The organism is Faecalimonas canis (assembly GCF_054601575.1).
In genome coordinates, this window is sequence record NZ_BAAHSI010000008.1 from 57,672 (window position 1) to 115,342 (window position 57,671).

The 57,671-nt window shown below is 35.8% G+C and carries 65 protein-coding genes, 2 tRNA genes and 1 pseudogene (2 of these 68 cut by a window edge); 7 read left to right on the plus strand and 61 right to left on the minus strand.

From position 1 onward, the window contains the following. On the minus strand, window positions 1-530 hold the 5' portion of the coding sequence (gene pth / locus ACYPXO_RS02535) for an aminoacyl-tRNA hydrolase (RefSeq protein ID WP_459639120.1). It extends 43 nt beyond the left edge of the window; only the first 530 of its 573 coding nucleotides appear in the window; its start codon is at window positions 528-530; its stop codon lies off the left edge, out of view. Window positions 531-680: 150 nt separating this feature from the next. Between pth and ACYPXO_RS02540 the strand changes: the two genes are divergently transcribed. Next, the gene (locus tag ACYPXO_RS02540; protein WP_459639121.1) at window positions 681-1,112 is read left to right on the plus strand and encodes an FMN-binding protein; all 432 of its coding nucleotides are present in this window, start codon (window positions 681-683) and stop codon (window positions 1,110-1,112) included. Here the strand turns inward: ACYPXO_RS02540 and ACYPXO_RS02545 are convergent. Next, window positions 1,105-1,251: a hypothetical protein gene (locus tag ACYPXO_RS02545; RefSeq protein ID WP_459639122.1), complete on the minus strand. Its 147-nt coding sequence runs from the start codon at window positions 1,249-1,251 to the stop codon at window positions 1,105-1,107. The genes ACYPXO_RS02540 and ACYPXO_RS02545 overlap by 8 nt on opposite strands. Further along, window positions 1,248-1,433 (minus strand): annotated as a pseudogene (locus ACYPXO_RS02550) (nuclear transport factor 2 family protein); the annotation flags it as partial. The gene ACYPXO_RS02545 and the pseudogene ACYPXO_RS02550, both read right to left, overlap by 4 nt. A 118-nt stretch (window positions 1,434-1,551) precedes the next feature. On the opposite strand from ACYPXO_RS02550, the gene ACYPXO_RS02555 reads away from it, so the two are divergent. Continuing rightward, complete coding sequence (locus tag ACYPXO_RS02555) at window positions 1,552-2,070, plus strand: ClbS/DfsB family four-helix bundle protein (RefSeq protein WP_459639123.1); 519 nt, start codon at window positions 1,552-1,554, stop codon at window positions 2,068-2,070. A gap of 156 nt (window positions 2,071-2,226) precedes the next feature. On the opposite strand, the gene ACYPXO_RS02560 is transcribed toward ACYPXO_RS02555, so the two are convergent. The 29 genes from ACYPXO_RS02560 to ACYPXO_RS02700 all read right to left on the minus strand — a co-directional run bounded on the left by ACYPXO_RS02560 (window position 2,227) and on the right by ACYPXO_RS02700 (window position 24,745). After that, window positions 2,227-2,490 carry a glyoxalase gene (locus ACYPXO_RS02560; protein WP_009460507.1) on the minus strand — a complete coding sequence of 88 codons (264 nt, stop codon included), beginning with the start codon at window positions 2,488-2,490 and terminating at the stop codon, window positions 2,227-2,229. 28 nt (window positions 2,491-2,518) lie between these two features. Continuing rightward, window positions 2,519-3,169: an HAD family hydrolase gene (locus ACYPXO_RS02565; protein ID WP_459639124.1), complete on the minus strand. Its 651-nt coding sequence runs from the start codon at window positions 3,167-3,169 to the stop codon at window positions 2,519-2,521. Between the two features lie 107 nt (window positions 3,170-3,276). Further along, window positions 3,277-4,056: an RNA polymerase sporulation sigma factor SigG gene (sigG, locus tag ACYPXO_RS02570; protein ID WP_459639125.1), complete on the minus strand. Its 780-nt coding sequence runs from the start codon at window positions 4,054-4,056 to the stop codon at window positions 3,277-3,279. 100 nt (window positions 4,057-4,156) lie between these two features. Next, window positions 4,157-5,764, minus strand: a complete 1,608-nt coding sequence (locus ACYPXO_RS02575; RefSeq protein ID WP_459639126.1) for an MBL fold metallo-hydrolase RNA specificity domain-containing protein — start codon at window positions 5,762-5,764, stop codon at window positions 4,157-4,159. A 79-nt stretch (window positions 5,765-5,843) separates the two neighbouring features. Further along, window positions 5,844-6,584, minus strand: coding sequence for an RNA polymerase sporulation sigma factor SigE (sigE, locus tag ACYPXO_RS02580; RefSeq protein ID WP_459639127.1), 741 nt, complete (start codon window positions 6,582-6,584; stop codon window positions 5,844-5,846). Window positions 6,585-6,596: 12 nt separating this feature from the next. Continuing rightward, window positions 6,597-7,379, minus strand: coding sequence for a sigma-E processing peptidase SpoIIGA (locus ACYPXO_RS02585; protein WP_459639128.1), 783 nt, complete (start codon window positions 7,377-7,379; stop codon window positions 6,597-6,599). Between the two features lie 171 nt (window positions 7,380-7,550). Then, window positions 7,551-8,780: a cell division protein FtsZ gene (ftsZ, locus tag ACYPXO_RS02590; protein WP_459639129.1), complete on the minus strand. Its 1,230-nt coding sequence runs from the start codon at window positions 8,778-8,780 to the stop codon at window positions 7,551-7,553. Window positions 8,781-8,918: 138 nt separating this feature from the next. Next, the gene (locus ACYPXO_RS02595; protein ID WP_459639130.1) at window positions 8,919-9,674 is read right to left on the minus strand and encodes a cell division protein FtsQ/DivIB; all 756 of its coding nucleotides are present in this window, start codon (window positions 9,672-9,674) and stop codon (window positions 8,919-8,921) included. Between the two features lie 21 nt (window positions 9,675-9,695). Further along, window positions 9,696-10,781, minus strand: coding sequence for an FtsW/RodA/SpoVE family cell cycle protein (locus tag ACYPXO_RS02600; protein ID WP_459639131.1), 1,086 nt, complete (start codon window positions 10,779-10,781; stop codon window positions 9,696-9,698). 15 nt (window positions 10,782-10,796) lie between these two features. Next, window positions 10,797-12,152, minus strand: a complete 1,356-nt coding sequence (gene murD, locus ACYPXO_RS02605; protein WP_459639132.1) for a UDP-N-acetylmuramoyl-L-alanine--D-glutamate ligase — start codon at window positions 12,150-12,152, stop codon at window positions 10,797-10,799. 12 nt (window positions 12,153-12,164) lie between these two features. Further along, window positions 12,165-13,121 (minus strand): phospho-N-acetylmuramoyl-pentapeptide-transferase, encoded by a 957-nt coding sequence (mraY, locus tag ACYPXO_RS02610; protein ID WP_459639133.1) that lies wholly within the window; start codon window positions 13,119-13,121, stop codon window positions 12,165-12,167. 11 nt (window positions 13,122-13,132) lie between these two features. Then, entirely contained in the window at window positions 13,133-14,896 is a 1,764-nt protein-coding gene (locus ACYPXO_RS02615; RefSeq protein ID WP_459639134.1) for a peptidoglycan D,D-transpeptidase FtsI family protein, read from the minus strand. A 58-nt stretch (window positions 14,897-14,954) separates the two neighbouring features. Next, a complete protein-coding gene (locus ACYPXO_RS02620; RefSeq protein ID WP_459639135.1) occupies window positions 14,955-16,826 on the minus strand; it encodes a peptidoglycan D,D-transpeptidase FtsI family protein in 1,872 nt (623 codons plus the stop codon). 38 nt (window positions 16,827-16,864) lie between these two features. Continuing rightward, window positions 16,865-17,353: a hypothetical protein gene (locus ACYPXO_RS02625; protein ID WP_459639136.1), complete on the minus strand. Its 489-nt coding sequence runs from the start codon at window positions 17,351-17,353 to the stop codon at window positions 16,865-16,867. Window positions 17,354-17,400: 47 nt separating this feature from the next. After that, on the minus strand, window positions 17,401-18,336 hold the full coding sequence (gene rsmH / locus ACYPXO_RS02630; protein ID WP_459639137.1) for a 16S rRNA (cytosine(1402)-N(4))-methyltransferase RsmH: 936 nt from the start codon (window positions 18,334-18,336) through the stop codon (window positions 17,401-17,403). Between the two features lie 18 nt (window positions 18,337-18,354). Next, a complete protein-coding gene (gene mraZ / locus ACYPXO_RS02635) occupies window positions 18,355-18,792 on the minus strand; it encodes a division/cell wall cluster transcriptional repressor MraZ (protein WP_459639138.1) in 438 nt (145 codons plus the stop codon). 182 nt (window positions 18,793-18,974) lie between these two features. After that, complete coding sequence (locus tag ACYPXO_RS02640) at window positions 18,975-19,211, minus strand: hypothetical protein (protein ID WP_459639139.1); 237 nt, start codon at window positions 19,209-19,211, stop codon at window positions 18,975-18,977. Window positions 19,212-19,392: 181 nt separating this feature from the next. Then, complete coding sequence (locus tag ACYPXO_RS02645; protein WP_459639140.1) at window positions 19,393-19,551, minus strand: hypothetical protein; 159 nt, start codon at window positions 19,549-19,551, stop codon at window positions 19,393-19,395. Window positions 19,552-19,649: 98 nt separating this feature from the next. Then, entirely contained in the window at window positions 19,650-20,498 is an 849-nt protein-coding gene (locus ACYPXO_RS02650) for a hypothetical protein (protein WP_459639141.1), read from the minus strand. Window positions 20,499-20,508: 10 nt separating this feature from the next. Further along, window positions 20,509-21,018 (minus strand): capsid assembly scaffolding protein Gp46 family protein, encoded by a 510-nt coding sequence (locus ACYPXO_RS02655; RefSeq protein WP_459639142.1) that lies wholly within the window; start codon window positions 21,016-21,018, stop codon window positions 20,509-20,511. Window positions 21,019-21,242: 224 nt separating this feature from the next. After that, complete coding sequence (locus ACYPXO_RS02660) at window positions 21,243-21,410, minus strand: PH domain-containing protein (RefSeq protein ID WP_459639143.1); 168 nt, start codon at window positions 21,408-21,410, stop codon at window positions 21,243-21,245. Further along, a complete protein-coding gene (locus tag ACYPXO_RS02665) occupies window positions 21,394-21,540 on the minus strand; it encodes a hypothetical protein (protein WP_459639144.1) in 147 nt (48 codons plus the stop codon). Before ACYPXO_RS02665 ends, ACYPXO_RS02660 begins: the two co-directional genes overlap by 17 nt. A 169-nt stretch (window positions 21,541-21,709) precedes the next feature. Continuing rightward, the gene (locus ACYPXO_RS02670; protein WP_459639145.1) at window positions 21,710-21,847 is read right to left on the minus strand and encodes a hypothetical protein; all 138 of its coding nucleotides are present in this window, start codon (window positions 21,845-21,847) and stop codon (window positions 21,710-21,712) included. A 9-nt stretch (window positions 21,848-21,856) separates the two neighbouring features. Continuing rightward, window positions 21,857-22,138: a hypothetical protein gene (locus ACYPXO_RS02675; RefSeq protein ID WP_459639146.1), complete on the minus strand. Its 282-nt coding sequence runs from the start codon at window positions 22,136-22,138 to the stop codon at window positions 21,857-21,859. A gap of 118 nt (window positions 22,139-22,256) precedes the next feature. Further along, a complete protein-coding gene (locus ACYPXO_RS02680; RefSeq protein ID WP_459639147.1) occupies window positions 22,257-22,592 on the minus strand; it encodes a hypothetical protein in 336 nt (111 codons plus the stop codon). A 157-nt stretch (window positions 22,593-22,749) separates the two neighbouring features. After that, a complete protein-coding gene (locus ACYPXO_RS02685; protein WP_459639191.1) occupies window positions 22,750-23,949 on the minus strand; it encodes an AAA family ATPase in 1,200 nt (399 codons plus the stop codon). After that, entirely contained in the window at window positions 23,862-24,233 is a 372-nt protein-coding gene (locus tag ACYPXO_RS02690) for a hypothetical protein (protein ID WP_459639148.1), read from the minus strand. Before ACYPXO_RS02690 ends, ACYPXO_RS02685 begins: the two co-directional genes overlap by 88 nt. Continuing rightward, window positions 24,234-24,422, minus strand: a complete 189-nt coding sequence (locus tag ACYPXO_RS02695) for a hypothetical protein (RefSeq protein WP_459639149.1) — start codon at window positions 24,420-24,422, stop codon at window positions 24,234-24,236. Window positions 24,423-24,547: 125 nt separating this feature from the next. Then, on the minus strand, window positions 24,548-24,745 hold the full coding sequence (locus ACYPXO_RS02700; RefSeq protein ID WP_459639150.1) for a helix-turn-helix domain-containing protein: 198 nt from the start codon (window positions 24,743-24,745) through the stop codon (window positions 24,548-24,550). A gap of 154 nt (window positions 24,746-24,899) precedes the next feature. Here ACYPXO_RS02700 and ACYPXO_RS02705 point away from each other — a divergent pair, with 154 nt between their 5' ends. Together ACYPXO_RS02705 and ACYPXO_RS02710 are read left to right on the plus strand one after the other, a co-directional pair. Further along, window positions 24,900-25,277: a helix-turn-helix domain-containing protein gene (locus ACYPXO_RS02705; protein ID WP_459639151.1), complete on the plus strand. Its 378-nt coding sequence runs from the start codon at window positions 24,900-24,902 to the stop codon at window positions 25,275-25,277. 193 nt (window positions 25,278-25,470) lie between these two features. Further along, window positions 25,471-26,514: a site-specific integrase gene (locus tag ACYPXO_RS02710; protein ID WP_459639152.1), complete on the plus strand. Its 1,044-nt coding sequence runs from the start codon at window positions 25,471-25,473 to the stop codon at window positions 26,512-26,514. Window positions 26,515-26,596: 82 nt separating this feature from the next. Here the strand turns inward: ACYPXO_RS02710 and ACYPXO_RS02715 are convergent, their stop codons facing one another. Both ACYPXO_RS02715 and ACYPXO_RS02720 read right to left on the minus strand, forming a co-directional pair. Beyond that, window positions 26,597-27,436, minus strand: coding sequence for a DegV family protein (locus ACYPXO_RS02715; RefSeq protein ID WP_459639153.1), 840 nt, complete (start codon window positions 27,434-27,436; stop codon window positions 26,597-26,599). A gap of 154 nt (window positions 27,437-27,590) precedes the next feature. Continuing rightward, window positions 27,591-28,751, minus strand: a complete 1,161-nt coding sequence (locus ACYPXO_RS02720; RefSeq protein ID WP_459639154.1) for an FtsW/RodA/SpoVE family cell cycle protein — start codon at window positions 28,749-28,751, stop codon at window positions 27,591-27,593. Between the two features lie 116 nt (window positions 28,752-28,867). On the opposite strand from ACYPXO_RS02720, the gene ACYPXO_RS02725 reads away from it, so the two are divergent. The 3 genes from ACYPXO_RS02725 to ACYPXO_RS02735 are packed head-to-tail and all read left to right on the plus strand — an operon-like array spanning window position 28,868 to window position 29,970. After that, window positions 28,868-29,080, plus strand: a complete 213-nt coding sequence (locus tag ACYPXO_RS02725) for a spore coat associated protein CotJA (RefSeq protein ID WP_459639155.1) — start codon at window positions 28,868-28,870, stop codon at window positions 29,078-29,080. Beyond that, the gene (locus ACYPXO_RS02730; RefSeq protein WP_459639156.1) at window positions 29,077-29,346 is read left to right on the plus strand and encodes a spore coat protein CotJB; all 270 of its coding nucleotides are present in this window, start codon (window positions 29,077-29,079) and stop codon (window positions 29,344-29,346) included. Before ACYPXO_RS02725 ends, ACYPXO_RS02730 begins: the two co-directional genes overlap by 4 nt. A gap of 3 nt (window positions 29,347-29,349) precedes the next feature. Beyond that, complete coding sequence (locus ACYPXO_RS02735; RefSeq protein WP_459639157.1) at window positions 29,350-29,970, plus strand: manganese catalase family protein; 621 nt, start codon at window positions 29,350-29,352, stop codon at window positions 29,968-29,970. A gap of 55 nt (window positions 29,971-30,025) precedes the next feature. Here ACYPXO_RS02735 and ACYPXO_RS02740 read toward each other — a convergent pair. From ACYPXO_RS02740 to ACYPXO_RS02870, 27 genes are all read right to left on the minus strand, one after another. Further along, window positions 30,026-30,096, minus strand: a tRNA-Gly gene (locus ACYPXO_RS02740). Window positions 30,097-30,100: 4 nt separating this feature from the next. Beyond that, window positions 30,101-30,175 (minus strand) — tRNA-Pro (locus ACYPXO_RS02745). Window positions 30,176-30,252: 77 nt separating this feature from the next. Further along, on the minus strand, window positions 30,253-30,924 hold the full coding sequence (locus ACYPXO_RS02750) for a hypothetical protein (RefSeq protein WP_459639158.1): 672 nt from the start codon (window positions 30,922-30,924) through the stop codon (window positions 30,253-30,255). Between the two features lie 10 nt (window positions 30,925-30,934). Continuing rightward, a complete protein-coding gene (locus ACYPXO_RS02755) occupies window positions 30,935-32,671 on the minus strand; it encodes a DUF3114 domain-containing protein (RefSeq protein WP_459639159.1) in 1,737 nt (578 codons plus the stop codon). 4 nt (window positions 32,672-32,675) lie between these two features. Then, on the minus strand, window positions 32,676-32,873 hold the full coding sequence (locus tag ACYPXO_RS02760) for a heavy-metal-associated domain-containing protein (RefSeq protein ID WP_459639160.1): 198 nt from the start codon (window positions 32,871-32,873) through the stop codon (window positions 32,676-32,678). A gap of 15 nt (window positions 32,874-32,888) precedes the next feature. Next, complete coding sequence (locus tag ACYPXO_RS02765) at window positions 32,889-33,185, minus strand: metal-sensing transcriptional repressor (RefSeq protein WP_459639161.1); 297 nt, start codon at window positions 33,183-33,185, stop codon at window positions 32,889-32,891. Window positions 33,186-33,209: 24 nt separating this feature from the next. Next, window positions 33,210-35,447 carry a heavy metal translocating P-type ATPase gene (locus tag ACYPXO_RS02770; protein ID WP_459639162.1) on the minus strand — a complete coding sequence of 746 codons (2,238 nt, stop codon included), beginning with the start codon at window positions 35,445-35,447 and terminating at the stop codon, window positions 33,210-33,212. Window positions 35,448-35,571: 124 nt separating this feature from the next. Further along, window positions 35,572-37,038, minus strand: a complete 1,467-nt coding sequence (locus ACYPXO_RS02775) for a S1C family serine protease (RefSeq protein ID WP_459639163.1) — start codon at window positions 37,036-37,038, stop codon at window positions 35,572-35,574. Window positions 37,039-37,187: 149 nt separating this feature from the next. Further along, window positions 37,188-38,612, minus strand: a complete 1,425-nt coding sequence (locus ACYPXO_RS02780; protein ID WP_459639164.1) for a cohesin domain-containing protein — start codon at window positions 38,610-38,612, stop codon at window positions 37,188-37,190. Between the two features lie 109 nt (window positions 38,613-38,721). After that, window positions 38,722-39,861, minus strand: a complete 1,140-nt coding sequence (locus tag ACYPXO_RS02785; RefSeq protein ID WP_459639165.1) for an LCP family protein — start codon at window positions 39,859-39,861, stop codon at window positions 38,722-38,724. A 93-nt stretch (window positions 39,862-39,954) separates the two neighbouring features. Next, window positions 39,955-41,163 carry an LCP family protein gene (locus ACYPXO_RS02790; RefSeq protein ID WP_459639166.1) on the minus strand — a complete coding sequence of 403 codons (1,209 nt, stop codon included), beginning with the start codon at window positions 41,161-41,163 and terminating at the stop codon, window positions 39,955-39,957. 119 nt (window positions 41,164-41,282) lie between these two features. Then, window positions 41,283-41,690: a GtrA family protein gene (locus ACYPXO_RS02795; protein ID WP_459639167.1), complete on the minus strand. Its 408-nt coding sequence runs from the start codon at window positions 41,688-41,690 to the stop codon at window positions 41,283-41,285. A 3-nt stretch (window positions 41,691-41,693) separates the two neighbouring features. After that, the gene (locus tag ACYPXO_RS02800; RefSeq protein WP_459639168.1) at window positions 41,694-42,692 is read right to left on the minus strand and encodes a glycosyltransferase family 2 protein; all 999 of its coding nucleotides are present in this window, start codon (window positions 42,690-42,692) and stop codon (window positions 41,694-41,696) included. 141 nt (window positions 42,693-42,833) lie between these two features. Continuing rightward, window positions 42,834-43,778, minus strand: a complete 945-nt coding sequence (locus ACYPXO_RS02805) for an ornithine cyclodeaminase (protein WP_459639169.1) — start codon at window positions 43,776-43,778, stop codon at window positions 42,834-42,836. Window positions 43,779-43,793: 15 nt separating this feature from the next. After that, complete coding sequence (locus ACYPXO_RS02810; RefSeq protein ID WP_459639170.1) at window positions 43,794-45,608, minus strand: aminotransferase class I/II-fold pyridoxal phosphate-dependent enzyme; 1,815 nt, start codon at window positions 45,606-45,608, stop codon at window positions 43,794-43,796. A 30-nt stretch (window positions 45,609-45,638) separates the two neighbouring features. Continuing rightward, window positions 45,639-46,865 carry a DUF1015 domain-containing protein gene (locus ACYPXO_RS02815; protein WP_459639171.1) on the minus strand — a complete coding sequence of 409 codons (1,227 nt, stop codon included), beginning with the start codon at window positions 46,863-46,865 and terminating at the stop codon, window positions 45,639-45,641. A gap of 49 nt (window positions 46,866-46,914) precedes the next feature. Next, complete coding sequence (locus ACYPXO_RS02820; RefSeq protein ID WP_459639172.1) at window positions 46,915-48,258, minus strand: CDP-glycerol glycerophosphotransferase family protein; 1,344 nt, start codon at window positions 48,256-48,258, stop codon at window positions 46,915-46,917. Window positions 48,259-48,276: 18 nt separating this feature from the next. Then, complete coding sequence (locus ACYPXO_RS02825; RefSeq protein WP_459639173.1) at window positions 48,277-49,722, minus strand: lipopolysaccharide biosynthesis protein; 1,446 nt, start codon at window positions 49,720-49,722, stop codon at window positions 48,277-48,279. Then, entirely contained in the window at window positions 49,719-50,498 is a 780-nt protein-coding gene (locus ACYPXO_RS02830; RefSeq protein ID WP_459639174.1) for a DapH/DapD/GlmU-related protein, read from the minus strand. Before ACYPXO_RS02830 ends, ACYPXO_RS02825 begins: the two co-directional genes overlap by 4 nt. Before the next feature lie 14 nt (window positions 50,499-50,512). Beyond that, window positions 50,513-51,607, minus strand: coding sequence for a DegT/DnrJ/EryC1/StrS family aminotransferase (locus tag ACYPXO_RS02835; protein WP_459639175.1), 1,095 nt, complete (start codon window positions 51,605-51,607; stop codon window positions 50,513-50,515). Next, on the minus strand, window positions 51,594-52,049 hold the full coding sequence (locus tag ACYPXO_RS02840) for a sugar 3,4-ketoisomerase (RefSeq protein WP_459639176.1): 456 nt from the start codon (window positions 52,047-52,049) through the stop codon (window positions 51,594-51,596). Before ACYPXO_RS02840 ends, ACYPXO_RS02835 begins: the two co-directional genes overlap by 14 nt. Further along, a complete protein-coding gene (locus tag ACYPXO_RS02845; protein WP_459639177.1) occupies window positions 52,049-52,963 on the minus strand; it encodes a glycosyltransferase in 915 nt (304 codons plus the stop codon). The genes ACYPXO_RS02840 and ACYPXO_RS02845 overlap by 1 nt, the downstream gene beginning before the upstream one ends. A 20-nt stretch (window positions 52,964-52,983) precedes the next feature. Continuing rightward, window positions 52,984-53,862: a glucose-1-phosphate thymidylyltransferase RfbA gene (gene rfbA / locus ACYPXO_RS02850; RefSeq protein WP_459639178.1), complete on the minus strand. Its 879-nt coding sequence runs from the start codon at window positions 53,860-53,862 to the stop codon at window positions 52,984-52,986. Between the two features lie 296 nt (window positions 53,863-54,158). Next, complete coding sequence (locus tag ACYPXO_RS02855; protein ID WP_459639179.1) at window positions 54,159-55,427, minus strand: glucosyltransferase domain-containing protein; 1,269 nt, start codon at window positions 55,425-55,427, stop codon at window positions 54,159-54,161. Window positions 55,428-55,481: 54 nt separating this feature from the next. Further along, on the minus strand, window positions 55,482-56,564 hold the full coding sequence (gene rfbB / locus ACYPXO_RS02860) for a dTDP-glucose 4,6-dehydratase (RefSeq protein WP_459639180.1): 1,083 nt from the start codon (window positions 56,562-56,564) through the stop codon (window positions 55,482-55,484). Between the two features lie 11 nt (window positions 56,565-56,575). Then, complete coding sequence (locus ACYPXO_RS02865; RefSeq protein ID WP_459639181.1) at window positions 56,576-57,133, minus strand: P-loop NTPase family protein; 558 nt, start codon at window positions 57,131-57,133, stop codon at window positions 56,576-56,578. Between the two features lie 2 nt (window positions 57,134-57,135). After that, a protein-coding gene (locus tag ACYPXO_RS02870) for a YveK family protein (RefSeq protein ID WP_459639182.1) crosses the window boundary here: on the minus strand, window positions 57,136-57,671 show its 3' portion. Its footprint extends 100 nt past the window's final position; only the last 536 of its 636 coding nucleotides appear in the window; the start codon falls outside the window, past its right edge; the stop codon is at window positions 57,136-57,138.

Here is a 57,671-nt window from a genome sequence, read left to right on the forward strand (position 1 = left end):
TCATCATTAACCATTAATTCCACTGCCTTAACCGCATTCTGATAACCTTCCTCCATAACTTCTCTTTCCGATTTTGAAAAGTGTCCTAAAACATAGTCCGCCAAATCATAGTGTTTCGGTTTCTCACCTACTCCGACTTTAATTCTCGGAAATGCAGAATGTCCCAAATGAGCGATAATATTCTTAATGCCATTATGTCCGCCTGCACTTCCTTTCTTGCGAATACGAAGTTGTCCTACATCAAGACTTATATCATCATAAATCACTATTAATTCCTGTTCTTCATCAATCTTAAAATAATCTACAAGACTTCTCACACTCTCGCCGCTTAAATTCATATATGTCTGCGGTTTTGCCAAAATAACTTTCTGTCCTGCAACAATACCTTTCCCACAAAAAGCTCTGTGTTTTCTTATATCCATTGTTATATTATATTTATCTGCAATTGCATCTATGACATCAAATCCCACGTTATGACGTGTTCCCTCATACTGTGGAGTTGGATTTCCAAGCCCTACGATAATATACATTTTGCCACCTCATTTTCTTTTTATCTTGTTCTATTCTACAAGAACATTTTCTATTTGTCACGCAATGACATGAATATTTTTTTCTTCCGCTCATATATTATACAAAGTAAATGATATATTTTCCAATATATATAGATGAGGAGGGACTTCATGAGTTCAAAAACAAAGATTGTTGTTCTGCATATGAAAGAAATCATTTACACTGCCATTTTTGTCATTTTGGGAGTTCTTTTTATTTTACTTTTAGTATTTATGTTCTTCCCAAAAAATAAAAAAGCACTGGACACTACAAAAGAATACACACCGGGAATTTACACATCCACGGTAAACTTAAACAGCACGGATTTGGAAATAGAGGTTACAGTTGACCAATCAAAAATCACATCTATCCGCTGTGTCAATCTAAGTGAATCCGTTACTACAATGTATCCTTTATTACAACCTGCAATCGAAAACATCGCCGAACAGGTATGCGAAACCCAGTCAACTAAAAATCTTACTTATCCCGAAGACAATCCTTACACATCTCAAATGATTGTTTCTGCCATTGAAAAAGCGTTGAAAAAAGCCGTAGTCAAATAAACTGCGGCTTTTGGTTTTTATCAGAAACCCATTCAGATAAATTAGTACATAGAATCTCCAAATCCGTATCTATTGCCTGTACAGTATCTTTCCAGTCATCTGCTGTTTGCCCTAAACCATGAAGTAATATATATTTCATTTCTTTTCTCCTTTTTCATAAGGATTGTAACAATTTATATCACAACCAAATTCCTTTAAAAAACAAATTTTATTTTCTTCTGTCCACTCAACAAGCGACACACCATCAAATTCTTCCACCTCTCCATTACTCATTCTATTTCTAAATCACCATTCCACAAACGTTTGATTGCCCTTATGAAAAACATCATAAATAATAATGCAAACCTTTATAACCTTCTTTTATTGTAATGTACATATAGAATTAGTATAATATCAGGTATAAAAAACGAATAAAATTTGAAGTTATAGAGGTGATTTTTTGCGAGCATACGAAAATAAAGAAGAACTCAAAACAGAGATAAATAAAACATTCGAGAAATATATTGCAGAATTTGATAATATTCCAGAAACTTTAAAAAATAAGAGGGTTGATAAAGTTGATAGAACACCAGCAGAAAATCTTGCTTATCAAGTTGGATGGACAACATTAGTTTTGAAATGGGAAGATGATGAGAAACATGGAATCGAAGTGAAAACACCGTCAAATATGTTTAAATGGAACCAGTTAGGAGATTTATACCAATGGTTTACGGATACTTACTCACATTTGTCATTAGCAGAATTGAAAGATATGTTAAAAGAAAATATTACATCTATACATACAATGATTGACGCAATGAGTGAGGAAGAACTATTTCAACCACATATGAGAAAATGGGCTGATGATGCTACAAAAACAGCGATATGGGAAGTTTACAAGTTCATTCACATTAATACTGTTGCTCCTTTCGGAACTTTTAGAACTAAGATTAGAAAATGGAAAAAGATAGCACTGTAAATTACAGTTTATAAGATAACTAAAAAGCAAGAATACGAGGCAACAAACAATACGGCATCAGGAAAAGCATATTTACAATTCATTTCAGAATAATTATCCGACTTAAAAGAAATAATAATCTCCCATCAAAAAAGGCAGTCTTTCGACCGCCCCCCATTACGCTTCCACTACTAAATATCTGCCGTCCGGCAATGCAAATACTTCTGACGCATCTTCCAATTCTTCTTCCGACATTCCGTCTACATCTGCACCGCTTTCGTCAAAATACTCTCTTACTTCCTCAATAGAATCTACAACTGCCGCCATACAATCTTCAAGAAATGCTTCTGCCTCTTCCAATGTTTCAGCAACCGGCTCATCAAATAACTGCCCCTGTTTCTTTAAAAATACCTGTAAACATTCTTCATCATATTCATACATTTTTCTTATCCTCCTAATTCATCTCTCATTATACAAGTTTCAACAGTTCACATGGTTTGTCAATAATATAATCTGCTCCTGCATTCTGCAAAACTTCTCTGCTACGGAACCCCCAAGACACTCCTACGGACGTAAGACCTGCTCGCCTTGCAGTTTCCACATCAACCTCTGAATCCCCTATGTAAAGGCATTCTTCTTTCGTTACACTTAAAACATTCATCGTTTCAAAGACTCCTGCCGGATCAGGCTTCTTCTCTATGCCTTCTCTCTGGCCGTTTACACAGGAAAATCTGTCTTCTCCCAGTATTTTCGTCACCACATCAATACTCTGCTGATGTGGTTTATTAGAAAGAACCGCTGTCTTTATTCCACATTCTTCCAATCTGTCCAGCATATCCACAATACCTTCATATGCAGTAACATGATATGTACAATTCTCTCCAAATATGCGTCCATATACCTTCATTGCACATTCAATTTTCTCCAGTTTAATATCTCCGACTGCCCGAAGGGTGCGCTCCATAAGCACTCTAGCCCCGTCACCTACAAACTGTCTGCATTGCTCCATTGTAATATTGGCAAATCCCAGTTCATCTAACGTCTTATTCACTGAATATGTAATGGATTCCAATGTATCTGTCAGTGTCCCGTCTAAATCAAATATACATACTTTATACATTGTGTCACTCCTTTATATCCTTTATAATATTATGGTTTCCATTAAAATTCAACCATAAAAACTGCACAAAAAAGATGAAAATTTACTTTTCATCTTTTTCATTTCTTCTAATTGACCAGATATTGCTTCATTGATTGAAGTGCGTTTTTTTCAAGTCTGCTTACCTGTGCCTGAGAAATATGAATTTCTCCTGCTATCTCCATTTGTGTTTTCCCCTCAAAAAAACGCATTTGAATAATTTTTCTCTCACGTTCTCCCAAACGCCCCATCGCTTCAGCCAACGATAACTCCTCTATCCAATTTTCTTCCTTATTCTTTTTATCACTGATCTGATCCATTACATACAACGTATCTCCGCCATCATTATAAATCGGTTCATGGAGGCTCATCGGCATTTGTATGGCGTCCAACGCCTGTACAATCTCCTCTTTTGAAATACCTATCTCACTTGCAATCTCTTGTATGGTCGGCTCTTTCAAATGAGTTTTCATATATCCCTCTTTCGCATATATCGCTTTATACGCCGTATCCCTGAGCGAACGGCTAACACGAATAGAATTATTATCACGCATATATCTTCGGATTTCCCCGATAATCATCGGTACTGCATAAGTAGAAAATTTCACATTTAATTCCGTGTTAAAATTATTAATTGCTTTAATCAAACCGATACACCCTATTTGAAATAAATCATCAGGATTTTCATTACTGTTAGAAAATCTCTTAATCACACTCAAAACAAGTCTTAAATTTCCTTTTATATATTCCTCTTTTGCCTCTTCATCTCCTGCCTTTATCCGAACAAACAACGCCTCTTTCTCTTCTTCTTTCAGAAGCGGAAGTTTTGCCGTATTTACACCGCATATTTCCACTTTATTAAGAGCCATTTTGTTACCTCCTCATTTTTCTTTATAAGAAAAGGATTTACAAAATGGCTCCTTATATTCATTCTTTATTAAATTATAGTAAACTTTTAGCCCTTGACAATTATCTGTCCCATTTATCTGCAAGATTTTGAATTTGTGTTTCAAATTTTGCCAAATCTTTATTTGCCAGACCTTCGTTTTTCATAATAACGCTCATCAGACGTTTACCTGCCATAACAACTCTGTTAAATACTGTCATTGCACGGATGGCAGCAGGTTTTTCTTCTGCTTTCTTGCGTACTTTAACGCCTTCACTTAAAATGACATTTTCTGCCAAATCCACGCATCCTCCTGAATACGGAGCAAATGCAGAATAACCGAATTTCTCTGTAATCGTATTTGCAAATTCATCTGTTACCGTATCTTCACCGTGTACAACAAATACATGCTGAATATCCGTTTCAAATCCCGAAAGCCAGTCTAAAAGCCCTTTCATGTCTGCATGACCACTTATTCCTTTTAATGTTTCAATGTGAGCGCTCACTTCTATTTCCTCACCAAAAAGTTTTACAAGAGGTGCTCCCTCAATCAATTTCCTTCCAAGTGTTCCTACAGCCTGATAGCCTACAAATAAAATTGTACATTCCGCTCTCCAAAGATTATGTTTTAAATGATGTCGAATACGCCCTGCCTCACACATACCCGATGCAGAAATAATTACTTTCGGACGCTCGTCAAAGTTGATTGCTCTGGAATCATCACTTGTTGTAGAAAGTTTCAATCCCGGAAAAACAAGCGGATTAATTCCTTCCTCCACAAGTTTCATTGCATCTTCGTCAAAACATCCCTTTGTGTTTTTCGTAAATACATTTGTTGCCTCTATGGCAAGAGGACTATCCACATACACTTCAAAATTTGGATATGCCGTCACCAAATTTTTCTCTTTTATTTCTCTGATAAAATATAGAAGTTCCTGCGTACGTCCAACTGCAAAAGACGGAATAACAACATTTCCTCCTCTGGCAAATGTTTCATTTAATATACGGGTAAATTCTCCGACATAGTCCGGTGTTTCCTCGCCATGAAGCCTGTTTCCATATGTTGATTCAATCACAACATAATCCGCTTCTTTTACCTGTGTAGGATCTTTAATAATCGGTTGATTTATGTTGCCTACATCTCCCGAAAATACGATTTTCTTCTCCACTCCATCTTCTTTAATCCAGATTTCCACGCAAGCTGATCCTAACAAATGACCTATATCCGTAAACCGAACTGATATACCATCATAAAGTTCTATCTTTTGGTTATAGTCACACGGCGCTAAAAGTTCAATTGCGTCCAAAGCATCCTGCATTTCATAAAGCGGTTCATACAAAGCCGCACCGGAACGTCTTGCTTTACGATTTCGCCATTCTGCTTCAAATTCCTGAATATGCGCACTATCACGAAGCATAATGTTACACAAATCTGATGTAGCAAAAGTGGTAACTATCTGACCTCTAAATCCCTGTTTACATAACATTGGGATAAGACCTGAATGGTCGATATGCGCATGCGTCAGAAGTACACAGTCTATATTGCTCGGAACAATAGGTAATTCCTGATTTTCATATAAATCCGGTCCCTGTTCCATACCGCAATCGATTAAGATTGTCTTATTACAAGCCTCTAACAGATGGCAACTTCCCGTCACTTCATGTGCTGCACCGATAAATGTCAGTTTCATAATCTCAACCCCTTTTTTCTTTTTATTGTAACACTTTTTGTTGGAAATTGATATTAATTTCTAATATTTAATATTTTATTTATTCATATCTCACAATTTCTCTTTTTAGACGCTGCATAATTTTTTTCTCCAATCTGGAAATATAAGACTGTGAAATCCCTAGTATATCCGCAACCTCTTTCTGTGTTTTTTCCTCTCCATCCTTTGTACCGATGCCAAAACGCATCTGCACAATTGTTTTCTCTCGGTTAGATAAACGATTTATGGCTTTCATCAATAATTTTCTTTCCACTTCCGTTTCTAAATCTCTATAAATTGTATCTTCCTCAGTTCCTAAAATATCCGACAACAGCAACTCATTTCCATCCCAATCCACATTCAATGGTTCATCAATGGACACTTCCAGTTTCGTTTTATTATTTCTTCGCAAATACATTAAAATCTCATTCTCAATACATCTTGACGCATAAGTCGCCAATTTAATATTTTTCATCGGATTAAATGTATTGATTGCTTTAATTAACCCTATCGTTCCTATGGAAATTAAATCTTCCACTCCCACTCCTGTATTATCAAATTTCTTTGCTATGTAAACAACTAAACGAAGATTATGCTCTATCAATGTTTTTTTCGCCACATCGTCCGTTTCCGTACCAAGTTTTTCGATGACCGCCGTTTCCTCCTCCGTTTCCAAAGGTGCAGGAAGTACGTCTGAACCTCCTATATAATGAATATCCTTTTTTTCCGGAAATAAAAATGTCCGAAAATTTGATATAACTTTTAATTTAAACTGATTTGGTACCGCTACTTTTATGACCATTCTTTTTTCCTCCTAAAATATATCGGGATTTAAAATCATTCCGTACTCGCCATCCGCTGAAATTCTATCTTCACACAGTGCGATAATCGGTTTCATTACCCAACATTCTTTTTCATTATGTATACACATTTTTTCCAACTCTAACACCGGAAGAGTTCCGCAATCCTTCCCTATCGAATGGAAAAATATACGTCTTAACTTCTTTATTTCTTCCTCGTGCAGCCATCTTTCAACCACTCTTTCCTCTACAATGCATACGGGTTGTTTTGTCAAAGGGTCTGAAAGACTGTTTCCTGTATCAATGAGGGCATGGATAGTACATTTTTGTCCGTTCCGATACAAAGTCACATCGCATTCCTTTTGATTGACCCTCTGCATACATATAACAAAAGACCATATCCCCTGTACAACCCAATAACTGAGTACCGCAACAGCAAAAAAAAGACTTCCTATTTTCAAATATTGTTGAAAATAAGTAAATACACCACCCAGTAAAAACCCTCCGATATACAGAGCTATCCACGCCCGAGCAATGTCCCGAAGAGTATGTACGTGCAAACCTATGTAAATCATGGCTATATTTATAACCATATGAAATAAAATCAATTTTAATACTGCACTTTTTGCAGGAAGTATAATACCCAAACAGGTTAGCAGACTTCCGACTAAACTTCCCAAACAAATATTTCCATGTGTGGCAGAACATTTTAATATCTTTTTTGCAAGAAGAAGAAGCAAAAAATCCATCATAAAATTCATTAAAAAAAACACATCTACATATAACTCATAGTACATCGCCCACCTTCTTTCTCTCCGGCAACATATTTATTATAAATTGTCGTTATTAAAAAAAATGTCGTATAATGAAAATGGAACTTGATTTTTTTTCGACAAAACAAGTCAAAAAAAGATATAAAAAAACGGATTGCATAATCACGCAATCCGTTTTTTCTATACCTTTATATCCTATCTTTTAAAAAAATCAGGAATTTTTATTGTCTGTTCTTTCACGGAACTTGTTGGCACTTTTGGTGTCTGAAGAGTCGGTGTTGCTCCACCGTATGTTTTTTGTTCATTATTCACACTGCTTGTATGATTTGCTGTCTGACTCTGGAACTGTGTATGTGCAACATTTTTTGTTAAGTCGATTTTTGGTGTCTGCACTTCTTCTTTTTGTTGAATTGTCTGATGAAATGCTGTTTTCTGTCCTTCTAATCTCTGTTTCAATTTAGAAGTAGCACCCCCAACATTGTGAAGCCCTGTTGCGATAACAGTAATTGTTGCCTCATCCTGTTTTGTATCATCATACATTGCACCAAAGATAATGTTCGCTTCTTCTCCTGCTAATTCCTGAACATATTCTGCCGCATCACTTGCATCCATGAGAGAAATATCTCCTGACACGTTAATAATAACGTGTGAAGCACCTGCGATTGTTGTTTCAAGAAGAGGGCTGGCAACTGCTTCCTTGACAGCGTCAAGTGCTTTGTCTTCACCTTTTCCTTTACCGATACCGATATGTGCAATACCTTTATCAACCATAACTGTCTGTACATCTGCAAAGTCAAGGTTAATTAATGATGGTACATTAATTAAGTCTGTAATACCCTGAATACCTTGCTGTAATACTTCATCTGCTTTCTTTAACGCTTCCGGCATAGTTGTTCTTCTGTCAACAATTTCTAATAATTTATCATTTGGAATAACGATAAGTGTGTCAACATTTTCTTTTAATTTTTCAATTCCTGCAAGAGCGTTGTTCATACGTGCTTTTGACTCAAAACGGAAAGGTTTTGTCACAACACCTACTGTCAATGCTCCCTGTTCTTTTGCGATACGTGCCACAACCGGTGTCGCACCTGTACCTGTACCGCCTCCCATACCGCAAGTAACAAACACCATGTCTGCTCCTTTAAGTGCTGAAGCGATTTCTTCTGCGCTTTCTTCTGCTGCTTTTTCTCCTACTTCAGGTTTTGCTCCCGCACCAAGACCTTTAGTAAGTTTATCTCCTATCTGCATAAGTGTTGGTGCTTTACATAATTGCAATGCCTGTTTATCTGTATTGATTGCAATAAATTCTACTCCAGCGATTTGTTCATCTATCATTCGGTTTACAGCATTGTTACCGCCACCGCCTACACCAACTACAATTATTTTTGCTGCTGCATCTGATTCATTTGTTTTAATTTCTAACAAGAGTTTCTCCTCCTTCGTGTTCCTTATTCGCCTTATACTTCCCTGCAAAGTGGCAGTTTCAGCCATATAGGTATATAATATCTACTTTTTGTCAAATAATCAATAGCATTTTTCCTATTTTCTTATTTTTTGTACATTTTATTTTTTATCAGGCGTTTCTTCTTCCTTTTTTGGTAATTCTCCCTCTTTAAAAGTAATTGTTTCCGTTGCTTCGCCATAATGTCTTAAATCAAGCGTTCCGGTTTTTCCTTCCAACTTTTTTAAAACAGGAGATAACTGACTCACTTTTTCTTCCATTCTTCCGCTTCCCAATGTGATGCAGACTTCTCCTATATAAATAGTTAAATCCGCTCCTTCACTGACAATTCGCTCCGGTTTTATTTTCCATTTATCCAATGCCGTCAACATGGCATCAATATTACTAAAAAGACGTTTTTCTTCTACCGGAAGTTTTTTGTAAAGTTCAGCATTTGCAGAAATTCCTTCTACACATGGTATTCCTTCCATAAGTATTGCAGATTTACAAAGTACCATTCCCTTTTCGTCAAAGTACACGTACTCATCATCAATAACTGCATACGCTGTAATCTTTTTCTCCTTTACTTGAACCTTAATACTCCACGGAGTTTTCAGTCGTATTTTTGCCGAAACAACTGCTTTCGGATATTCTATTTTTCCCAACAGGTTTTTACCTAAAAGATATAGCGAGTTCTTTGTTCTGCTATTCTTTTGTATACTGTCGCCAATTTCACTGCTATTTACATATTTATTTCCAGACACTTCTATCGTCTGCACATGAAAAAGAAGTAAAACCGACATAACAATAATTAAAATCCCCAATATTAATACGGTAAGCGCATATATGGTACGCCCCATTTTCTTTTGCTTTTTCATTACACTCCTCCTGTATCTCTTCTATTTTATCAGATTAGATACACTTAGTACAAGCCCCATTTCCAGTAAAAGAAACATAACCGAAGTTCCTCCATAACTGATAAACGGCAACGTAATCCCCGTATTCGGTATGGAGTTGGTTACAACAGCAATATTTAGAATAACCTGAATCATTATATGCCCCATTGCCCCCGTTGCAATTAACGCTCCGAACAAATCTTTTGCATGAACTGCGATAACAAAAAACCTCCAGATCAGTATAACAAACAGAATAATGATAAAAATTGCACCAAAAAGTCCAAGTTCCTCGCAGATAATAGAAAAAATCATATCGTTTTGTGCTTCCGGAACAAATCCCAGTTTCTGAATGCTGGAACCAAGCCCTCTTCCAAATAATCCGCCTGAACCAATTGCATATAATCCCTGCAGCGTCTGATAACCTTTCTCATATTTTTCCGGATTTCTCCAAATGGCAAGTCTTTCTAAACGATAACTCTCTAATGCCAAAAAAATTCCAAGAAATCCCACTGCCAAAATTCCCATGGTAATAAACTGTGTATATTTCGGACTGGAAACAAAAATCAAAATAATGGCAATACCAAGTATAATTACCGCCGTACTTAAATTGTTAGAACCTACCAATGCCACTATCGGAAGAGTACTAGCAATAATTTTAATCAGAGTACGTACTTTGTCAATTTCTTTCACATTTTTCATTACAATATAAGATAAAAACAAAATCAACGCTACCTTGGCATATTCTGACGGCTGAAAAGAAAACGGTCCCAAAGATAACCATCTTTTAGAACCGTTATATTCATCACCGATAAACAGTACTGCTGTCGATAAAATCAACGCAATTATATATGCAAACACCGCAAAATACTGCCATATGTGATAATCAATATTTGCCATTACAAACATCAGTATAATTCCCAATATCGTTGCAAAGGCCTGCTTCTTTAAGTAATAAAATGAATCGTGGAATTTTACTTCTCCATTATAGGCACTTGTACTGTATAAAATAACCAGTCCAATTCCAACAAGGAGAAATACCGCTGTGAGAAGACTATAATCATATCTTCTCTTTTTACCTTTCTGGGACACCTGTGAACCAACTCCTTATAAAGCATTTACAAGTTCTTTAAATTTATCTCCACGTTCTTCATAATTTTTAAACATTCCCCAACTTGCACACGCCGGAGAAAGTAATACTGCCTCTCCGTCTTTTGCCTGTTTTGAACAGATTGAAACTGCCTCATCCAAACTGTCCGCAAGTATTGTATCGTTAAAACCACACAGTTTTGCGGTTTCCGCTATCTTTTCTTTCGTCTGACCGATAAGGACGAGTTTTCGTACTTTTCCTCCAAAACTTTGTATCCATTCTTCATAAGAGGCATCTTTATCATAACCTCCTCCAATCAGATAGGTCGGTCTGTTCATTGCAGAAATCGCCTTAATTGCAGCATCTGGATTTGTTCCCTTTGAATCGTTATAGTAAACGACGCCGTTTTTCTCACAAACGTATTCTATACGATGTTCAACACCGCCAAAACGCTTTACACTCTGTCGGATAATCTCTACCGGAACATGATAAGCGATTGCCATTCCAACTGCTGCCATAACATTTTCATAGTTATGTACTCCAAGTAATTTCAACTCATCTACATGGCAAATTTCCACACGTTTTCCCTCTTCTGCATAAGTGATAACATCATTTTCCAAATAAACGCCCCTATCCAGTTTACGTTGACTGCTGAAAAATAGAACAACTGCCTTTGTCTTTTCACTAAAACTTCTCGTTTCTGCATCTTCATAGTTCAATACACAAACATCTTTACCATTTTGATTTTTTGCAATTGTTTCTTTCGCCTCTATGTATGCCTGCATAGTATGGTGTCTGTCTAAATGATCTGGTGTTATATTTAAAATCGCACTCACTTTTGGGCAAAATTCTTCAATGGTTTCTAACTGAAAACTACTGATTTCCGCTACGATAATCGTGTTGTCCGTTGTCTTGTCTGCTATGGAAGTGTACGCTGTTCCGATATTCCCCACAACATATACACTATCTTTCCACACCTTCATTATCTCTCCGAGAAGAGCGGTTGTTGTTGTCTTTCCATTTGTACCTGTAATGGCAAGAACATCTCCCTTGCCAACACGATAAGCAAGTTCAATCTCACCCCAAATACACACACCCTTCTCTCGAATTTTATTGACAATCGGTAAATCCGTAGGAACTCCCGGACTCATTACCACAATATCAAGAGAATTAATAACTTCATCTTTCAATTCTCCTAAAATAATCTGTGCCTTACTGCCCTCTCCGATTTTTTTAAGCAGATCTTCCTTATCAAGCGTTTCTTTTCCATCATATAAGATAACGTCTGCTCCCTGCTTCTCCAACAGTCTTGTTGCTCCGATACCGCTTATTCCCGAACCGAAAACAAGTACTTTTTTCTTCTTCAAATTCATATTTCCGGCCTCCTACATTGCAAGAAGTGCAATTAAACAGAGAATTGCTGTGATAATAGAAAATACTGCAACAACTCTTGTTTCGGACCATCCGCACAACTCAAAATGATGATGAATCGGCGCCATTTTGAAAATACGTTTTCCACCTGTTTTCTTAAAATACGTTACCTGTATCATAACCGAAAGAACTTCTACTAAATAAATCAATCCTACAATCACAATAAAAATAGGCATTTGCAACATATACGCCGTAGAGGCAACAAAGCCACCTAAAGCGAGAGAACCTGTATCTCCCATAAATACGCTTGCCGGATACACATTAAATAATAAAAATCCAAGCAACGCTCCCACTACCGCACAGGTAATCGGTTCAACTCCGCTCTTCGTTCCTATAGCAACCACTGTAAAAAATGTTGCAACAAGCACCGTTACGCTCGATGCCAATCCATCCAAACCATCCGTAAAGTTTACTCCGTTTACCGTCCCAATCACAACGATAAACAAAAGGGGTATCGCAAGCCAGCCAATATCCCAAGTTTTACCGTTTGTAAATGGGATAACCATATCTAATGATACATCTGTAAAGTTCACCATATAGTAAGCAAATACAGCAGTTACTAAAATCTGTAATGCCATTTTCTGCTTCGGAAACAATCCGTCCGAGCGTTTCATAACTACTTTCAAATAGTCATCAAGAAATCCAATCAAACCAAATCCGAGAGTTACAAACAAAATCGGAATAATCTTTGGATAATCTTTAATATAAAAAACAGATGTAACTGCCACGCTGACAAGAATAATCACGCCACCCATTGTAGGTGTACCTGCCTTTTTCAAGTGTGACTGTACCCCGTCCACTCGTTCCGTCTGTCCCATTTTCAGTTTTCTCAAAAATGGTATAACAACCGGTCCTAACAACACGCTTAATCCGAATGCTACAAGCACCGGTATTACAATATTATACTCCATATCGCACCTCTTTATCTCTTTTGTTTTTTTATTTCATTAGTATACTCTAGTTTATCGTTTTTTTCAATTCCCAGATAGGATAGAATATTTGAAAATATATCCTGCACAACCGGCGCAGCGATAGTTCCCCCATAATAAACACCTTTTGGATTATGGATAACTACCAAAGCAACCACTTTAGGATTATCCGCCGGCGCAAAACCGATAAAAGAAGAAATATATTTATTTGCACTTCTTGGAAGTGTTTGTGACGTGGCTGTTTTCCCACCTATTTTATATCCGGGTATATAGGCATTTTTTCCTGAACCTTTCGACACCACACTCTCCAATATTGTACGCATTTTCCCTGAAGTTTCCTCAGATATACCGTTTTGCTTTGTTTCATATTGAAACCTTTCCACCTCTTTTCCCTTTTTATCTGTTACGCATACTGCAAAATGTGGGGTAACTCTTTTTCCTCCATTGATAATAGAACTGACCGTTGCCGCCAATTGAACTGGGGTAATCTGAAAAGACTGTCCAAAAGACATTGTGGCAAGTTCCACCGGTCCGATATTAGTTTTTTTATGCATAATTGTTCCTGCCTCACCGGGAAGATCAATCCCCGTCTTATCCATAAGGCCTATTTTATAAAACCCGTCATAAAATCTGTCTACACCAAGTCGTAATCCTATATCGATGAATACCGGATTGCAGGAGTTCTGTACGCCCTGCACAAATGTTTCTCCCCCATGTCCTCCCGCCTTATGACAACGTATTCTTCTGTTTTCTACCACTCTGTATCCCGGACAACTGAATCTGTCCGATTCCCTGACAACTCCTTCTTCCAAACAAAGTGCAGATGTAACAATCTTAAATGTAGACCCCGGCTCATAAGTATCGTTTATACAACCGTTTCTCCACATTTGATTTAACAATTCCTGTTTCTTTTCATCCGAAATTTCCGTGTTCTCACTCTCAGGTAAAGAGAATGGCTCATTTAAGTTAAATTCCGGAACATTTACCATAGACAGTATTTCCCCATTTTGTACATTCATAACTAAAACAGATACTTTATCTGCCTGTTTTTCTTTCATCACTTTTTCTGCTGCCTGCTGGGCATACTTCTGTATATTATAATCCATGCTTATATGAAGTGTATTTCCCGGAATTGCCTCTATTCTATCCTCCGCAATCCCCTCCAATTCCACTCCGCGTGCATCCGTAGTTGTCAAAATTCTTCCGTTTTTCCCTTTTAAATACTCTTCATATTTTACTTCCAAACCGATAATCCCCTGATTATCTCCACCTGTAAATCCAAGAACTTTTGATGCCACATTTCCAAAAGGATAGTATCGTTTAAAATCTTCATCTACTTTTACCCCTGAAAGTTCATATTCTCTAATTTTATCCCCCGTTTTTTTATCTACATTTGTTTGTATTCTCTCCATGGAAGAAACTTTTTCCACCTTTTTCCTAATAAAACTCTCTTCAAGTCCAAGTTCATCACTTAAAATACGAATAACCTTTTCTTTATCTTTTATTTGGCTGTGAATAACAGAAATAGTACATACTGTTTTATTAGTCGCAAGCACCTTTCCTTTCGCATCTATGATTTCTCCTCTTGCCGCCTTTATTTCCCTCTCTCTTTCGTGAAGTGCCTCCGCCCTTTTCTGATAATACGGTGCATCTGCTATCATTAAATAAGCAAGCCTGCCAATCAGCAATGCTATTACGGAAATGGCACACAAAAACACAACAAAAATTTTCTTTTTATTATATGTCTTATTTCGCACAAAAACCTCACAAAGATTTATTACTATAGGGTATTAAATCTCTTGTGAGGTTATTCTTCTAATTTGTTTCTGTTTTTGTAATATTCATATATGGAAACGCCTCTGCCATTATTTTCTGTGCCAGTTTTATAGCGTAACTGCTGTTTGCCTGATTTTCTACATTCGGCTCATCAATAACAACATACAACATTATTTCCGGATTCTCCTGAGGCGCATACCCGATAAAAGAAATCAAATTTTTACCATGGTTACGAGGATATTTTTCTGCTGTTCCTGTTTTACCTCCAATCGCATAGCCTGCTACCTGAGCTGACTTTGCCGTTCCTTCTTTAACTGTTGATTCCATGTATGTACGAATTAATTTACTCGTTTCTTCTGAAACAGTTTTTTTGGTCAAAACAGGACTTTTATTCTCTATAACATTTCCATCTGCATCACGAATCTGTTTTACTACATGAGGTTCATAATAATTTCCACCGTTAATCAAAGAATTAAAACCTGCAGCCAATTGAAGCATCGTCACATTAAAGTTCTGTCCAAACGCATTTGTTGCCAAATCCGCATCACCCATCTTCTTTGGATCAAAGAGAAGTTTTTCCGTAGATGCCTCCCCCGGCAAATCTATTCCTGTATATTCTCCAAAACCGAAAATATGCTGATATTTTGAAAATTCGTCCGGACCGATTGCATCTCCCATATGCATCAACGCCACATTACAAGAATTCGCAATGGACTGCTTTAAGTTTTGTGTTCCATGTCCATCTTTTTTATTACATTTAATCCTCCATACTCCCACATCCAAATATCCCGGACATACATATGTTTCATTCCCTTTTAGAGTACCGTTTTCCAAACCTGCTGCCACCGTAAAAGGTTTTATGGTAGACCCCGGTTCATATGTATCACTGACACAAAAATTTCTCCATAATTTATTTAACTCTTTGATTTTATCCTCTTCACTCATTTTTTTTAACTGTTCTTCCGAAAACAGACCACTTAAATCTCTCGGATTATTCAAATCAAAGTTAGGATAAGATGCCATCGCCAAAATTTCTCCCGTTCCGGGACGCATTGCAATAACTGCCGTATTTTTACTTCCAAGTCCTGTTTTATTCGGACCATTCTTATGTTCCTCATTAAACTCTCGAATATGTTTTTCAATTATGCTCTGCAAATTCAAATCTATAGATGTGACAAGACTCTTTCCGTCCGTCGCCTCTTTTACAATTTTTTCTACGGAAGAAGTTTCTCCAACATACCCATATTCTCTTCCATCCATTCCATTTAATATATCATTATACGAGGCCTCAAGTCCGCCATTCCCCACATTACCCGATGCGGTAAATCCGAGTAAATCGCTTGCAAGAGTATTATACGGATATGTTCTCACATAATCTTCCTCCAGCCAAACCCCTTTCAGACTTCCATAATTTTCCTTATCTTCTTTTAGTTTCTCAAAAGCCTGATATTGTTTGTAAGGCACTCCCTTTTTCAACACATTATAACGACTTTCCGGTTTTTCTTCTAAAATCGTATAAACCGTTTCTTTGTCAATCTCAAAGCAGTTTTCCAGTACCTGCAGAGTCTGTTTCTTTGCTTCTGTTACCGCTTTTTCTTTTCCCGAAAGCAAAACCTTCGCATCCAAAATCACATTATAAACACGTTCGCTTGTCACCAGTTTCGTTCCGTTTGCATCTAATATATCGCCTCTTTTAAAAGGAATAATTCTACTGTTATTCTGCTGTTGGTCTAACACCGCTTTTTCGTATCTTTCTCCATCCAGTGCAACAATTCTAACCGCTTTTCCAACAAGTATAACAAAAGCCAGTATCGTTAATCCAAATACCAATACCAGCTTTCTTTGCATTCTCTTAGGAAATTTTTTACGGATAAACTTTGGACCAATCCTTTTTTTCCTATTTTCTGCCATTTATTCACCTTCCATTTGTCTTGTGCCTGTTCTACACACTATCTCTTAGGAATATCTTTATACTGCTTCACATCGCTGTCTGTAGGATTATCATATGTGATAATCTGACCTTCCTCTGCGTGAACCATTCCCAGTTCTTCCGTTGCCTTCTTGCGAACTTCCTCCAAATTCACAGAATCTACTGCATTATTAAAACGCGTTGTATTCACTTCTCTCTTCTCTGCAAGTTCTCTTTGTAAAGAAGTAATGTTTCGTGAACGGTTCGTCAATTCCGAACGCAACTGTAAATACTGCAAACATACTACAAATGCAATCACAACTGCAATAGACAAAAACACCACATATCCCTTATTCATATGCAGTGCATTTTTTCTATTCTGTCTAATCTGTCTGCTCACCTTTTTCGGCTCTGCACGATGTGTTTCATCCTGCCTTTGTGGAGCATTATTTGGTTTGCGAACAGTATTCCCATAATCATAATAATTGTAAATTTGTCTGCGATAAGCAGGTCTTCTGTTTGTTTCCATCTGCTTATGCTCCCTTCTGTCTTAACTATTTATCTCCCGTCATCTGCCTAACACCGTTCAAAAATACGCAATTTTGCACTTTTTGAACGACTGTTGTATTCTAATTCTTCCGCACTTGGAAGAATCGGTTTTCTTGTAATCACTTTCCCCTTTGACTCATTTCCGCAAACACATACCGGAAAATGACTCGGACAGGTGCATGGATTTTCGTTTCTTCTGAAAATACTCTTTACAATTCTGTCCTCTAATGAATGAAATGTAATAATACATATTCTCCCATTTTCATTCAACATATCAATCATTTCATCTAAACTATCTCTAAGTACGTCTAATTCCCTGTTCAATTCAATACGAATTGCCTGAAATGTTCTCTTTGCCGGGTGTCCCCCGTTCTTCTGAAATTTCATCGGAATGGCACGTTTAATAATCTCTATTAACTGTCCGGTAGTTTCAATGGAACCTTTCTCGCGTTCCAAAACAATATGCTTTGCAATATTTTTTGCAAATTTGTCTTCCCCATAATCTCTAATAATGCGATAAAGTTCCATCTCACTATACGTATTGACGATGTCCTTTGCCGTCATCTCCTGACGTCTGTCCATTCTCATATCTAAAGGTACATCTACACGATAGGAAAATCCTCTCTCTGCTGTATCTAACTGATAAGATGATACACCCAAATCAAGTACGATCCCATCTACTTTGTCAATGCCAAGTTTCTGAAGCTGCGACTTCATATCACAATAGTTGCTTCTGACTATTGTAACTTTCTCCCCGAAGTCACGTAAGCGGATTCCCGCAGCCTCAATCGCTGCTTCATCCTGGTCTATTCCTATAAAACTCCCCTTGTCACTTAACTGCTTACACACTCCAAAAGCGTGTCCGCCTCCACCAAGCGTTCCATCTACGTAAATGCCGTCTGGCTTGATGTTCAGACCATTTACCGTCTCTTCTAATAATACGGATTTGTGTTCAAATGTCATGTCTACCTCCATATCAGATTAAATGCTAAGTCCCAATTCTTCCATACGACCTGCAATATCATCCATGTTGTCTTCTATTGCTGTATTATTTTCCTCCCATTTTGCCTTGTCCCAAATTTCTACACGGTCCAGCACTCCCACAAGAACCACTTCTTTTTCCAAATCAGCAAAATTACGGAGTGCAGAAGAGATTAATACTCTGCCTTGTTTATCAAGGCCGCCATCTACCGCACTTCCCAAAAAGAAACGGGTAAATATTCTGGCGTCTTTATTTGTCAGCGGTAAGGTTCTTAGTTTCTCCTCAAAAATCTTCCATTCACTGTCAGGATACAGAAATAAGCAGCCATCTAATCCCTTTGTTATCACAAAGTTTTCTCCAAGATCCTCTCGAAATTTGGAGGGAATAATCAACCTGCCTTTTGCGTCTATACTATGATTAAATTCTCCTGTCAGCATATGGAACACCTTCTTTCAAATGGGTCTGCCACTTATGTCCCATTTAGTACCACTATTCACCACTTTCTACCACTTGGATTTATTGTAAACCACTTTTCCCCTCATTTCAAGAGTTTTTTAGGATTTTAAGGCAAAAAAATATCTCCACTTTCGTGGAGATACATCTTTTTTCTCATATTTTATTATTCTGCCAAACCTGTAAGATATTCAGCAATAGAAGTATAGTCAACTTCTGCCTTCTCTACCGGCTGACTATCTACATATGCAGTATATCCTGAATATCCGATCCATGATAAAACACCTACAACAACTACCGCAGTCAATGTATTTCTGAGTATTCTCATTCTCTTCTGCTTTTTCATTATTGCTTTACGGTTTGCTTTTTCCTCTTTATAACGATTTACTTTTTCTTGACTCATTTTCAAAACTCCTTTGCAATTCAACTATAAATAGTTTATCACAAAATGTAAAATTATACAACTACTATGCAAGGTGACTTTTTGCTTGTTTTTATAGCCTTTTTCCCATGTATTTAAGCCATTTACTTCCTTATTTTATATCACTTTTACAGATTACATTTATTTTAGTATCATTCTAGTATCATTTTACGCCTCTGCACACTCCGAAAACTCCCGCATAGTTGGAATACTTCACAGCCATTTGATGAATAAAGCCTTTGTTCTGCCGCCATAATGCAAGCATATTCTCAGCGGTATCTATGCCGGATTTAATGCGGGCAACAAGTTGTTCGTTTTCCATGTTTACCACCTCATCACTTTAGAAACCTTAACATTTCTTAACATTCTTAACGTATATAAAAGCCCCAAGTGCAATATTCGCACCTGAGGCACTTCCCTTTATTGTGATGTTTTGTTTTCCTGATAGTAGATTGCTTTTTTCTTGTTATCTAAAATAAAAGCATCATATACGATACGTCCCTCTACAAGAGAACCGCTAATTCCCGGCGGGTCCTGATGCACCTTGTACTCTTCCAGTTTTGTCGGTGCGACTGTAGCACACGGATGCGCAACCATAAAACCGAAATTCTTCGGTAATCTCACCGCTGGCACTTTAATAACCGTTAAACCGTCAAGGTTTGAAATCACACCCTTCAACCGCATTTCATTGCTGATGTCCGTATTCATCACAATATCAGGGCTTTTCTTCATTAATGTGTAAATATCCGGTGTTACTACCAAAACGCGTCTAGTTTCTTCTACTTCTGCATTATCAAGGGTATTTGTTGCCTTAATAATCTCATCATAGATATTTTCAGGCGTCAAGGTAACAGCTGCGGGTTTTGTTCCTGCCCCTGTTGCCATGACATTATACACATAGGTATCTACTTCCGGAATAATAACTTCTCTTTGCTGTCTGGCCAAAGCCGACGCACCCGCAAGTTGTTGTTCTGTTTCGTCTGTGTCCATTTTATCAATCGCAAACGTGAAAGAACGGTCTTTCCTCAAAGTAAATTCTTCAGTAGTCGCATCCAATGATGCTACAGCCCCATAACGCGAACCGGTTGCCCCTGTACCTGTTCCGGCACGGTCATAGTTTGTCATCTGTACCGTGTTAACTTTGTATACCTTTACGGTATGTGCTCCCGTCCAATTAAAATCTTGATTAGTAAGGAGCGTTTTTTTGCTCTCCGTTGTAAACATTTCGTCTACATAGGGGAGAAACTTTGTTACTAAATCTATAGCCATTTTTACACCCTTAACGTACATTAGGCGCAAAAGCATCAGCAAAGGCTTTTTCTCTCGTCAGTTCTTTATTCCCTGATGTCATTCCCCTTATTGGTGTATGTCCTCGTAATCTATCCTTTAACGCTGTCTGAACGGCATCATTAAATATTCCCGTCATCTCCTTGTAACTTTCTCCGAAACTCTCTTCGCTGTCATAATTTAGAAGTTTCGCAAGAGAAGACGGGAACCCGTCATTTATTAACAAGTCCTTTGCGTCTGCCATTAATTCACGCCTTAAGACGTTCCTTTCTCTAACTTCTAACTCGTTTTCCTGTTGCTCTTCATTAAAAATTTTTGACATTCTTTTGCGCTCTGCCGCAATCTTACGGGCAACTATTTTGTCAACGTCAGCGTCAGTATATTTCTTTTCCTGTTCCGCCTCCTGCCCTTTATTGTCTTGCGTTCCTGCCTGATTTTCTACACTGGCAGCCTGTGCCTCTTCCGTGTTCTCCACGCCCTGCTCTAACATATTTTCGTCCATGTTATAACTCCTTTCCGTTTTACGTCCGCAGACGATACTGTCACAGTTTTAAGTGATGCCGCACTCTATACGAAGGTAATCAATCCCAAAACACAAAAAAAGACGCAGAAACAACTTGCAATCAAGTCATTCCCACGCCTTTAGGCTTGCACTACGAGGTAATATAGTGCGGTATTCAGAATTGATATAATCATTATATATCAAATACATCAGCATTTCAATACTTATTTATTCTCAGACGTTGTAACCGCTCTTAAATCCACATAAGCCCTCTTATATTTCCCCGTTTGTTTCTTGGCTATCTTGCAGGCTCTCACGTCCGGCGAAAGCCTTTTCAATACGTCACATAGTTCCTCATCTGTGGTATATGATACTTTAATTCTCACACTCATGCTCTTCCTCCTCTTTTTCTTCGATTAGCCCAGCACCTATGCAATAATAATAAATGTTTCTCACAGCACTATAAGACGCATCCTCTAAAGCCCCTTTTATCTCTTTCAACATATCACTTCTGCAAAGCATTCCCTTTTCTCCTTTCTTCCTGCCGTTCCGCTCTGATATTGGCGTATCATCACGGAAAGGGCAGTCATTCAATCGTTCAAAATATGCATATCTAACGTATATGTAAACCGTTCTTTCCTATCGCTGAGGGTTGGGTTGGTAGTACCAGCCCTCAGAGGACAGAAAGCCTTTATTTCTTCACTTTCGGCTGATACACTGCACCAACAAGATACAAATACCCACCGCACAAGCATTTTTCTCTTTGTGCTGTTGCTTGGTACTTTCTACCACAACACAAGCACTTTTTATAAGCGTTAATCATTGCCATATGTAACACCTACCTTTCTTTTGTTGCGTTCTGCTCTTCTTTTTCTAACTCTTCACATATTTTTTTTATTGCATCATTAAACATAAGCATCGCTTTCATAAAACCAAACATATACATTTTATGAGATATAAACAAGATTTTTCCCATGTTACTAGTATTTGCTACATCTTCCGGCTTTTCGTTTTCCATTATATCGGTAACGGCATCAAGCACCTCATCTGGTGTCATTCTCTCCGCCTCTTCATCACATAATACTGCCAGTTCTTCATTTGTTAATGCTAAATTTATCATAATTTCCCTATTCCTTTCCCTAAATATATGTTATAATACTTGTATATCATTTCTTAAACGCTGGCGGGCGCTAAGATAGATATACTGCCCTTGTCTAATTCGATGAGGGCGTTTTTATTTAGTAGTTCTTTGTTGTAACGTGTCCAGTCACACACAGGAAACTTCCTGCCCTCGTTTTGCTAATACATTCATCAAGCGGGTGGTCTTTATCACATAAATACTCTAAATGTCCCGCTATGCAACTCAATTCTTGATTGATGCCGTCTAATGTATCAGCAATACGCCCCAGTTTATCCCTCTGTGCAATGTTAACCGAACTATTTTCTTCCAGTGCGTCAGCAATGCGGTCTAATATTTCAGATTTTCCCGAAATATTTTCGGCTATAACTTCTAAACATCTAAATAGTCTTATACCGCCCTCGTTAATAAAATTCCCAATTCTTTCATCTGTCATTTCATTTCTCCTTTCTCTATACATACATATCATATGGAGTAATACGGTACAAACGCCCATTTTTCAAGGCCTCTACGTATTCCGCACTTGGGGTAATACGGTACTATGTTCTATCGTACTCCTCCACTTTGGGGCAATACGAATAAAGCCTATAAAATCAATGTTTTTTACCGTTCTCCCCCACATCTTCACATTGTATAAGAGATATATACCATATTTTCGGCTTAAATCCCCTAGACCATGTCTTTATTTTCCCTTCTTGTCTAAGTTCAGTCTTGGCTCTCCCTAAAGTATTCTTACTAATTCCAGAAACACTCGCCATCTCGTCAAGGTCTGCAACCTCCTTTTCACCATCTTTCAAAAAATCAAGTATAAATTCTTTTGCATCTTCTCTTGCTGGTGCCTGTTTTACTGTCTGAGCATTTGCAAGAACAAAATCCTTGTCTTTTTTGTCTGACATCCCCTTATACTCTATTACTTCATCTTTAATAGAAAATAAAACGGTTGACTTCAGAGGCCCGTTATTAGATTTTTCATGTGATATATATCTAATCCCATGCTCTGCTGTTTCACCAACCATAAGCACACTTCTTGATATATCCCATAAGTCTGCACTGTCAGCCATTCTCTTTCTCCCCCATGTATTAGACTGCTTATTTGTATGTACTACAATTAAAAACGTACACCCGTATTTTTCACCGTATCCGATAAGTGGCTCCATGCATGACCTCATAGCATTTCTTTCACCCATTTTAATATTTTCCGGAATAAATGCTTGAATTGGGTCAAATACCACTAACGCTGGCTTATGAGTGACTATCATCTGCTCAAGAAAAGGGTTGTCAAACTTAATTTCTTTGAATCGTTCATCAGAAATATCCATTGACAGAACATTGCTGAGGTTTGCCCCACTTAACCGTAAACGCCTTTTAAGTACATATTTGTGTGAATCCTCAGCGGAAAAAAACAATACCTTCTGAGGTTCGTATTCTCTTAAATCTATTCCGCTCGGCTGCCCTAATAAAAACGGACGTTTCCCGCTACTTATTTCAGCCACAATTGAACACCACGCTGTTGTTTTCCCTGAACCGCCATCACCCACCATAGAGGTAATTTGATATTTCGGTATATATCCACGAATTAGCCACTCTGGCTCTTCCTCATTAACTGCACTCATATCTACTAGAGCCGTGCTAAGTTTTTTTATTGGACGTGTTTTTCCCTTATCAAATGCAGTAGGTACTTTTTCAAGTTCTTCAATTTGTCTGTCTATTTCTGCAATTTCTTCATCAATAATTGCCTTTTCTTCAGAAGTAACTCCTTCTTCCGTTGTCCCACTTCTTGTTGTTTCCGTGATTCATTCACCGCCTTTCTTTTCTTCTCTTCAAATTCTTCCCTACACTTCTTCAAGTGCCATTCTGCAACGTTTTTCATCTGTCTGTCATGCTCCTTTTCGTATTCGCCAACAAAATGGTTATAGTATTCCCTCGCCCTGCTACATCCTAGAAATTCAAGCCGAACAAGAACATCTTCGGCAAATCCCGGATAGGTCAACTCATATCCGTAAACTTTCATAAAGAAAGCCTTATTCAACTTCATATCAAGGGATATACTATCCAGCAGTTCTCTTTTGCTTGCCATTTAATCACCTGCCGACTTCATGCCATACATTCGCTCATTGAAATATGCAGCACTCACTTTACCCGCAAATGTAAGGAAACCTTTTTCTTTTAATTCTTCGTTCAGTTGTCTAATCACTTGATAACTTTTACTTTCTGATATTCCACAGATTTCGGAAATATCTTTCGCAGTATACACATATTTACTCATTAAATTTTCCTCCTTTCGCTCATTTTTGAGCAAAACTAAATTATCTGCTACGAACTAAATACCAAAAATACCAATAATACCAAAATATCACTTTCAATCACTTCACACGCTGGCGGGCGTCTTTTTTATTCTGTTTCAATGATTTCAGTTACATCAACACCGAGAGCCTTTGCAATCCTACCTAGTGTTTCAGGTCTTGCCTCTACTCTCCCGCTGATTATCCCGCACAATGTACCTTTGGGTATTCCTGCGGCAATTAATTCTTTTTGCCCCATGCAAGCCCTTGCTCTTGCAAGTTCATACTTTTGTCTGTCAAGTTTCATGTTTTGTCACCTCCAACCTTTCATACAGAACTTTTTTGTTCTGGCCATTATAATATCAGAACTTTTTTGTTCTGTCAATAGGTATTTTAGAACATTTTTGTTCTTTTATTTTTCTTTTTGATATGATATACTTTTTATATTCGGAGGTATACACATGACTATAGGAGAAAAAATAAAGACTTTACGCCAAAAAAAAAGACTAACTCAAAAACAATTAGGTGACTTGTGCGGTATGGCCGATTCTGCTATTCGCAGATATGAAAATGGACGAGCAAAACCCAAAATAGAAACATTACAAAAAATAGCAGATGCTTTAGATATAAAAATAAGCGAACTCATTTCTTTAAATGACGCTATCGGCTCAGTTTTAGAAACAACGGAAGAAAATAGAATTATCCACACATATAGCGCTATTGAAGTGGCTATTAAAGATAATCTTAATAAAATGAATAACCTTGCGAAGAAGAAAGTATATGATTACACAGAAGATTTGATTCAGAATCCACAAAACTGGAAAAACACCAAAGAATAAGGTTGTAGAATTGATTTCAGATGTGACTAATAGCAACATCTGAAATTGAATAGGGTATTATCGTCAAAGGGTCTGCCCAAAATGGTGGACACCCCAATAATAAGGACGTCACAATTTATGACGTCGAAATAGCGGCACCTATCTTCAACCATTTCACACGCTGGCGGGCGAGAAATGAAAGGAGATAAAAACAATGCCTACATACAAAGACGATAAAACAGGTACATGGTACTGCAAATTCTACTATGTAAACTGGCAGGGGGAAAAGAAACAGAAATTGAAAAGAGGGTTCAAACTTCAACGGGAGGCGAAAGACTGGGAACGGAAGTTTCTTGAGCAGTTCGCCCAAAATCCTGATATAACCTTTGAATCGCTCTATGAGAAGTATAAGGCGTACATCACGCCAAGAATAAGGGAAAGTTCAGCGGCTATCCGTTTCAATATAATTGATAGCCATGTACTGCCCTATTTCAAAGTCAGGATTGTGTCAGATATTTCTCCGGCTGATATTTCAGCATGGCAGACCGAGATATTAAAAAAGGGGCTAAGCGAAACTTATACCCATTCAATCAACGTATATTTAAAGGCTATCTTTGCCTATGCTGTGGAATATGTGGGACTTCAAAAGAATCCCTGTACAAAGTCCATAGGCTCGCTTAAAAGCCGAAAGATAGACTTTTGGACGCCTGAGGAGTATAAGCAGTTCTCAGAGGCGTGTAAGGACAATATAGAGGCTTTCACAATCTTTGAGGTACTCTATTATACAGGTATGAGGGTCGGTGAGGCTCTAGCCCTTACGTTGAATGATATTGATTTTATGGGCTGTACTATATCCGTTACAAAAACCTACTACCGCATTACCGGAAAAGACCTGATAAACCCGCCAAAGACTGCCGGAAGTGAAAGAACGATAGCAATACCTGAATTTCTAGCAGAAGAATTGAAAGAATACATTTCACACCTGTATGAACCGGATCCGAACGAGCGTATATTCAACAGACGCCCACAGTATGTCCGTAGCATATTACAAGAGTGTGCAGATAAAGCCGGAGTGAAACAGATAAGAATACATGACTTGAGGCACTCCCACGCCTCTATGCTTATCAATCTTGGGGCAAATCCGCTCTTAGTAGCGGAAAGGCTGGGGCATGAATCGCCAACAATCACCCTCAAGACGTACTCGCATCTGTTCCCGTCCACTCAAACCGAGATAGTAAACAAAATCAAAAAGGTATAAATAATAGTATCATTCTAGTATCAAAAAGCATAAGAAAAGAGCCAAAACCCTTGATTTATAAGGGCTAAGGCTCTTTTTATTACTATACAACTACGATAATTCCTCCGTCACTTGCATACATTGTACTTATTCCTCTTGTATCTAATATAATGACCTCTTTAAATTTTCCTCTATCTTCCAGCATTTTCTTAACAGATACTGCTCTCTCATAACAGTTACAGTGAGAAATCGCCAAAGTCTTCTCTTCTGCATTTCCGACCTGTTCCATGACAAAATCAACCATTTTAGCCAACGCTTTATTTATTCCTCTTGATTTTCCCAACTGACAAATCGTTCCCTGAGGAGTAGCTGCCATAACCGGCTTAATATTTAATGCTGATGCCACTAGCGCTTTTACTCCTGTTAATCTTCCGTTTTTTTTCAATGTTTCTAATGTTTCCAGCACAAAATATGTGTTTTGCTCCTCAATATAAGAGTCAACTGTTTCAATTACTTCCTCAAAACTAAGCCCTTTTTCTTCACATTCCATAATCTTCTGTGCAATAAGCGTTTCACCTACAGAAGCCGAACGTGAATTGAAAATATGAATTTTCTTCTCTCCATATTCTTCCTCATAAATACTCTTTCCAAGCACAGCGCTATTATAAGAACCGCTAAGTTCTGCCGACAAAGTTACAACATAAATTCTGTCTGCATGACACTTATAACTTTCCATATAACGTTCCGGTGACGGACAGGACGATTTAGGACATTCCTGACTTTCTGCAACTTTATCCAAAAATTCTTTCTGATTAAATGTATCGTCATCTATAATATTTTCATTTTCAATCTGAATACTGAGCGGAATACTCTCCACTTTTCCTGATTGTTTCATCCCCTCTGTCAATTCACCACAACTGTCTACTACAACTTTATAACTCATATCTGGAACCTTCCTCTATCTTTATACTTATCACATTCATTTCTATTATATGTAGTTTTGAATACCACTTGTTTAGTTTACCACATTTTCCCTGATAAGAAAAGACTTTTTATATTTTTCCTTTTATTATTATAACTATTCAACCTTATACTGACTAGACTTCTACTTTTATCTGACTTGATACGTTTAAAACAAGTCCTATTTCTATCATAAGAAATAATGTTGCCGTACCTCCATAACTGATAAACGGCAATGTGACTCCTGTTGTTGGTAAAAGATTTGTTACTACACCGATATTAAGGATAACCTGAATTGCAATCTGTGCAAACACCCCTGTTGCTATCAGTGATCCATATAAATCCGGTGCATTCTGCGCAATAAATGCAATACGATATAATAAAATTGCAAACAGTGTCAAAATAATCAATAAACCGAATACCCCTAATTCTTCACATATAATCGCCAAAATCATATCATTCTGTGCTTCCGGTATAATTAATTTCTGTGTACTATTACCCAAACCTTTTCCAAAAATCCCCCCTGAACCAATGGCATACAACGCCTGCATACTCTGATAACTTCCTTCACTCATATACATTTCAGGATTGACCCATGCTAAAATTCTTCTTATTCGGAAGTTTTGACTTCCTTCCATAATTTTCCCTAAAAATTCCGAACCGATAAAAAACACTGCCATTAATCCCCCGCCAATAGCAAGAAACCATTTCGTGTTACGATGCGCCACAAAAAGCATGACACAAACCATTCCCATTACAATAACGGCAGTACTTAGGTTATCCGTCAAAAACAATACACCTGCAGTTCCAATTCCTCCCCAAATTAAAACGCAGAGAACCCCTTCCTTCTTTCTGAGTTTTTCTCCAAGTTTACATATCAATGCTGGAATAAAAACAACAGTTGCAATTTTCATAAACTCTGATGGCTGCATTTGTCCAAAAATCGGAATTTTAATCCAACGCCTTGCCCCATACGCTTCTATGCCGATTCCGGGTACAAAAACAAGTGCCATACTTAACATAGCCACCCAAAATGCCATTTTCGACAATTTTGCATATATGTGATAATCCATTTTATAAGCACACCACATTATAATAAAACTTACCGCATATGCCTTTAATTGATTTTTCAAATAAAACATTCCGTCATGAAATTTTACAGATGCACTATAAGAACTGGTACTATAAAGCATAAGCAAACCAAAGCCAATAAGAAAAATAAGCACCGTCATTAAAGTATAGTCAAAATATTGTACCGTTCTCTTTTCCCTGTTTCTATTTAATCTTTTCCTCACCATATTTATACTCCTTTTCTTAACTATTCATTATACTATATTGCCCGGTAAAAACAAACACTTTTTCCTTTCTGCAACATAATCTAATATTGTAAACATTTTAAAGGAGGAGATTGAATATGCAAAATTTTCGCAATAATATGACATTTTATAATCACGAAAATATACACTGTCGAAGACCCGATCCTATTTCTTCCATGCCTTTAGCAATGGCATATGTACCATGGCAGAGATGGGAAAATATACTCGACACCGATAAAGGTTTTCATTGCGGAACTATTTTTCATGATTTACGGAAACCATTTGAACATGGAGGAGGTGGCTGTCGATGAACAACAATATGCCTTCTCGAAAAGATTTGCTACATTTAATTAATGTTGCCAGTTTTGCTGTAGATGATGTGAAATTATTTTTGGATACACATCCCGAAAACAAAGAAGCTCTCGCTTATTTTCAGGAATATAACGCAATCCGCACACAAGCATTAGAAGATTTTTCGCGTCTGTACGGACCTCTCACTCTAGATTCAATCACTACTTGCAACGACTACTGGAAATGGATTGAAGAGCCATATCCATGGCAGGAAGGAGGATGCTAGTTTATGTGGAATTATGAAAAAAGATTACAATATCCCGTTAAAATTACACAGACAAATCCAAAAATTGCACAGATTATAATCAGTCAATTTGGTGGTCCTGACGGCGAACTCGCTGCCTCCATGCGATACCTTTCTCAAAGATATACGATGCCTTACAAACAAGTGACAGGAATTTTGACCGATATCGGCACGGAAGAATTAGCTCATATGGAGATAATTTGTGCTATCGTATATCAACTGACAAAAAATCTTTCCGTAGAAGAAATAGAAAAATATGGTTTTGACAAATATTATGTCGACCACACACTTGCATTGTGGCCACAAGCAGCAGCCGGAACACCTTGGACTGCAACCTATTTCCAATCAAAAGGAGATCCTATTACAGATTTACACGAAGATATGGCAGCAGAGCAAAAAGCGAGAACAACATACGATAATATTTTGCGTCTTGTTAAAGACCCTGAAGTGTGTGACCCAATTCGCTTCCTACGCGAAAGAGAAATCGTTCATTATCAGCGTTTCGGTGAAAGTTTAAGAATTGTTCAAGATAATTTGGACAGCAAAAACTTCTACGCTTTTAACCCTGAATTCGACAGAACCACAAATTGCAATTGCAGAAGATGATACAATGCAAAAAGGAATGTTATCTGCATTCAGATAACATTCCTCTAAAAATAAAAGCGGGTGATGGGAATCGAACCCACGTATCTAGCTTGGAAGGCTAGTGTTCTACCATTGAACTACACCCGCAAAATCGGGGTGACAGGATTCGAACCTGCGACCTCCTGGTCCCAAACCAGGCGCTCTAGCCAAGCTGAGCCACACCCCGCTATATAACTGTTTGTTTCAAGCAGGATTTATAATATCATTTCTAACAGAAAAATGCAAGCATAAATTTTACTTTTTTTATTCTTTTTCAATCATTTTTTCCACCTGTCTGAATTGACGGTTGAATTTCATTTTCCCTACATCATAAGAAAACTTCTGAATACAATTGATACTCTCATTCTCATTATTTCCCAACATAGTATTCTCTTTCTTCTTTAACCGAAATATTTTTTTGACAGGACGGTATTTCTCATCAAATTCAATACTGACACCGGATAAGTCATATGAGTCTTCTATTACCATAGTGGATATTGCATATAATTCCTGTTCAAACCATTTCAATTGTGTTTTATCTGCAACCTTTATATGATAATTACTGTCCTTTACTTCTTTTGTACTTAAATTTAATCGGGTAACAGAGGACAGATACGATTCTGCGTATAATTCAGGATACATTTCTCCATCCGCCTCATAGATTTCCGTCCCCTCTTCCCCAAAACTTACACCAATCGTATTTTTTTCCCGATATTTTGGTAAGCCCCATTCCACATTTCTCGGTACAACTGCTTTTTCATCCTGAAATGCAAACAAAACTGAAGACTGGTGATAATTTTCCCCCAATTCAACTTTCATATAAGATTCCTGTTTGAGAATATCGTTTACTTTTTCAGAGGAAACACCTTCTTTTTGGCAGGCAATCGTAAAAAAAGATATACAGACCGCCACGCCTAACATTACTATTTTTTTCATATTTTCTCCTTTATTTCAAATAATCTTTCGGGGATTTATATTTTTCTTTATACTGTACCCGTTCCGGACTTTTCCAGATTTTCTTTAAACTTCGTTTGAAATTATTATCCAAGTATGTCTTTTTTCTGCTGTCCGCAGGGGTTGCCGGAAGAACATCCAACCGATAGTGTGCATCATTATAATCTGCAGGTGCGTAATTAAAAGATTCACTATTTACCACTTTCTTTTTCTCGGATTTCTCTATATTTTTGTATGTTGCCGGTTTACTTTGCACCTGATTACTTTTTGTTTTTTTCAAAACATCCCACTCCGTCACAAAACTGCCTGTTTCTGTATCAATAATAAATTCCGATAATTTATTTGGAGTTAATATTTTATCATATCTCTGCTCCTTAAATTTCTCTTCTTTTTCTGTTTTATTGTGATGTCTTGACGGTTCACCATAATATAATTTCATATTAAAATTTTTTGCATAGGCTTTTAACCTTTCATAATCTGTTTTACCTTCGTAATATCCCCGAACATATTCAATATTTTGTTTGTCAATATACATTCTGAACTGGTGAATCACTTCACTATCTAAATTCTTTTTCTTACAGGCTTTTCTGACACACTCCGCATAATCTTCTAAAAATGCAGAATGAGGCGCCATTTCCGGTGCAAATCTATCCCCCTCTCCAAACTGAAGCATTCCGTTATTATCCATATATCCCCCCATTTGTTCGATAACAAGCAACGCTTTTTTCTTGGGCGAAATCTTACTTTCTTCAAACATATACGTATATACATCCGAACCTATTTGACGGGCAGATTCATAAATCCTCTCTATTTCCTGCAAATACTCGTCCTCCATAACATTTTGTGCCTCATAGCCATTCGCCCCAAACAGATTAAATTTCGTATTAACCGCTTCCATATAAGCCAGAACCGCACTTTTATCCCAACCGTATTCTTTTGTTAATTCTTCCCCCTGATAGAGAAGGCTTTGGATAAGATACCTGCTTCTCGCCCGTAAAATGTTTGGAAGTTCTGTTACATAATCTTCAATCGTAATCTCTTTTTCCGGAACAAGATAACTCATCTTCTCCTCAGTTTCCCTCATTTTAACCTCAATTTCAGTTTCCGAAACATACCTGTATTGCTGTGTCATTTCCTGTTCCAAATATTCCAACTGTTCCATCGACAGAATAGTCGACTGAAAATGAAATTGAATCTGCACCGGCCGATATTTTTCGTCAAATAAAATATCCACAGAATCCATATCCGCCTCATCACCGTTTAACACTTCTGCAAAAATAAGTAGTTCCGAAAAATATTCTACCTCCTGCTCTTCCTCTATATGAACAAAATAATTTTCCTCTTCAATCCGTTCCTTTGTAAGTTGTAACGCCAAAAAAGGTTCAAAGAAAAATTCTATATCCAACATGGAAGACACAAGTCTGAAATTATCATATTTTTCACTTCCCCTATATTTACCATAATAAACTTCCACATTTTCATCTTCACGCAAAATAATCTGCTTTTGCTCCTCGAAAGGCTCAATTAATGTTTTTTTATTCGGAATGTCGTAGAAAATCTTCTTCCCCAAATAGCATTTTCCTAAAGAAACTTCTATGTAATTCTCATTCTTCAAAATATCTTCATACACTTCAGGGACAGCCTCGGTTGCCCGAACTGCCCCTGCTTTTCCTATGCAAAACATACAGATTATACAAATCCCTGCCACAATCCATTTTTTAGCATTCATTTAATTACGCCTCAATTTCTCCGTCAAATCCTAAATCATCTAAAATTTCCATCGCTGTTTTTACACAATGCTCACAGCCGTCTATTCTGACATTTTTATCTGCCAGACTTACTTTATAATCCAGTCCCGCTTCGTTCATTGCCTTTTCAATTCTTTCCACACATTTTTCACAATGCATTCCTTCTACTTTAATTACTGTCATTTCTTTTTCCTCCTATTATTTCATTAGTTTTTGAATAATTTCACATAACTCATCAACCGCTTCCACTCTTCCGTCCTGAATATCTTCTACCACACAGGAATGTATATGGGACGCCAAAAGTTTTTTGTTAAAACTGTTCAATGCCGATTGTATGGCTGAAACTTGCGTTAAAATATCCACACAATATCGTTCTTCATCCACCATTTTACGAATTCCCCGTACCTGTCCTTCAATTCTGTTTAGTCTGTTGACTAAATCTTTGTATTCTTTTGTTTCCCTATGTTTTGTTCTCTCACAACACTTATCTTCCATTGTATTTTCTCCTTCTGTAAAGTGCTATAATTTTAATCTGCGAAGTCTTAACGCATTTCCTACAACAGATACGGAACTAAGCGACATGGCAAGTCCTGCAAAAATAGGATTTAATAATGTACCATTTATAAGATACAGTGCACCGGCCGCAAGTGGAAGCCCACAGGCATTATAGAAAAATGCCCAAAATAAATTCTGTTTAATATTACGGATAGTCGCCTTACTTAAACATATAGCCTTATAAACATCCTGCAAGTCCGACTTCATTAAAACAATATCACTGGAGTCCAGTGCAATATCGCTTCCGCTTCCGATTGCCATACCTACGTCAGCCTGCACAAGAGCAGGAGCATCGTTAATTCCATCTCCTACCATCATGACACGTTTTCCTTCTTTTTGCAACTCTTCTACGACACTTACTTTATCTTGAGGGAGAACCTCCGATACAACTTTATCCACTCCGACTTTGTGTCCAATATAATCGGCAGTCAGTCGGTTATCTCCGGTAAGCATATAAACTGTAATTCCTAAATTCTTTAACTCCTTAATTGTCTCTTTGCTCGTTTCTTTAATTGGGTCTGCCACACTGATAATTCCGAGTATCTTTCTGTCAGCAATAACAAACATTGGTGTCTGCCCTTTCCTTGCTATTGCCTGTGCTTCTGTTTCATTTTCTCCAAGATTAATTTCTAATTCTTCACAAAGTTTCTTATTACCGATATGATATTCTATTCCACCTAAAACCGCTTCTATACCCTTTCCTGTAATACTACGGAATTTTTCCGGATTATCCAGTTTTAATCTTCTCTCTTTCGCTTCTTCTACAATCGCCTGTCCAAGAGGATGCTCTGAATGTTGTTCACATGAAGCTGCAATCCTCAAAAGTTTTTCATCTGCTTCATTACCGAAAATTCCCATAACTTTTGGTTTGCCTTCTGTAATCGTTCCCGTTTTGTCCAAAACAACCGTATCTACTTTATGAGTTGTTTCCAACGCTTCACCGCTCTTAATCAAAATACCATGATTTGCTCCAAGACCTGTTCCGACCATAATTGCTGTCGGTGTGGCAAGTCCTAATGCACACGGGCAGGCAATAACAAGTACAGAAACAAAAATCGTAAGTACAAATGCCAAATCATGCCCTAAAACTGCCCAAATCACTGATGAAATCACCGCTATCGCCATTACGGTTGGAACAAAATATCCCGCTACAACATCTGCCAATTTAGAGATAGGCGCTTTTTTTCCCTGTGCCTCCTCCATTAATCTGACAATTTTTGCAAGTGTCGTTTCCTCACCAATACGGGTTACTTCTACCTGAATTGCTCCCTGATAATTTATGCTTCCACCGATAACCGTCATTCCTTTTTCTTTTTCCACAGGAATACTTTCCCCTGTCAGCATAGACTCATCAACCGTCGTGTTTCCATCCACAATCACACCATCAAGTGCAATTTTACTCCCCGGTTTTACTAAAATAATTTCTCCTGTTTTAATTTCTTCCACAGGAACTTCTATCTGCTCTCCATCTCTCAAAACAATCGCCTTATCCGGCGCTAATTCCATAAGTTTACGAATCGCCTCGGATGTCTTTCCCTTACTTCTGCCTTCCATATATTTCCCTACCATAACAAGCGTAACAACAATGGCTGCTGATTCATAATACAGATTATGCACACTGGAAACATCTTGTGGAATGCGGATTGTCATGACAAGACTGTATAAAAAAGCACTTCCTGTTCCTATTGCAACGAGCGAATCCATATTAGGATTTCCCTTAAATAAACTTTTAAATCCGACAAGATAAAATTTTCTTCCATTATAAAGAATGATAATTGTCAAAATACATTGTGCCAACGCAAAATTTAGCGGATGCGCCGACATATCAATCCCTTTTGGAAGCGGTAATGTTATTGGAAGCATATGCCCCATGGAAATATAAAGTAACGGAATTGCCAAAATCACATTTGTAATCAAATGACGTTTCGTCTTTTTAATATTTTCCTGTAATTCATCTTTCTCATGCTGTTTCTCCTCTTTGCTCTTTTCCACATCCGGTTCCGCTCCAAATCCTGCTTTTTCTACCTTCGCAATAATTGCTTCCTGTGTAAGCAGCGTATCATCGTAGGTAATTGTCATTTTTCCAGTAGTCAGATTGACATTACTTTCCTTTACACCATCTAACTTCCTCGTCACTCGTTCTACCGCACTGCTGCAGGCAGCACAACTCATTCCGCTTATTGTATATTTTTCTGTTTTCATTTTTTCACACCCTTTCGTATACCCTATGGGGTATATGAAAATGTTATCACTTTACATTTTTCGTGTCAAGAAAAACATAAAAAGAGCAGACTGTATTTTTCTACAATCCGCTCTTTTACCCTTGCTATTGTCTTCTACCTAATGTAATTTCAACTGTTTCCTCTTCATAAGTACCTTTATCGGCAGGTACCTGCAATGTTACTTTTACTCTCTCGCCTACTTTATAATATTGAAGTTGTTCCTGTAAATCCTGCATGGTATCAATTCCTACACCTTCAAATCCTGTGATGATGCTTCCTTTAATAATTCCAGCCTTGTCTGCTCCTCCTCCTTTAACAACTTCTGAAACAAATACACCTTTTTTCATATTATACATCTTAGCGCTTTCTTCTGTTACATCTAACCCTGTAATTCCTAAATATCCTCTCTGCGCCTCTGATACTTTTGTTCTTGTTTCTTTATTCATTAAATTTTCCAATAAATCTTTAATATCTGAAAGTGGGATGGCATATCCTATTCCTTCTACCGCCTCTGCATTGATTTTTACGGTATTAATTCCGATTACTTCGCCGTTAGCATTCAATAATGCTCCACCACTGTTCCCCGGGTTAATTGCCGCATCCGTCTGGATTAATTTCCCTTTAAATCCTTCCAGTTCTCTCTCTGTAGCGCTGACAATTCCTGTTGTAACGGATTGTCCATATCCCAATGCATTTCCAATGGCAATCGCAGGCTCACCTACATTCAATTTAGATGAGTCCCCTATTGCTGCAATAGAGATTTTTTCCAATGTATTACTTTTAATTCTATTCAGCGGAACTGCAACAACTGCAACATCTCGACTTGCATCCGTTCCTTTTACGACACCTTCTACACTTTCATTATCAATAAAAGAAACTGTAAGGCTTGTACTATTTTCAACAACATGGTTATTGGTTACAATCAATAATTCTGTATTATTTTTTCCAATGATAATCCCCGAACCACTGCTCTGGCTTTCCTGCAACTGCGTACCGCCAAAGAAACTTTGTACTTCCTGCACACTCATATTTGTGATAGATACAACCGAAGGCATTGCTTCTTTTACGATTTCCGTAACATCTGAGGTAACCGTCTTTGTCGAACCATTTACCTTCGTTGTGTTTACCTGTGTCGTTTCTTTTGAAGTTGTTTGGTATCTTCCGAATAATCTGTCTGCAATATAATTACTTGCCTGATATGTCCCGCTTGCCACAATACCAAATAAGACAGCAAGCCCTACACATGCAACCACTTTCATCCAGCCTTTACCTCCCTTTTTTTTCTTCGGCTTTGGCTGTACAGGAGGCACATTATTTCTCGGTGGAATATTTCCTCCCATCTGATATGTTTCTCCGATATGCGACTCTTCTTTCAAATGTTCACTTTCCGTTTTCTCTTCTGTCTGCACATTCTCGCTAGAAACTTCCTGCATCGGCTCAGTTGTCTGTACAACTTCCTGTTCTTTCTCCTTTGGCATTTCCTGCAAAACAAAATTCACTTCGCCATTTGGCATTTCCTGATTTTCCTTATTTTCTTCATTTCCCTGTCCTAATTTATATTCATTATCCATACCTGTCAGACTCCTTTCGTTTCTTCTTTATAAGCATTATTGTAAATAGAAATTGTGTTTAAATTGTGTTTATTCATTAAAAACTTTTTGAACTCATTTTTATTAAAACTTAAAAAGGTGAAATGCCCATTGGCATTCCACCTCTTTTATTAATCTAAATCAATAAAATCCATATCAAAATCATCATCGTCATCATCAAAATCGAAATCTTCAAAATCATCATCATCGAAATCTTCTTCGTCTAAATCTTCCGAATCAAAATCTTCCATGAAATCATCTTCTTCATTTTCAAATCCATTGACAAATTCTTCCTCAAAGAAATCTTCTTCCTGCTCTGTTGCCGGAACTTTCTCTTCAACTTCTTTCTCTTCTGCAAAAGAAACTAGTTTATCATCATCTTCTTCATCATCAAAATCTTCTACATCAATATCATATTCTTCATATAAATCATCAAGTTCCAAATTGCGATGACGAAGTTTAATTGCAAGCACGATAATAATGATAATAAGTAAAAGTATTCCTAAACCTGTACATAAAATTACTTTGGAAAGATTTTCTGTAATAAAATTATTTAACTTACTTACTTTTCCTGTTGTCTTATCTGTTTCATTTACTTTGTTTGTAACATATCTCTGATAAGATTCCTGTGTTGTATCATACTGATAAAATTCTTTTGTTCCATTGCTGTCCATAGCATAAACAAGATAAAATCCTTCATTCTTTTTATCCTGCCAAGCCGGAAATTCATGTTCATTTACAGTTAATTTTACTTGCTGGTAACCTGAAGGTACTTTTATCCCTTTACTTTTTTCCAACAAAACAATTGACGTAGATGGAGATACAGTTACCTGTACATAAGGAGAAAATGTTGCATCTTCTTCATTATATAAGAAGAAATCTCCTTTTCCTTCTGCATCAACTAAATATCCTAATGTAATGTTTCCATTTTCCTGACGTACAAACTTGCGTTCTCCACCATCATAAGACAACTTTGTTTCTACGAATCCTACCGGAATACTTGTTGAAGCAAATTCTTCTGAAAATTGATAAGATTTACCGCTAATTGTAATTCCACTCTGATTAGCATCTCCACTATTTTCTCCCTGAGGCTGTTCAGGTGTCGCTGCCGGAGGATTTGTTCCTTCTGCAATCTGAATAGTTGAAGTTCCATTTACACATTCAACTGCTTCTCCGCCTGTCACTGTTCCTGTAGAATCTGTTACTTCAATTTTAGTTGTTCCGACTTTTAGCGCCTGAAATTTCATTGTAAAACGAATCTTGTTCGTTCCGTCACCTTTTCCGGAAAATTTCAATACACCGTCAGATTCTTTCGTCACACCATTTCCTTCTTGAAAAGCCAACGATGACGGGTCGTATTTTAACGTAATATTAAAACTTTCCAGAGAACCGCTTCCTGCTCTTAACGCACAGGCTACTTCTACGGTTTCTCCTGTCTTTGTCTGTAAATCAGTAAATGAAACTCTCCCTGATGCCGCATAACTCATCACTGAATACATCGGAATTGTCAGACATAATGCCAGCATAAACGCCGCTATTTTCTTCATTATCTTCATGTACTTTTCCTCCATTAATTCACTTATCCTTTTTATTGCATAGTATTGTCAAAGCGCATACTTTAACAAATATCATATCCTCTATAATACACTTTTTTCATAAAAATGTCTACTTTTTTTCTTCCTCAGACACACCGTGGCTACTTTTGGAAATATCCGCATTCGGATCATTTAGTTTTTCTCTTGTAATACCTGTAAGTGTTTCAATCTTTTCCGCAATAGATTTAACTGTTTCCGAAACTTCCTTTTCTTCTTCATTTGGATATAAAAACTTGTGCAATTCCCGTACATTTTCAACCAAACCTACCGGAACAATAACGCTTCCCACCTTATCCACTCTTCCATTCATGGATTCCATTGGAAATCCCGTTGTTTCCGTCAATTTATAATCCAACGCACCGGATGCCAATCCGATCATATCGGCCAGCGAAAAGCTTGTGGAAATCTGTGGAAATACTTTATTAATCACTTTATTAATTGTTTTTATATCCATCGTTTTCGCTTTTTCCACTACTTTTGAAATAACTATCTGCTGACGCTCCGCTCTTTTATAATCGCCGCCTACATTTTTACGGATTCTCGCATAAGTAACAGCCTGCACTCCATCTAATTTCAGCGTTCCGCCATGTGTCAAATGAGTTACCTCTTTTCCGGTAACTGTTCCTGTTTCATCAATATAATTATTAACTTCTTTCGCTTCCTGCTCCGTCACTTCTACTTCTATTCCGCCGAGCAAATCAACAACATCTGCCAACGCTTTAAAATCAACTGTTACATAATTCTGAATATCTAAGTCAAAATTTTTATTCAACATATTGATGGCATCTTTCGGTCCCCCTGCAAAATATGCATAATTTGCCTTCTGCATTTTTCCACTCATCTGCTCTGTCAATGTATCTCTATAAACAGATGCTAAACGCACTTCTTTTGTATCATGATGAATAGATGCTAGAATAATTGTATCCGCATGTGCGCCTTTCTCTAGGTGTCCATATCTTGAATCTCCACCAAATAACGCCACTGTCATATACCCTTCCTGCTTTACCCCCTCGTTCGATTGAATATCTCCTTCGCTAAATGTTATCGTCTGAAACTTATCATATTTAGCCATAACATACGCTGCTCCGCATAACATTAAAAAAATAATAATTTCCGCAACCAAAAAGACAACTCTCTTTATCTTACGTCTTTTTCTCTTTTTTTGCTTTGCCCGCCGTTGTTCTTCTTTCATTTTTTTATTTTCTGACATAAATTTGCTCCCCTTTTATTTCTTTTCATTATAACTATTATGTTTCCCTGATAGCATAAAAAGATTGTGCTAAACACAATCTTTTTATCTCATTTAATTTATCTGAACTTTTGGCTGCGTTTCCATCTGCTCTTCTGGCTTAGCGACACCTTCATTCTTTTTCTTGTCGCTTGGACTTTCCCACTGGGTTTCCGGATCAACCACTCTCTTTCCAACTTTTCTCTCTATTTTTCTGCTAATCGAACGTACTTGAGAAGATGGTTCATATTCTTCCTCACCATACAAAAATTCATGCAACTGCACAACATTATTTTCCAATTTTACCGGAATAACAATGCTTCCTAAGCCCGGCAATGTATCGGTCGTTTTCTCTATTGGAAATCCAATGTTATCTCCTAATTTGTATTTATTAAAAGATTTTGCATAATCTAAAATTTCTGTTGCTGAAAGGCTTGTCTTAATCTTCGGCAACACTATGTCAATAATTTTATTGATTGTTGCCAAATCCGCTCTCAACGCCTTTTCTACCATTTTTTCAATTACATATCTCTGGCGTTCTGCTCTTTTAAAATCTCCGCCTTTTGTGGAACGTATTCTTGCATATGTGGTTGCCTGCACTCCATCCAGCGTCTGCATTCCTGCTTTTGTCACACGATTTGCTTTCTTTCCGGCAATTTGTGCAGTTTCACCTAAAAATTTATTCAAATATGGCACTTCGACTTCGGTAACTTCAATTTCCACACCGCCAAGCAAATCAATCACGTCCGAAATAGCCGCAAAATCTACCGTTACATAATCTTCAATTTCAAGGTCTAAATTGGTATTCAACATATCAATCGCCTGTTTTGGACCGCCGAAACTATATGCTCCGTTACACTTTTGAAGTTCTCCTTCACCTATGTCCAAAAGTGAGTCACGGTATACCGATACCATTTTTACTTCTCTTGTTTTATTATTTAAACTTGCCACAATAATGCAGTCTGTTCTCGTTCCCTCGTCAGACCCTGCTGCTCTGGAATCACTTCCAAAAAGTGCAAAATTCGTAAATCCTTCTCCTACACCTTCATCCAAATCATTCACTGCAATATTTTTCTTAGGAATTTCTTCTGTATTTAACTTGTTTAACTTTGCTGATACATATATAACACCTGATGCAATAAGACAAATCAGAACTCCTAACAGGCAAACTGCAACTTTCTTCCCGATACTTAATCTGAGAAACCAGTTTCCGCGTTTTCTTCTTCGCCGTCTACTTCGTGCAGCCCTTGCTCGCTTCGGGCTTCCCGCTTCTTTCTTCGCCATATATTTACCTCTTTTTTCTTATGTTTGCATATACCTTAAATATTATACACCATGTTAAAGGGGATTACAATATAAAGTGGTGGAATTTTCCTTATCCCTTTTAACCGCTATATACAAATTTATTTAAATGCAAAAAATCTTTGTCCCAAATAATTTAATCCGGTAAAAAATACCATACCAATAATCATAGAAATATTATCAATAACGTTTTTATTTCCAACAAGCAATAATTTCACCAGCGGTTTTGCTAATCCATATGCCAAGAAATAGCATACGACAATATTTAAGATGAATTTTATTACCATTTTCCATGATTTTGTTTTATTCTGAAATGTAAAATATTTATTTAAAAAATAACTCAAAATACTTGTCAAAAAATAATTCATCCCCGACGAAAACCAATATCCACAATGTGCAACATTATATAAAACAAACATAATTGTTGTTCCTACAATCGTATTAATTATCCCCACTATTATAAATTTGAGCATAGATGCGTCAAATAATTCTTTTATCTTTTTATACATATACTAGTTTTTCCCCTTCTTTTCGTCTGCCTCTAAATCGCCGACTCCCTCTTCCCTATCACTATGTTTCAATATCGATTTAGAAATATAAATTGGTCTTTCTTTAACCTGTAAATAAATTCTTCCTAAATACTCACCCATAATCCCCAAAATAATTAACTCAACGCCACCAAGCAAAAGTATCAAGCAAACCAAAGTAGCATACCCTGGTATAGAAATCCCCATAAATATCTTTTGCACACAAATCACAATTAAATATATTAGTGAAATAAGTGATAATATACTTCCCAAAAAAGAAGCAATTTTCAACGGTGCTACTGTGAAAGAAACAATTCCATCTAATGCATACTTTAACAATTTTTTAAAAGACCATTTTGTTGCTCCTGCAAATCGTTCTTCCGGAATATACGATATGTATTCCGTTTCAAATCCAATCCATGAAAATAAACCTTTAGAAAATCTGAAATTTTCTTTCATATCTAAAAGTGATTCAGCAACCCCTCTACGAAATGTTCTAAAATCACTCGCTCCGGATTTAAATTCTATCTCGGTCACTCTATTTATAACTTTATAAAATGTTCCCTTCAATAATGAAATCAACTTATTTTCAATTCTTTCTTCTTGAAAAGCCGCTATACAGTCTGTCGCTTCATTTTCATCTAGCATATGCACCATTCTTTTCACTATACATGGCGGTTGTTGCAAATCAGCATCAATAATGCTCAAGTATTCTCCTCTTGCTTCTTTTAATCCGGCATACATGGCTGCTTCCTTGCCAAAATTTCTCGAAAAATTTATTACGGTTATATTGCTTTTTAAATTTTCATTATATAAATTTTTTAATCTATTATATGTATCATCTTTACTACCATCATTAACAAAAATCACTTCATATGTATAAGAAACATCAGAAAATTCTTCTTTTACAGACTCAAAAAAAGGTTGAATATTATCTTGTTCATTATAACACGGTACTATTAATGATAATTTTATTTGATTCATTCTTCTCTTCCTTTCTTCTATCTATAATTTATAACCTTTTTCATCAAATCTCCCCTGTACATAAAAGAAACTGCCTAAATCGGCAGATTCCTTTACTTTCTATTTTCTTCTTTCTTACTTTTATATAACCAGCACTTCTAATTATTCTATCCAAAATTTTTCTGTTGGTGCATTTAGCGAAATTTCCATGCACTCTTCCATTTTTTCATAAATTTTTCCTGCAAAATACATATCATGCAAAGCAATTCCAATATTATATACTAAAATTCTTTCTTTGTTGTTTTCACGCCCACACACATTATTTAATACAACATCTGAAATTTCAGCAAAAGATTTAAATTGGTTAAAATTTTTAAATCCTTTCACATGACTTGTGTCGTCCGCAAAAACCTTATCAAAAAACAAATCGCAATTTGTAAATCCCCTTGTGTGAATTGGAATTAACAATACTCCTTCATCAAAGCAATCATCCGAACAGACATCTTCCTCAAAAACTGTTGCTGCCGAAACAACAACCTCACTTCCTTTTATTACTTCTTCTATCTCATCATGATATGAAAAAGTAATATTCGGATATTCAGAAAATACCTGTTGAAATAATTCATGTTGATTTTTATATTTCTTCAGTTTAATTTTAAAATGTTTTTCAGGAAAAATAGATAAAAGTACTTTCAATGTTGCACGTGCAGTATTTCCTAAGCCAATAAAGCCAATAATTGAAAATTCCGGATTAGCCAATAATTTTATGGAATGTGCTGCAACTGCCCCTGTACGCATTGTCGTTATCCAGTTTCCATCCATCAAGGCAACATTGTTTCCTGTTTCTAAGTCATATAATAATATTTCACTGTCAAGACTTGGGTTCCTTTTTGGATATCTTGTTACAAGTTTTACTCCACCATAATTGATGGATGGAAGAATAACTGGCATTGTATTATAAAAAACACCTTCGATTTCTGGTTTTAAACTAATCTTAGCCGGAAGCAATGCCTCTTTTTTTTCTTCTATCGCATTAGAAACCCATTCAAAACACTCAAAAGGGGAAATATTCAACTTAAGAATATCATCAAATGTAATAATCTTCATGTAACTTCCTTTCTTTTATACCAATACTGACTTAATCGCCTCTACTAATTTCACATTTTCTTCAGGGCGTTTTACTGCTACCCTAATATATGATTTCCCTGAAAATCCATTTTTAGACGACAAATCCTTAATTAAAATATTATATTCATTCAATAATACTTCTGTAAGTTCTCTACTTGTCATCTTGCCTGTAAGTTCGCACATTAAATAATTTGCCTGTGACGGAATTACTCTCAAATATTCAATTCCATTTAACATCTCTACATATTCTTTACGAACTTCTTTGAATTTTGCCAATGCTTCTTCATAGTTAGATTTATATTTTTCAAAAATTTGCATATAAAATTCTGCAAATGAGTTGATATTCCAAATCGCAACATCTTTTTTCATATCTGCAATTAACTGTAAATCATTTGATGCTAAAATTCCTAAACGTAATCCCGGAACTCCAAAAGATTTAGAAATACTTTTTACTACGATCAAATTATTATATGTCTTTATAATTTCTTCTTCTAACAAAGTAGAACTTTCTTCTGTTTCAGCAAAATCTACAAAAGATTCATCTACAACAAATTTAATCCCCTTCTTTTCTGCCCATTCAGCAACTCTTAATACATCTTTTTTCTCAATATAGTTTCCTGAAGGATTATCCGGATTAATCAATACTAAAAATTGAATGTCTTTATCCTCATAAAAATTCATTAAATCGTCTGCAGAATATCTAAAATCTTTACTTTCGATCCAGTATGGAACAATCTCTTCTTCCTTTTTACGATGTGGATACTCTTCAAATGTCGGATAAATCATACCTATTTTACCTTCATGATTTTCCATCAACGATTTAATTAATTCGGCTGCACCATTTCCAACACAAACCTGCTCTTTATGCAAGCCATAGTATTTTGCGCCTAAAAGACTATTAATTTCCATTCCAGAAGGATATTCACAAAGCAATCTTTCAAAATTTGCTTTAATCTCATCCATAAGTTTTTGATTAGGATAAAATGGGTTTACTAAATAACAAAAATCAATTAGTTGAGGATATCTCCAGTACCCTCCAAATCTTCTGTTAAACTTATTTAATTTTTCCTCTTTTGTAGCAAAAATGGACTCTGCAATATTCAAATCCTGTACATCATCAATCTCATACCATGATTCATGTCCTAGACGTTCTGCCTTAATTTCAGGTTTGTCCAATAAAGTAATCACTTTTAAAACCTGTTCATAATACTCATTATTTCCTAACGCTTTACTATATGCTTCCAAAAACGGAACATAATGGCTATTAGAAAATTCTTTGCTAAACTTATAAATGTTAACTGTCTTGTAGTAGTTTGGAATATCTTCAAAAACAAAATCTTTTTTTCCTAAAAAGTTTTTAATGTTATCTTCTTCATCTAATGTAACTACAGTTCCATCCATCCAACTTTCAAATTTTGCAACTAATGCAAGACTTGGGTATGGATTGTCCAATAAACGCTGTAGCACTGAATCTTCAAAAATCAAATCAGATTCCAACAACAATGTATCATCTTGTACTAAATAATCTTTTGCCATATATAAGGAGTAAATATTATTTGTTTTATAATAAATATCATTATCTACATATTCGATTGGTGTAGAGATATTCAGGCTTCCAATGTATTCCATCAGTTTTTTTCCTTCATATCCTACTACCACTACTATTCTATTTAATTTTAGTGCATCTAACTGAGATAACATTCTTTCAATCATTGTTACTCCATTTACCTCAACCATGCACTTTGTTGCATTACTCGTTAATTCTTTTAAGCGTTTTCCCATTCCCGCTGCCAAAATAATCGCCTGCATTTTTATCTTCCTTTCTGCTTATCCTCACAACTAAATTTGATGAATAAATAATCCACTTCGTAGTTTAGGTTCAAACCATGTGGATTTTGGCGGCATAAGAAGTCCTGCATCAGATACCGCAAAAAGTTCCTGCATAGAAGTAGGATACATTGAAAATGCTACACCATCTTTTGTCTGCTCTTCCAATGCTTTTAAACCTCTGATTCCTCCGATAAATTTTATTCTTTTATCTGTTTTCGGATCTCTAATATTTAATAATGGTTCCAAAACTTTATTCTGTAAAACCGATACATCTAAAGATTCTACAGGATTTTCTGATACCTCTCCTTTAAAAGTAAGAGAATACCATTCATCTCCTAAAAACATACCTATCTCACCTTTCATTTTAGGTGCATACGGCTCTTTCCCTTGAGTACAAATTGAAAAGTCTTTTTCTAACGCTTTTAGAAATGTTTCTTTTGTATAACCATTCAAATCTTCTACAACTCTATTGTAGTCCATAACCATAAGTTCTTCGTCAGGAAAAAGTACGGATAAGAAATAATTAAATTCTTCTGTTCCTGTATAATTAGGATTTTCTTCTCTTCTTTTCAATCCAACTTTTACCGCTGATGCTGCTCTATGATGCCCATCCGCTATGTAAATATGTGGTATTGCTGCAAACAATTCTGCTATTCTATTTACTTCCTGAACTGTATCAATTCTCCAAACGCGATGTGAAATACCGTCTTCAGCAACAAAATCATATAAAGGTTTTTCTTTTTTCTTTTCTGTCACAATATGATTTATGTCATTGTTTGCACGGTAAGTAAGGAAAATCGGACCTGTCTGCGCACTACAAGTATCCACATGACGAATACGATCCAATTCTTTATCTTCTCTTGTATTCTCATGTTTCATAATAATGTTATTCAAATAATCATCTACCGAAGCACAACCTACAATCCCCGTCTGCGCTCTTCCATTCATAATTAATTCATACATATAAAAACATGGGGTTTCGTCTTTGACGAACTCTCCATCCTCAATCATCCGTACTAATGTATCATGTGCTTTCTGATATACTTCCTCACTGTACATATCAAAATCATCGTCAAATTGCGTTTCCGCCCTATCTATTTTCAAAAAAGATTTTGGATTTTTTTCCACTACCTGTTTTGCCTCTTCCCTGTTATAAACATCATATGGGAGTGCTGCAATTTCTTTTGCCAAAGTTTCATTTGGACGAACACTACAAAAAGGTTTTATATTTGCCATAACAAAATCTCCTTATTTTTCTACTATGCTTTGACTAGTATAACATTTTTTAATTTATTTCACAAGAAATTTGATAATCCTTCTCTATCGCATCAACTATTTTTTCTGATGTTTTATCCATATTTGCAAACCGCTTTTTAATCACCTGATTTCTTTTTTCCTGCAAATAATCATTTCCCGACTTCAATTGGTTTATCGTTCCTTGTATTTCCTGCCATGTAGTTCCTTTATATAGCGTTTCTACTACCTCTTTATGTAAAGAGTCTAATGCCATATTTGTGCCACAAAAAATAATTGGTTTACCCGTCACAAAAAATTCCATCATCATAGAGGAAATATCTGTAATAAGTACATCTGCTCCCCAAAATGTATCAACATAACCTCTCTGATTATCAATAACCATATTAGGTGTTTCTGCATATTCTTTTTTTAACTTTTCTACTTCCTCTACAGACATCAAATTTTCTTTTACATAATTATCAAATGCCATTGGATGCGGACGAAACGCCAAATATATTTGTTTATCGCTTTGTGCCAACGCCGTAAATTCATCTTTATAATCAAAGAAATGACTTCCGCCTAATTTTTCGTCAACAGTCCATCTTGGCGTCCATAACACTTTTAACTGCTCTTGCTCACTTCCCCAATTTTTCCATACTGTATTATTTTTGCAATTTATTTTATTCTTTAAGACGCTTTCTAAAATAGGAACTCCTAAATATTTAACCTGTCGTAATCCCTTTTTTGACGTGATCGAAAATTTACGCTTCACTAAATGCTCTAACTCCAAATTACTAACAAAATGATAATAAATATTACGTGCAAATCCTCTTTCATATTCTAAATTCATCGCACTTGATATAGATGCAAAAATCGCATATGGTATGTAACAGGTTTTTGCATATTCCAAAACATTTTTGCTTCGATATATTTCCGGAAGATATGCCTCGTATGGTCTTTGATAGAAAACATAATCCGGCTTCAAGTCTTCTAATGAAACCCAACTTCCATTTTTCTCAGATTGAATAATTTTCGTTAATTCTTCTTTTACCGCATAATCATAAGCAATGTCTTTTTTATGTTTGCCTGTTTTTATGTCATATTCCGGAATGGTAAAGATAATTGTTTCTATATTATCTCTTTTTTTCATTTCTTCATATACAATCTGTTGTTTTTCCCATACCTCCGGCATTTGTAACAAAAATACTACTTTGATTTTTTTATCCGGATTATGCTGCCTTTTTTTAAGATTTCTTAGTTTTTGAAAACTTTTAAAATCTTCCTTTGTCACACGTTGCTTTAAGGCATATACCATTTTTTTGCTTATATTATTATATGGTATCGTACTATCCAAATATATTTCATTTACTTTTGCTTTAAACCTGTTTAACATTCCCATAGCCCTTCTTTTTTATCCTTTACGAACTTCTTTTATTTTCTCGATTATAAGTTTACGTTTCAAGAATAATACGAACAAAATAGCAACAATAATTACATATCTTACGATAACAAATGGATACAACACTGTCATCACAACCATAGTTATCAAAAATCCTATACTTAACATACTCAAAAATTTTGTATCATATAATTTCCAATTTTCTTCCCCGAACTCTTTTTTACATATTTTTTTCATACATGAATAATTTGTCAGGCAGAAAATAATATATGCTATTAAAGTTGTATATCCTGCTGCAATATAGCCAAATACTTTAATGAAAATAAGATTTAGTACCACATTGACAATCGCACTAATAATTGACCCTTTAATTAATAATGTATTTTCTCCAAAATAAAATTCAATATTAATAGACAACTGAGACATAAATAAAAAGAACAGACTGGCCGCAATTGGCGGCACAACCCAAATCGCCTCATAGTATTCCGGTCCTGCAATAAATTTCATTAATTCAGGTGTTACCAAAATAAGCAAACTTAACATAACTGCAACTAACACAGAAATTCCGTTCGCAATATTTTTAATATTTTTCTGCTTCTTATCACGGATGCTTTTATATGTCCATGGAACAAATGAACCATTAATTGCATTAATAACAAAATTCAAAACTAACCCCATGGAATATGCAACTCCATAAATTCCTGCCTTATCTCTACCACTTAAATAGTCAATCATCAATCTATCTGACTGATTAAATACCATCTGCGATAAATAATATGGAATAAGCGGCAAATTAAATTTCAAAGCAAAAATCCAGTATTCTTTTACATATAGAGATTTCCCTTTTTTCCAGTTATAAAAATATAAGATTAGACCGGCAAGAATATTTGCCATAGCACATCCTATAATACGTGCCACTCCTCTATTTTCAGCAGGTATAACTAATAAAATTCCTATAATTGGACTTAACACCGCAATCAGAAGTGTTAATGATACCAGTCCTTTATACTTAATATCAAATCGCTGTTTTCCTGACCAAAATCCCAAAGCCGGTGAAGTAAATAATTCAATAAACATTGTCAACATAAGTACAAATGGAAGTCCTAATAAAGAATCCCAACTTTTATGCGCTATAAAGTAAATGACAAAAATCCCCGCCGTAAATGCTGTGCTTAATCCCTGTAAAGAAGAAATAAATCTATCTCTGTCTTCTTCAAACTTAATCATTGCCGTATTGAAAACACCATATTGCAAATTCAAAGTCGCAAAAATAACAATAAGACTCATCCATGACTGGTATACATTTGTCATACCATATTCTTCTGTTGTTAATAGTCGTGTAAATATAGGGATTGTAAAAAAGGATATTCCTTTTTGAATAATATTACATACGACAAACCATGCTGACGCCTTTGCTTCATTCGATAAATTTTTATATAAATTTATAAAACGTTTCATGAATTACTCCATTCTTCAAATGACTCTTTTTTCCATGGCATTCCTCTATCAAAATGTAATGGCCATGGATATGCTTCTTCCCCTGTAATGTGGTTTTTCACTTCACTTGTCGGTTTTCCCTTTTTTGCAGGAACTCCTACATATGCAAATCCTTCTTCAGAATCACCACCCATAACTGCACCAGCACAAACCAGAACATTTTTTCTGATATGCGTTCCCGGTAAAATAATTGTATTGGAACAGATTGTTGAAAAACTCTCAACCGTTGATCCTTTGATTTCATTTGATGGCGGTGTGAAATCATTGGCAAACAATACCCTTGGACAAATCCAGACATAATCATGAATCTTATTGTCCGCACTAATAAATACATCACTGTGGATATTAACATGATTTCCAATTTCAACCCCATCTTGAATATCCGAATTTGTTCCTATCCTTACAAAATCTCCAATTGTTGTATTTTCTCTTATTGTAACGCGATGTCCCGTCTGAAATTCTTTTCCAATTTTTACATCCCCGTAAATAATCGCACCACTGCGAATAAGACTTCCTTCTCCAATACTTAATTTAGGCTGTTTAAAATTTTCTCTGTCCTTGTAATATCCTGCAAGATGTTCTCCAAGAATGCTATTGGCACCAACAAAAGTATTGGCACCAATTTCTACATTATCATGGATAATTGTTCCACGCTCAATATACACATTATCCCCTAAGATAACGTCCTTTCCTACAAAAACACCATCTTCTAAAATAACATTTTTTCCTTTTTTCATGTACATACCTCTATTTATTTCCACGCATTCAAACATGATATGATATGATCTACTTCTTCGTCCTTTAATCCATAGAACATAGGTAAACTAATCTGTTCGTTTGAAATTTTTTCTGCAATTGGATAATCTCCCTGTTTACATCCTAAGTCCTCATATGCCTTTTGCAAATGAATTGGTATCGGATAGTGTATCATTGTTCCTATATTGTTTTCTGAAAGATATTTGATTAATTCTTCTCTTTTTTCTGAACGAATTGCAAAAATATGCCATACCGGCACATTGTCTTCTTTTACTGTCGGTAACACAATATTAGGATTTTTGATTTCATTCAGATAACGATTCGCAATTTCTCTTCTTCTTTCATTCCATTTATCTAAATGATTCAGTTTGATATTTAAAAATCCGGCCTGCATCTCATCTAATCTTGAATTCGTTCCTTTGTAAATATGGTTATATTTCTGTTCTGAACCATAGTTTCCAATAGCACGAACTTTTCTTGCCAATTCTTCATCATTTGTTGTAATTGCTCCTGCATCTCCCAAAGCGCCCAGATTTTTCCCTGGATAAAAACTAAATCCTGCTGCATCTCCTAAACTTCCTGCCCTTTTCCCTTTATATTCAGCACCATGTGCCTGAGCAGCATCTTCAATTACTTTTAAATTATATTTCTTAGCAATTTCCATAATAGAATCCATGTCGCAAGTTTGTCCATATAAATGAACTGCTATTATGGCCTTTGTTCTATCCGTAATTTTTTCCTCAATTAATTCCGGATTAATTGTATATGTTGCAATGTCCGGTTCTACAAAAACAAGTTTCGCTCCCACATATGTCACTGCTAATGCAGTAGCAATAAATGTATTTGAAGGAATAATGACTTCATCACCTTCCCCAATATCATAAGCCTGAAGAATCATTCGCAATGCTTCCAAACCATTTCCTACACCTATACAATATTTTGCTCCGCAATACTGAGCAAATTTTTTATTAAATGTTTCTTCCTGCTCTCCTTGAATAAACCAATTCTTATCAAACACCTGTTGAAACATTTCTCCCATTTCATTTCTTAATTCTTTGTGCATAATATGAAAATCATTAAATGGTATCATCTGCTTTTCCTCCTCCAAAATATGCTTCTGCCATTTGACAGTATTCCTCATAATCTCTTATATAATCTTCCTCATCATAGTGTTTTGATGCTAACACAAGCAACACTGCACCTTCCGAAAAATCATACATTTCTCTCCAGACCATAGGTCCGATATACAATCCCTTATTTACCTTATCCAAAACAATATGTTCTTCTTCATACGGTGTATTTACTTTGATGGTAACACTTCCATGCAAACAAATAAGCACCTGCTCTAAATCATTATGTGAGTGATACCCTCTTGTTTCATTTTGCGGAACATCTGTGATATAGTACAACCTATTTACTACAAAAGGAATATCCATTCCAACTTCAATTGGTACTAAATGCCCCATATATTTTGTGCTATTTTTTGTATTTACAATATCTTTAAATTCAATCAATTTTGTATTACAAATCATTATTTCCGCCTCTGTGCCTTACAAATACCGACAACACGTTTATACTGCCAATATAAAAATTGGTCAAAATATTTTATTGCTATACGCATTTTTCCTGTTATCGTTTTTGTGCTCTTTCTTTTATAATTATATAAAAACAATCTTCTTCCCTTTCGGTCACATTCTGTTATATGTGGCAACAATACATATTTCTTTATTTTTTCCAAATCCGCACAAATCGCCGGACTTTGTTTGCCACTTGAAACACCGTCGAACAAATAAATCGTAATATACTTGTCCATAAAAACTATTTTTATATGATTTAAAACCAGTTTAAACATAAATGGATAATCTTCGATGAGTTTCATTCTTTCATCATATTTTCCAACTTTATCATAAACTTCTTTTTTATAAAATGTCGCCGGAGCACAAAAGCAATTTTCATTAAACATCTTCTGATAAATCTTATCCCTATTTCCTTCTTTTAACAGTTTAATAAGATGTTTCTCCGGTAAACACGTTGTTTTTTGAGGATTAGAAACAGAAATCCCCTGCATTTTTCCTGTAACAACTTCCGCCTCTTTCTTAAGAAACTCCTCTACTACCTCTTTAATAATCTCTCTTGAAGCATAATAATCTCCACATCCTAAGAAGCCAATAATATCTCCTGTAGCTAATTCTAATGCTCCATTAATATTTTTTACCGTTCCTTCATTTTGATCAAGATGTTTCAAAATAATTTTTTTATTTCTTTCTTCCGCTTTTCTTTTAAATGGTAAAAACATTTCTTCTTGATAGTTTTCTGAGCCGTCATCACTAATAATAATTTCTATATTTTGATAAGTCTGCTCAAGAATTGCTTCCATCGTCTTATTTAATCCGCTAAAATCTTTATATGTCAGAACAATAATCGTTACAAGTAAATCCTGTTTCATTTTTCTTCCTCTTTATTTCACTAATGTCCTTTGGCTATTTCCAACAAATACTCCCCATACGGTGTATTAGGTAATTCCAAAGCCAGTTTTTCCAACTGTTCACTATCAATAAATCCTCTCTTATATGCTATCTCTTCTATACAAGACACATATAAGCCCTGTCTTTTCTGGAAAGTCGCAACAAAATTTGCTGCTTCTAACAATCCGTCCGGTGTTCCCGTATCAAGCCATGCAAATCCTCTGCCAAGCAGTTCTACTTTTAGTTTTCCTCTTTTTAAGTATTCATTATTTACGCTTGTAATTTCTTTCTCTCCTCTTGCTGAAGGTTCTACGGTCTTTGCAATTTCCACGACATCGTTATCATAAAAATATAACCCCGGAACAGCATAATTTGTTTTCGGGTTTTCCGGTTTTTCTTCAATTGACAATACATTTAAGTCATCATCAAATTCAACAACACCATATGCACTTGGTTCTTTTACATAATACCCGAAAATAGTTGCGCCTTCCGTTCTTTCTGTAGCATTCTTCAGTACATCCGACAAACTTTGTCCGTAGAAAATATTATCTCCTAAAATTAATGCTACATCATCATCTCCAATAAAATCTTCTCCAATAATAAATGCTTCTGCCAAACCATTCGGCTGTTCTTGAACGGCATAGGAAAGTTCAATTCCCATCTTATGTCCATCCCCTAGCAAATTTCTAAATCCATCAATATCTTTTGGTGTAGAAATAATTAAAATTTCCCTAATATTTGCCAACAATAAAATAGATAATGGATAATAAATCATCGGCTTGTCATATACAGGAACGATTTGTTTTGAGATTACTTTTGTCAGGGGGTATAATCTACTTCCCGTGCCTCCTGCAAGAATAATTCCTTTTCTTTTTTTCATATTTTCATCTCCAATTCTTTCATCATGTACAGTTTATTTTAATACTAATTTACATTTTCCAATTTAATTATTATTGCGTCATCAATTACCTTAATGGAGTTAGCATTAGGCCAACACGGCATATTAATTACTTCCTTATTTTTCTCAAATTGTCTAACGGTATTTTCATCAGCAGTAGGTATAAAATACCCAAAATAATTGAGAATCCATACATTTCTCGTATAAGAATTCAATAGATTCTTTTCCATTCCTCCATACATCTCTACTTGTCCCCAAGAGTTCCAAACTAGAGGATCTTATATTTTACTTCCTATAAACACCCACTTTTTAGAAGTGTCAAATCCTTCTGACATCCTAACCTGAGTCACTAATGAATTCAAATAGTTTTCCGTCTGTTGATTTGTATAATACATCGCCGTATAATTGACATTTGCTTGATATGCATAATTACATAATATAATAATGAGAATAACTATTGAACTCTTTTTACACATCTTCCAAATCTTAGTATCGACTGGCACTGTATTATATATTACTACCGGCATTAATAAAACCACCGAAAATCCCAGAACCATCAATGTATAAATATTACTATTAGGACACATTACAACAATAAAGTTAACAGCAAACGGAAAAAGAACCATTAATAATATGATTACCGCTGTCATCTGTATTTTTTTATACTTTTTGCAAAAATAAAATAGTGCAAAAACAGTTGTAATCCCTAACAATATATATCCTATTTCCAGTATAGCAGTAGATGATAAATTACAATAGTCCGATAAAGGCATTTTACAAAAAGAAACAAACGTTTTCATCATCAACTGAGGAATGTCCTTTAAATTTATTTTTCCCATTTCTGAAACACCTTGATAACTGCCCAAAGATACATCATAAATGTTCAGACAAACTTTTAAACTAGCATAATAGCATGCCAATCCGACACATAAAATAAAACAATAATATATTCCTCTACACAAGATTTTCTTATAATTTGTTTTTTCTAAAGATTTCTTAATTAAAAGCAATACCATAAGGCTAATCGTAAACGGTAAATACGCTTGATATATCCCTAGTGAAACTGCTATGCAAATTACTGATATTACTGAGCCATATTTTATTTTTTCCAAAGCCAAAACTGCCACTGCTGCTAATAAAATAGCCACGCCATAGTGTACAACTGTATATCTATAAAATAAAGTAGCTGTTGTAGTTGGAAAAGAAACAAAAATCGCACCTATTAAAGTACCTATTTTCCAAGATTTAATTTGAAAAATTTCCATTACTACCCCTACTAAAAGAGATAACAAAAGAATAAATATAATCCCATTCACATATGGTATATTATAATCTCCCCATACATTGTGTATTAAATCTCCCAAAATAGTTAATGCCCAACGTCCTGATTCTATTCCTGTCCCATAACCGTAAGGCGTAACAGATATATTATCATGGTTATGCATGATCGTCACTAACCCAAACAAATGTATTGTAATTCCTATCAAAAAGGTAAACAGCATCGCTCTAATTTTAGGATTTTCTATTGCTTTCCTATTCTTTTCCATGTTACTCCCCCACATATTAAAATGTACTGTATATTTCATTTTTCAATATATACACTATCTATTTCCATACATTTCCTTGTAGTATTTCTGATAAGAACCACTTGTAACATTTTTCATCCAGTCTTCATGCTCCAAATACCACTGAATTGTTTTCTTAATTCCCACTTCAAATTTCGTTTCAGGCGTCCAGCCTACTTCTTTTTCTATCTTATCCGGTGCGATTGCATAACGTCTATCATGTCCCTTTCTATCTGTCACATACGTAATGAGTGATTTTGAAATATTTTTTCTTCTCTCATCACTTTCCGGTAAGAGTTCTAGTAGCGTGTCTAAAATGATGTGTATAATTTCAATATTTTGTTTTTCATTATGCCCACCAATATTATATGTTTCATATAATCTTCCTTTTTCTTGAACAGCATCAATTCCCCTTACATGATCCTCTACATATAACCAATCCCTTACATTTTTGCCATCACCGTATACTGGAAGTTTTTCTCCCTTTAATGCATTATTAATTACAAGCGGAATCAACTTCTCTGGAAATTGATATGGTCCGTAGTTATTACTGCAATTTGTAATATTTGCCGGAAAATGATATGTGTCCATATATGATTTCACTAAAAAGTCAGAAGATGCTTTACTTGCGGAATATGGACTATGTGGATCATATGGCGTTGTTTCATAAAAATACTCATCATTATTTTCAAGAGAACCATATACTTCATCTGTAGATACATGAAGAAATCTCTTGCCTTCTTTGTAAACACCGTCGCTAACTTCCCATGCTTTTTTTGCCGCATTTAACAGAACCAATGTTCCCAATACATTTGTTTTAATAAATATTTCCGGTTCTTTGATACTTCTATCCACATGGCTTTCTGCTGCAAAGTGTACTACCCGATCAATATCATTTTCTTCAAATATTTTCTCAATTGCTTCCCTGTCACAAATATCTGCTTTTACAAACTCATAGTTTGGAAGATTTTCCACCTCTGATAAATTTTCCAAATTTCCCGCATAAGTTAACTTGTCCACATTAATAACTTTAATATTTTCCCCATATGTTTTTAACATATAATGAATATAATTTGAACCGATAAATCCTGCTCCACCTGTTACCAAATATGTTCTCATTTTGTTCCTCCTTACATTCTAAGCCATTTCTTTTTTTCATGGTACTCATTCAAAACTACTCCAGCCAAACGAATGTTTAATGCTTTTAACTGATGTACCATCTTTCCTACTTCTGCTCCATCTTCACAGTCTTTTTCAACCACAATAAAATTGTTTTCACAAACACTTGCGATTCTCTTAGCAATACTGTTCTCTTCCATACTCATCATATCCATAATGATATAATCATAGTCTTCTTGATATTCTTTAACCAGTTGCGTAAACTTTTCACTATACACAATCTCTTCTAAATGGAACATATCCTTTAAAACAACACTTTTTACTAATCCTGATACACTCTCAGCATTTTTCAACTCTTTTTCTAAAAAGTTTTTTGTTTCCTCTCCACTTTCTTTTTTGAAAGACAAATATACAACCTTTTTCCCTGCTTTTGATAAACTTTCCACAAGTTTGCGTGCTACAAAAGTTTTTCCTGTCTTTTTCGATAAACTGGTAATTCCCCAAACTTTATCTTCAGATAACAAGACAATTTCTCTTAAGTTTTCAATATCAACTGTTGTTTTTCCCATAACTATCTCCTTTTTACTGTAGCCAAACATTCAAGTTCCGTATAATACTGCACATCTTCCTCTGTTCTGATTTTTTTATCCGATACAAACCAAATAAAAAGTCCTAATGCTGCTAAAATCGCACCTGCAATGAAGCCTAAAACTAATTTCATGATACTTACTCCACCTTCACTGCTTGTAGCTGTTTTCTTAAATGTTTCCACACTGATACTGTTGTCTTTGTATTTTTCCTGCATCCATTTTTCAGATGCTTCCACATAACGATTTAATAATTTCTCATCTTCTTTTACATCTTGAGCTGACATTGTAAGTGTATAACAACTTGATTCTACCTCTGTTGTAATTCCACTCAAAAGTGCTTTTTCTTCTTTTGAAAATTCATTTGAGTTCACTAATGTATTTCCACTTATCAGCCCTTTATAAGCGTCAAAAAAAACATTTCTTTTTGTTTCTATTGTTTCTTTCTGTTCTGCCTCTAAATCATATACTAAATAAACACTTTGTGTAACTGTTGCTTCGGATTTTCCTTTTAAAACAA

Excerpts from the sequence above, each read along its gene's own strand:
- ACYPXO_RS02540 (WP_459639121.1), top strand. The coding sequence starts at position 681 with ATGAGTTCAAAAACAAAGATTGTTGTTCTGCATATGAAAGAAATCATT.
- ACYPXO_RS02545 (WP_459639122.1), bottom strand. The coding sequence starts at position 1,251 with ATGAAATATATATTACTTCATGGTTTAGGGCAAACAGCAGATGACTGG.
- ACYPXO_RS02560 (WP_009460507.1), bottom strand. The coding sequence starts at position 2,490 with ATGTATGAATATGATGAAGAATGTTTACAGGTATTTTTAAAGAAACAG.
- ACYPXO_RS02565 (WP_459639124.1), bottom strand. The coding sequence starts at position 3,169 with ATGTATAAAGTATGTATATTTGATTTAGACGGGACACTGACAGATACA.
- sigG (WP_459639125.1), bottom strand. The coding sequence starts at position 4,056 with ATGGCTCTTAATAAAGTGGAAATATGCGGTGTAAATACGGCAAAACTT.
- ACYPXO_RS02575 (WP_459639126.1), bottom strand. The coding sequence starts at position 5,764 with ATGAAACTGACATTTATCGGTGCAGCACATGAAGTGACGGGAAGTTGC.
- sigE (WP_459639127.1), bottom strand. The coding sequence starts at position 6,584 with ATGGTCATAAAAGTAGCGGTACCAAATCAGTTTAAATTAAAAGTTATA.
- ACYPXO_RS02585 (WP_459639128.1), bottom strand. The coding sequence starts at position 7,379 with ATGTACTATGAGTTATATGTAGATGTGTTTTTTTTAATGAATTTTATG.
- ACYPXO_RS02595 (WP_459639130.1), bottom strand. The coding sequence starts at position 9,674 with ATGAAAAAGCAAAAGAAAATGGGGCGTACCATATATGCGCTTACCGTA.
- murD (WP_459639132.1), bottom strand. The coding sequence starts at position 12,152 with ATGAATTTGAAGAAGAAAAAAGTACTTGTTTTCGGTTCGGGAATAAGC.
- mraY (WP_459639133.1), bottom strand. The coding sequence starts at position 13,121 with ATGGAGTATAATATTGTAATACCGGTGCTTGTAGCATTCGGATTAAGC.
- ACYPXO_RS02620 (WP_459639135.1), bottom strand. The coding sequence starts at position 16,826 with ATGGCAGAAAATAGGAAAAAAAGGATTGGTCCAAAGTTTATCCGTAAA.
- ACYPXO_RS02625 (WP_459639136.1), bottom strand. The coding sequence starts at position 17,353 with ATGGAAACAAACAGAAGACCTGCTTATCGCAGACAAATTTACAATTAT.
- rsmH (WP_459639137.1), bottom strand. The coding sequence starts at position 18,336 with ATGACATTTGAACACAAATCCGTATTATTAGAAGAGACGGTAAATGGT.
- mraZ (WP_459639138.1), bottom strand. The coding sequence starts at position 18,792 with ATGCTGACAGGAGAATTTAATCATAGTATAGACGCAAAAGGCAGGTTG.
- ACYPXO_RS02640 (WP_459639139.1), bottom strand. The coding sequence starts at position 19,211 with ATGAGTCAAGAAAAAGTAAATCGTTATAAAGAGGAAAAAGCAAACCGT.
- ACYPXO_RS02645 (WP_459639140.1), bottom strand. The coding sequence starts at position 19,551 with ATGGAAAACGAACAACTTGTTGCCCGCATTAAATCCGGCATAGATACC.
- ACYPXO_RS02650 (WP_459639141.1), bottom strand. The coding sequence starts at position 20,498 with ATGGCTATAGATTTAGTAACAAAGTTTCTCCCCTATGTAGACGAAATG.
- ACYPXO_RS02655 (WP_459639142.1), bottom strand. The coding sequence starts at position 21,018 with ATGGACGAAAATATGTTAGAGCAGGGCGTGGAGAACACGGAAGAGGCA.
- ACYPXO_RS02660 (WP_459639143.1), bottom strand. The coding sequence starts at position 21,410 with ATGAGTGTGAGAATTAAAGTATCATATACCACAGATGAGGAACTATGT.
- ACYPXO_RS02665 (WP_459639144.1), bottom strand. The coding sequence starts at position 21,540 with ATGCTTTGCAGAAGTGATATGTTGAAAGAGATAAAAGGGGCTTTAGAG.
- ACYPXO_RS02670 (WP_459639145.1), bottom strand. The coding sequence starts at position 21,847 with ATGGCAATGATTAACGCTTATAAAAAGTGCTTGTGTTGTGGTAGAAAG.
- ACYPXO_RS02675 (WP_459639146.1), bottom strand. The coding sequence starts at position 22,138 with ATGATAAATTTAGCATTAACAAATGAAGAACTGGCAGTATTATGTGAT.
- ACYPXO_RS02680 (WP_459639147.1), bottom strand. The coding sequence starts at position 22,592 with ATGACAGATGAAAGAATTGGGAATTTTATTAACGAGGGCGGTATAAGA.
- ACYPXO_RS02690 (WP_459639148.1), bottom strand. The coding sequence starts at position 24,233 with ATGGCAAGCAAAAGAGAACTGCTGGATAGTATATCCCTTGATATGAAG.
- ACYPXO_RS02695 (WP_459639149.1), bottom strand. The coding sequence starts at position 24,422 with ATGAGTAAATATGTGTATACTGCGAAAGATATTTCCGAAATCTGTGGA.
- ACYPXO_RS02700 (WP_459639150.1), bottom strand. The coding sequence starts at position 24,745 with ATGAAACTTGACAGACAAAAGTATGAACTTGCAAGAGCAAGGGCTTGC.
- ACYPXO_RS02705 (WP_459639151.1), top strand. The coding sequence starts at position 24,900 with ATGACTATAGGAGAAAAAATAAAGACTTTACGCCAAAAAAAAAGACTA.
- ACYPXO_RS02710 (WP_459639152.1), top strand. The coding sequence starts at position 25,471 with ATGCCTACATACAAAGACGATAAAACAGGTACATGGTACTGCAAATTC.
- ACYPXO_RS02715 (WP_459639153.1), bottom strand. The coding sequence starts at position 27,436 with ATGAGTTATAAAGTTGTAGTAGACAGTTGTGGTGAATTGACAGAGGGG.
- ACYPXO_RS02720 (WP_459639154.1), bottom strand. The coding sequence starts at position 28,751 with ATGGTGAGGAAAAGATTAAATAGAAACAGGGAAAAGAGAACGGTACAA.
- ACYPXO_RS02725 (WP_459639155.1), top strand. The coding sequence starts at position 28,868 with ATGCAAAATTTTCGCAATAATATGACATTTTATAATCACGAAAATATA.
- ACYPXO_RS02730 (WP_459639156.1), top strand. The coding sequence starts at position 29,077 with ATGAACAACAATATGCCTTCTCGAAAAGATTTGCTACATTTAATTAAT.
- ACYPXO_RS02735 (WP_459639157.1), top strand. The coding sequence starts at position 29,350 with ATGTGGAATTATGAAAAAAGATTACAATATCCCGTTAAAATTACACAG.
- ACYPXO_RS02750 (WP_459639158.1), bottom strand. The coding sequence starts at position 30,924 with ATGAAAAAAATAGTAATGTTAGGCGTGGCGGTCTGTATATCTTTTTTT.
- ACYPXO_RS02755 (WP_459639159.1), bottom strand. The coding sequence starts at position 32,671 with ATGAATGCTAAAAAATGGATTGTGGCAGGGATTTGTATAATCTGTATG.
- ACYPXO_RS02760 (WP_459639160.1), bottom strand. The coding sequence starts at position 32,873 with ATGACAGTAATTAAAGTAGAAGGAATGCATTGTGAAAAATGTGTGGAA.
- ACYPXO_RS02765 (WP_459639161.1), bottom strand. The coding sequence starts at position 33,185 with ATGGAAGATAAGTGTTGTGAGAGAACAAAACATAGGGAAACAAAAGAA.
- ACYPXO_RS02770 (WP_459639162.1), bottom strand. The coding sequence starts at position 35,447 with ATGAAAACAGAAAAATATACAATAAGCGGAATGAGTTGTGCTGCCTGC.
- ACYPXO_RS02775 (WP_459639163.1), bottom strand. The coding sequence starts at position 37,038 with ATGGATAATGAATATAAATTAGGACAGGGAAATGAAGAAAATAAGGAA.
- ACYPXO_RS02780 (WP_459639164.1), bottom strand. The coding sequence starts at position 38,612 with ATGAAGATAATGAAGAAAATAGCGGCGTTTATGCTGGCATTATGTCTG.
- ACYPXO_RS02785 (WP_459639165.1), bottom strand. The coding sequence starts at position 39,861 with ATGTCAGAAAATAAAAAAATGAAAGAAGAACAACGGCGGGCAAAGCAA.
- ACYPXO_RS02790 (WP_459639166.1), bottom strand. The coding sequence starts at position 41,163 with ATGGCGAAGAAAGAAGCGGGAAGCCCGAAGCGAGCAAGGGCTGCACGA.
- ACYPXO_RS02795 (WP_459639167.1), bottom strand. The coding sequence starts at position 41,690 with ATGTATAAAAAGATAAAAGAATTATTTGACGCATCTATGCTCAAATTT.
- ACYPXO_RS02800 (WP_459639168.1), bottom strand. The coding sequence starts at position 42,692 with ATGAATCAAATAAAATTATCATTAATAGTACCGTGTTATAATGAACAA.
- ACYPXO_RS02805 (WP_459639169.1), bottom strand. The coding sequence starts at position 43,778 with ATGAAGATTATTACATTTGATGATATTCTTAAGTTGAATATTTCCCCT.
- ACYPXO_RS02810 (WP_459639170.1), bottom strand. The coding sequence starts at position 45,608 with ATGCAGGCGATTATTTTGGCAGCGGGAATGGGAAAACGCTTAAAAGAA.
- ACYPXO_RS02815 (WP_459639171.1), bottom strand. The coding sequence starts at position 46,865 with ATGGCAAATATAAAACCTTTTTGTAGTGTTCGTCCAAATGAAACTTTG.
- ACYPXO_RS02820 (WP_459639172.1), bottom strand. The coding sequence starts at position 48,258 with ATGTTAAACAGGTTTAAAGCAAAAGTAAATGAAATATATTTGGATAGT.
- ACYPXO_RS02825 (WP_459639173.1), bottom strand. The coding sequence starts at position 49,722 with ATGAAACGTTTTATAAATTTATATAAAAATTTATCGAATGAAGCAAAG.
- ACYPXO_RS02830 (WP_459639174.1), bottom strand. The coding sequence starts at position 50,498 with ATGAAAAAAGGAAAAAATGTTATTTTAGAAGATGGTGTTTTTGTAGGA.
- ACYPXO_RS02835 (WP_459639175.1), bottom strand. The coding sequence starts at position 51,607 with ATGATACCATTTAATGATTTTCATATTATGCACAAAGAATTAAGAAAT.
- ACYPXO_RS02840 (WP_459639176.1), bottom strand. The coding sequence starts at position 52,049 with ATGATTTGTAATACAAAATTGATTGAATTTAAAGATATTGTAAATACA.
- ACYPXO_RS02845 (WP_459639177.1), bottom strand. The coding sequence starts at position 52,963 with ATGAAACAGGATTTACTTGTAACGATTATTGTTCTGACATATAAAGAT.
- rfbA (WP_459639178.1), bottom strand. The coding sequence starts at position 53,862 with ATGAAAAAAAGAAAAGGAATTATTCTTGCAGGAGGCACGGGAAGTAGA.
- ACYPXO_RS02855 (WP_459639179.1), bottom strand. The coding sequence starts at position 55,427 with ATGGAAAAGAATAGGAAAGCAATAGAAAATCCTAAAATTAGAGCGATG.
- rfbB (WP_459639180.1), bottom strand. The coding sequence starts at position 56,564 with ATGAGAACATATTTGGTAACAGGTGGAGCAGGATTTATCGGTTCAAAT.
- ACYPXO_RS02865 (WP_459639181.1), bottom strand. The coding sequence starts at position 57,133 with ATGGGAAAAACAACAGTTGATATTGAAAACTTAAGAGAAATTGTCTTG.